Raw genomic sequence first — 56,616 nt, forward strand, 5'->3', positions numbered from 1 at the left:
ACTGGATTCAAAACAGAAGTAAAAGAACAGCAAGCAAAAAGCATACGATCCCCGCACCGCCAAAAAAGGCGATTCTTTGCCTCACCAACTTCCTTGGCGGATAGATTCTTCTTTTTTGGTATATTTGCACATGGCGGGCCATTGCGGCTAAAAGGATGGCGCCGATCAGAAAAAAACAGAATGAAACACGTCCCATTGAGACTCCCCTTTTCCCTGTCTGGACTATTATACTATATGCCATTTTTTGGGTTAACATGTACAGGGCGCGGGTAAATAGTAAACAGGATTTTGCAAAAGGGCTGCAAACCTTTTATCATATAATGAAAGAGCAAATTCACAGGGAGGTGCTTATTTTGAAAAAAGCCAGTCTCATATACGGATTGCTGGTCGGGGGAACGGCAGGCGCCGTATCCGTCCTTTTGACAACACCCGCTTCAGGGAAAAAAATAAGGGCTGCTTTAATAAATAATTCCGGAGCTTTCATTGAATCTGCGAAGAAAATTGCCCTAAATGTGAAAGAATTAAAAGATTCGATCCAGGAGCTGTCAACAGAAGGAAAAAAAGCCGTCGCAGAAGTGATGGACGACATCAAGCAATTCATTAAGGAATGGCAAAGAAGTATTGAGCCAAATAAAGATGCCCTGCAGAACGAGATTAAAGAAATCCAAAAAACGATTGAAAACCTGGAGAAACAGTTGCAACAAAAGTCTTCATAATAATTCGTTCATGCCCAAAAAGCTGCGCTTTTTGGGCTTTTTTCTTACCACCCCTGTTTCAAAAAATTTCGCAAATTATATCTTTATTATTTTTTATTTTACTGGCATAATGTTATTATATAGTGTAAGGGGTGATGGAAAAAATGACGGAACAAATGTTAACGGTCAACGAGTACTTGCTGTTTTGCAAAAGGATTACACAGCTGTCGAAAGCGCTTTGGAAAACCATTGAAAAAGATTGGCAGCAATGGATCAAACCTTTCGACCTGAACATCAATGAACATCATATTTTATGGATTGCATACCATTTAAAAGGCGCATCCATATCTGATGTGGCAAAATTCGGGGTCATGCATGTATCAACAGCCTTCAATTTTTCAAAAAAGTTGGAGGAACGCGGCTTACTCGAATTCTCAAAAAAAGAAAACGACAAACGGAACACTTACATCCAATTGACAAATAAAGGGAAAGAAATCTTCCTAAAGTCTCTGGAAGCGTTTAATCCAAAAAAAAGCTCGGTTGTACAGGGGACAATGCCGCTTTATGAGCTGTACGGGAAATTCCCAGATATGATTGAATTGGCAGCAATCGTGCGCCAAATTTACGGGGAAGATTTTATGGATATTGTAGAAAATTCCATTTACCGGACGGAGTTGGAGGACATCGTCGAAACGGACGTGCTGGAAAACCTTCACTGAACCATTCCTGATAAGTTTTCGCTGCGGCTACAGGTTCCGTTTCAACGCTTCCATTAACTCGGGGTACAACCCCTGCTGCAAACAAGCCGCAATCACTTCCGCCGGTTCCAGTTTTTCATGCAGGCGAACTTTAAATTGCTGAAAAAGCGGATAAAAGTATACAAATTTTTCCTCCTTCATTTCTTTCAGTTCACGTGTCAGCTGTTCGCACAAATTATAAAATTGCTCGACATCCTGCTTTGCCAGCTGCTTTTCTATGACCATCTTATAGAAAGCATTTTGATCGGATTCGATCATTTTCAAAAACAGTGATTGGTAAAATTCAAACTTTTCCAATTTTTGATCGATTGTTTCCATTCAGTTCCCTCGTTTATATTTTTGATGGCATCGTCTATCAATAAAATGAACAACCATTCACTGAACGGTTCTATTTTTTGGAAGGAGGCCCGACCGGCATGTATTTGCTTGTATTTTTTATATGCTACGCTTTCTTTATTTTATACTTTACCAACATTTTGACAAGCAATCTATGCACAAAAAAAGAAATTCCCGAAGAACGGCAGTGGAAGTCTTTCGGACCATCAACATCCTCATTACTATTTTACTCTTTTCTTCCTACCTTGACATCCTATATACATAGAAAAGCGGAGGCGCCTTTATCAGGGGCGCACGGATTTCGCGATGGCAACATCGGAACAAAAGAAAAAGGCCGGCTTAGGCTGCCGGCCCCCATTTTTTTACCATACCCAGGATGCACCAATAATAATCAACAAAATGAACAACACAACCAGTAAGGCAAATCCGCCTCCGTAAACTGCTCCTCCGCTCATTCGATCCACCTCCTCTTGTTTCCTGAGTTATTGTATTCATCAGCATCCGTAATGGTTAGGGCTTACGTCTATTTTTCCGGCTCTATTTTACAGATACGACGCTCCCACCACGATCAACAAAATAAATAGCACAACAATAAGGGCAAATCCCCCGCCATATGCAAAACCCATTTCATATACCTCCTTTTTTCTCTTTCGGCATATCCTATGCTGCATTCATCCAATTTGAGTAAACCAAACGCCCATCTAAAATAAAGGCTGTGTTAGCGTACGATGTTGATTGTCGCAAAATCCGCTTCGCTCATGGCACATCCGCGAGTTTACCCCGCAGGTGTCCCTATAAACGAGCGATCTTCAACAAACAGCGCCAAAATAAAAAAAGAATAATAATCGTGTTAAATTTCCATAAGAAACCCAATCATCCATTTCTTTTCTTTTTCAATTTATGATATAGTAGTGATTGTAAGTCTCCCTTGCACGACAAAATGAATAGGAGTTGTTCTTGTATGAAAAAATGGGTTCTATCCCTTACTTTGGCGGCCAGCGTTTTCGGGCTTGCTGCATGCGGCAACAGCGCAGTCGTAAAAACGGATGCCGGAAATGTCACGAAAGATGAATTATATAATGCCATGAAGGATAAATATGGTTCTTCGGTACTTCAGCAGCTTACCATCGAAAAAGTGCTGTCCAAAAAGTATAAAGTCTCCAAAAAAGAAATCGACAACCAAGTAAACCAGGCAAAAGACCAATTGGGCAGTACTTTTGATTCGGCACTTCAGCAGTACGGATATGCAAATGAAAAAGATTTCCGTGAAAGCATTAAAGTCGGCCTCCTCGAGCAAAAAGCTGCAGAAGCTACGATCCACCCGACAGAAAAGCAATTAAAAGATTATTATAAAAATGAAATTAAGCCGGAAATTAAAGCGCGTCATATCCTTGTTTCCAGCAAATCCAAAGCGGAAGACATTAAAAAACAGCTTGATAAGGGTGCGAATTTTGCAACATTGGCGAAAAAATACTCGACCGATACGGCAACTGCCTCGAAAGGCGGAGACCTGGGCTGGTTTGGCGCAGGCGAAATGGACAGCGATTTTGAAAAGGCCGCTTATCAGTTGAAGGTCAATGAGATCAGCGACCCTGTCAAAACTTCTTACGGCTACCATATTATCCAAGTGACAGGGAAAAAAGAGAAAAAGCCGTATAATGAAATGAAAAAAGAAGTACTGCAAAAATATAAAGAATCAAAAGTCACATCGGCAAAAATCCAATCTGCTTTGAAAAAGGAATTAAAAGCTGCTGACATTAAAGTCAAAGATGATGATTTGAAAAATACTTTTGATTCCCTGCTTGGAACGACGACAAGCTCATCTTCTTCCACATCTTCCAGCAATTAAATATGCCAAAAAAGCCGCCCCACCGAAAAATGGGCGGCTTTTTTGGCGGCGCCTATGCTTCATGGGCTTTTTCCGGATCCCCATGCCGCATTTCTTTTTCTTTTTTCATCCGTTCGATAAAGACTTCCCCTTCTTTTTCAATCCATGCCTGTTCCTGTTCCCGCTCATCCCTTGCACTTTTCACGGCCATAAATGCACATATGACGATACCTGCCACGACAAAATAAATCCAGATCGGAAAATCCATGTTCCCACTTCCTTTCGGTTTGTCCCTGCTATAATCTATGGCCTGTTCAACTAAAAAATGCCTTTCTATTTGAAAGGCATCCAAAAAGAAATACTATTTATGGAATGCCGGCTTGTAAAAAGACCGGTTATCGAGCGCAAAAATGCGGTCGGAGAACTCGCCGGGCTTTACATTCCGGAGGGCGCGGTCGAGCATGTTCATTTTTGCATCAATATTGTCGATATAATGAAGGATTTCCGCTTCTTTTATCATTGGCGGTTTTGCGCTGCCCCACTCCAATTTCCCGTGGTGGCTCAGTACCATATGTTCGAGCACCATGACTTCTTCCCCATGGATACCGAGCTCTTCAGCCGCTTTCGCAATTTCGTTTACCATGATGGAAATATGCCCGAGCAGGTTGCCTTCGACAGTGTAAGACGTTGAGATCGGTCCGGACAGCTCCTGCACCTTCCCCAAATCATGCAAAATGACGCCGGCATACAGCAAATCACGATCCAAAGACGGATACAGATCGGCAATGGCTTTCGCCAAATCAAGCATCGAGACAACATGATAGGCAAGCCCTGACACAAATTCATGATGATTTTTCGTTGCCGCAGGATAGACGAGAAACTGCTTTTGGTATTTTTTCAGCAGATGCCTCGTCAACCTTTGGATATTCGGATTTTTCATTTCAAAAATATACTGTGTGATCTTCCCCATCATTTCGTCCTGCCGCATCGGAGCCGTTTCAATAAAATCGGAGATCCGGACCCCATCGTCTGGGGAAGCCGGATGGATTTTCCGGATTTTCAATTGCATCCGGCCGCGGTAATTTAAAATATCCCCGGCCACTTTTACGATCGTTTCGGGTTTATACGTTTGCTCATCCTGCTCCGAAGCATCCCAAAGTTTGGCTTCGATATCCCCTGTTCGGTCCTGAAGGATGAGTGTTAAAAAAGGCTTGCCGTTGCTGGCGATGCCTTTTGCCACATGTTTTATAAGAAGAAAAGCATCGAACTGCTCGCCCACCTCATAGTAGAGAAGCCCTTTTGACATAAAACAATCCTCCGATCTAACCCCTAAAAATCATTTTCTTATAGTTGAGTATACCATAATCCAGCCGGATCGTGCCTTTATTCCAAACTGCAATGCTTTCCGACGGAAGGGCTGCTTTCCAGCTTTTTCACCTGCCCGTTTTCAAAAAAATGAAGCATATGCTTTTGGCATGTAAAGAGGAGAACCTGCCTTGTTTCGCTTAATTTTTTCAACAGCCTTGCCATTTTTTCGGTCCGGTTGTAATCAAAGTTGACGAACCCGTCATCAATCACAATCGGGGACGGGAATTCCTGCCCAAGTGCTTCCGCAAGGGAAAAACGTAAAGCAATATAAAGCTGTTCCGCCGTTGCCTGGCTCAGTTCGTTTGCGGAAAAAAGCATGCCGTCGCGCCGTTTGACATAAAATTGGCCATCTTCCATTAAATGGAGGGAACGATATGCGCCGTCCGTCAAATAATTCATATAAGATTCCGCTTTTTTGAGTACCTGCGGGAAACGGGTTTCACGCAGCCTTTCCATCATTTTTGCAAGCAGGCTTTTTGCCACGGAAAGCCTGGCCCATTCTTCCGCTTCTTCCCGGAAATCCGACAGGGCACTATAATATTGGTGGAGCTTCTCTGTGAATGTGCCACCTTCTTCAAGCCTTTTAATTTCAAAACCAATTTCAGCCGATTCTTTGCTTATTCCGTCCAACGCCTTCTCCATTTCGGAGATTTTTTCCTCAAGGTGAAAATGTTTCTGCTTTAAAGTGGCCTCGTCTTTTACGGCATCCAGCATTTCCAGGTCTTCCGCTTTTAACTGCAGATCCATTAATGCCAATTTGCTGCGGAGGCTTTCGTATGTTTCGTGGAGGAGGCTCGCATTCCGGAACGCTTCTTCATCTGCAGCATCCGCAAGGGAAAATAATTTTTTCATTTCTTTATCAATGGATGCAGTTTCCATTTCAAAAAGTTGTTCCTGTTCTTCCATTTCGGTTAACTTTTTTTTCCATTCCTGGTAGAGGATTTTGTTCTCCTGATGTTCAGACAATGCTTTTTTCAGCTCCAAAATCCCTTCCTGGGTCAGCGGCCAGCCGGCTTGTAGCAGTGACCAGAGCTTTTCCATCCACCTGGCAAATCCAGACTGGAGGCTTTTCAGGCGCTCCAATTTTTCCTCTACGCGCGCCCGCTGCACCACTTTTTGGCTTAAATCCGAAAGCAAACCAAAAGCGTCCATCAGCTGGCCCGGCTGGAAGCGGTCATTCAGTTTAAGTGTTTGCTTAAATGCGTCTATCTCTTCCAGCAGGCGCCTGTTTTCCGTTTCCATATGGTTGAGGCGATTCCGAATATGCCGGGCTCGCTGTTCGTCTTTTTCCAGCTGAAGGATCAGCTGTTTCCAATTTTCCCGCAGCTGTTTTTGCTGTTCATACTCGATCAGAGAAGCGCCATCTTCTTTCCAGTTTTGCAGTACCTTCTCTTTCTCCTCTATTTCGCGCTCCATTTCAAGGATTTCTTTTTTAAACGGATTTCGGTTTCTGCTGCCTGCAGCATAAAAGCCGGAAAATATGAGCGCCAATATGGAGACGGCTAAAAAGGCGTATTGCCCGCTAACCAGGCTCCACACTCCCGCAAAGAGGAACAATACCGCCATGATAAAGACCAGAAACGGGGGCTTCCCGGCAGCACCGGCCAGTTGTTTCAGCCTCCGGAGCTGCATCCTGTCGCGTTCCAAATCAGCTTCCAAACTCGCTTTTTTTCCTTGCTGCTGCCGTTTTTCCGCTAAAGCCCGGAAAGCTTCTTCAGAAACAAGATCTTTTTCAAGCCGAGCGCATTGCTGCTCAACGGATTTTATGCTTTCCTCCAATTCATTGAGCTGGGACAGGTAAGCCTGGCGCGAGGTGCTGCCGGTTTCATATGCCTGGACAAGGGAGCGCAGTTTTTCTTTTGCTGCCATACTTAAATCAAGCTCCGGCGTTTCCGCTGCTTCCTCTTCCGTGAGATTCAGCATAGCCGCCAAGTGCGTGATTTGGCCGTCCAAGGATTCGCGTTCATACTCCAGCCGCTCCGTTTCCCCCTGCCATTGCCGGAATTGCGGCCAGTCATCAAGCAACTGCTGGATTTGCACGCCATACTCGTCGAACAGCGGATTCGGCCTAATCCCTTCTAATTTTTGGATAAGTTCCTTTTTTTGCTGCTGCACTGCGGATAACCGGCCGGCTGAAGCGCGGCGTTCATGCATCAGCTGATCGAGCCGGCGGATCCCGTCTGCCGGAAAACGGACGGGGCCCATTTCCGCAAGCTGCCGGGCAGTTTGTTTCCTTTCGACATAATGCGGCCACATTTTTAAGAGGTGCTCATTTTGCTGCAGCGATCTTCGCAGCTCTTCCAGCTCCGTTTCAATTTTTTTTCGTTTTTCCTGTAAATCCATTTGCCGCACCTTTAATTCCCCGTATCGGCCATTTTGCGCTTTTAAGCCGTTCAATTCTTTTTCGCGCGCGCGCAGATCATGCAGCATCGCATTTAAAACCGGTTTCCGCCCGTTCGGCTTAAAAAGCGCATCCATCTCTTTCTGCAGCTCCTGTTCCGCGGAAAGGAGCGCGTCTGTCCCGACCGTGCCCGCCGCAAATAAATAGCGGCTAATATCATCGCCTTTTAATTTCCGGATTTCCTGCAGGCCAAGCAGATTAAAAGAATAGATCGACTGAAACATCGGCTTGTTCAGGCCGTTTAAGACGTCGGCAAGCGCCTCCTCGCCGCCCGCTTTCCCGTTTGCAAATGTGACGGTCACTTCCCCCGCCGCTTTGCCCCTTACCCGTTCAACCGTGACAATGCCGCCTTTTTCCGTTTCCAACACAAGCTGCCCGCCATATGCCACAGACGTTTTCGGTTCATAACGGTGTCCGGCCTGCTGCCTTGAAGGGAAACCGAACAAAACGGCCTGGATAAACGCCATGAGCGTCGATTTTCCCGCTTCGTTTTCTCCGTAGATGACCTGGAGCGCGCCGAGATCTGTTAAATGGAAATCAACAAGCTTTCCGAAGCCGTATATATGGATTTCCAAAATTTTCATTGCTTCGCCCCACCCCTTACTTTATTCAAAACAACGGATTCCGCTTCTGCCAAAAGCATGCGTTTTTCCTCTTCGGTGAAAGGGTCAAGGTAACGTCCTGCATATACGTGGCTGAACAAGGGGGATACCGCTTCCTCAACCGTTCCCCCTTCTTCCTGCAAAACTTCAATGGTTTTTTGCATTTCCTGCCGGATAAATTCGTATTCCTTCATCTTGGGCGCCGATAATAAATCGGGCAGCTCCAAATGGTGGACCCAGACAAAGTTTTGCTCGCTTTCTTCGCCTTCCTGCAGCACTTCCATCAGTTCACCGTTTTTCGTTTTTTCGAGCGTTTCTCCATTTAAATTTTCCACATCTTGAAGCTCCAATTGCAGAAATGTACCTTGCGCATCTTTCCTTGCCTCTTCCATTGTGCACCTGCATGCCGCATAAAGGGCGTTAAAATCCTCCACCCCTTTTGCGGAAACGGTGCGTTTTTCCCATAAAATATCGGCCGTTTCAAGAAACGATACAGTTGTGCCGAACTCATCCATTTCGACAATAGCACAGCCTTTCGGGCCTGTTTCTTTCCGGTTTCTTCCCTGGATATTCCCCGGGTAAACGACAAAAGGATGTTCATGGAGGATCAAACGCTGATGAATATGGCCGAGCGCCCAATAATCCATGCCTTTTTCCAGCAAATCGCGCAGTGCAAAAGGGGCGTAAGGCTGGTGCAAGCTGTTCCCGCCTTCAAGATAGCCGTGCAACATGCCGATATGGAAATCGGCTTCCCCAATTTTCCGGTATTCATCCACTTTTTTTTCAAATACATGTCGTTTCGGGTAACTAAAGCCGTACAAATGGACTATCGCCCCATTTTCCGCGGTGAAACTTTTCGTTTCCACATTCGCGGAAAAAAAACGGACATTCGCCGGCATGTCCAGTTTTGTCCAGGTGCCGCTTAAATGGTCATGATTTCCGTGAAGCACAAATACTGTGATATTTGCTTCCTGAAGCCGCTCAAACTGCTTTCTCAGCCTGATCTGGGCTTTCAGGCTGCGGTCTTCCCCATCATATAAATCGCCGCAAATCAGCAAAAAATCCACCTTTTTTGCAAGCGCCAAATCACATATTGTTTCAAATGCCCGGAATGTGCTGTTCTTCACCCGTTCAAACAACGCCTGCGGAAGCTGCCTGAGTCCGGCAAACGGGCTGTCCAGATGCAGGTCGGCTGCATGGATAAATCGAATGCACTTCAACACCATCACGCTCTTTCGAATGTATGTTCTGTTTTCATTATAAAAGGTTTGCCGCCGCAATACAATATATAGATGTCCGAAAAATTGCATTGCGCCGCTAAACCTGGTTAATTATACTGCCGGTAAACATATGGATCTTTCGGCTCATTGATTTTTTTATAACTTGTAACTTTTAAATACGGGATATTTTCCTTAAATGGCGTGTAGTAAGTTGTATCCAGCTGTCCTTCTACCTCGATCCACGTATTTTCCTTCAATCCTTTCATATCATCCGGAAAATCAACGAGCATCCCGTACACGCCGGCATCTGCAATGCAGTGGATGATGCCGAAACGAAGCACAAACAGCTGATTCGGTTTGATATCTTTCGTCCGGTACACAAAGCCTTCGATGGTCACTTTTTTGCCGATAAAGCTGCCCGGATAATTGTAAATCGTTTCGAGTCCGTGAAAATAATGGTTATCGTCAAGGACAATATGGCTGAGTTTGCTGTACTTTTTCAAGTCTGAGCTTTCCATTTCCGCATATTGGTTCTGGTCATAGTAAAGGCTTGAGTTTGGGCGGAGGATCTGATGGTTTGCGTACTGGTCCTTGTCATTATCGATCATCGAAAAATGGAATCCTTTTGCTTTGACTACCGTTGAATTTAAAGTGGCAACCGGAAGAAAAATGCCCGTCACAATCGGTATCAGGATCATCCCGTACGTAAACACTTTTTTGTACCATGTATTTTCATCCTGTTCATGCAAGTGGCCGTGATGATGGTGATGGACATGGCTGTTTTCCTGCCCCTTGTTTCCCGCTTTGACCCATTTTACGAGCTGGTACAGGCTTAAAAAACCCATTGCAAAAATCATCGAAAAAGACAAGTAAGAATATTTCATATTGATATATTTGCTGATATCGCCCGTTGCATGCAATTTCATAAAAAAATAGGCGAAACCGAATAACACAATAAACCGCAGCATTGCCAACACCTTCTTACAAGATTAGTGTGCCTGTGAATACAAACAAAATAATCAGTCCGATCATTGAAAAAACAAATTTTTTCTTGAACGAATGCAGCATCATGAGCAAATTTTTGATATCGACCATTGCGCCGAATACTAAAAAAGCAAGAATGGCCGGAGTTCCGAACATGCCGTTGAAAGAAGAGGCGATAAACGCATCCGCTTCTGAGCAGATCGACATAATAAAAGCAAGTAGCATCATAATTAAAATGGCGGTCGCTTTTGTGTGGCCAAGCTGGAGAAGCGTGCTCGTCCGGAAAAACGTCTGCATCGCCGATGAGATCAACCCGCCAAACACAAGAAATTTGCCGACGGAGAAAAATTCATCAATGGCATGGTCAATGACGCCCGTGATTTTTTCGCGGAAGCGGAGGGGCTGTTCCTCATGATGATGCCCGTGGTGATGCAATTTTTGGTCGACAAATTCCCGCAGCTGATTCTCGTTAAATAAGTAGGAGATGGCGATTGCTGTTAAGACAGCGGTAAAAATCGCCAGACCGCACCGGAGCAGCGCCATTTTCCAGCTGTCCCCGAATGCGACAAACGTTGAAAAAATGACTACAGGGTTAATAATCGGCCCCGTCAGCATAAAAGCAATCGCTGCATAAAGCGGAACATTTTTTCTGACAAGCCTTTCGGTAATCGGGACAATTCCGCATTCACAGGCGGGAAAGAGCGCGCCAATCCCCGTTCCGAAAGCAATAGACAAAAAACGGTTGGCAGGCATAACCTTTGCGATCATTTCCTCGGTGACAAACATCTGGATGATGGCTGAAATCAACACACCCAGTACAATAAAAGGCAGCGCCTCAATGATAATACTGATAAAAATGGTATTCATTTGTAATAAGGATTGGCCCATAACAGTATATCGCACTCCTTCTCATCAATCACTTTCAAAAAACTCTCCCAACTAGAATACTATAAGTGCCGGCCGGCGTAAATGGATTCGAATACACCACCCTGCCCGCAAAAGCTGCCAATAGGTATTAGAACGGCAAAAAATTCCATTTTAATGAAATGGTATGATTCTATTACTTTTTGTCCGGGAATATGTTATGATAGATACATAGGTCAAATGAACTTGTATTGCGAACGCAAATTGAAGGGAATGAATTGGATTGCCTGTTTCCATTTTTGCACTCGGTTTGGCCGTTTCTGCGGGCGCGTTCATTGCATTACTGAAAATTATTATGATCGACATCGTTTTATCCGGCGATAATGCCGTTGTGATCGCGATGGCCACAAGGAAATTGCCGCATGAACAGCAAAATAAAGCGATCTTCTGGGGAACTGCCGGTGCCGTCATCTTAAGAATTTTGCTGGCAATGGTCATTGTGGCTTTGCTGAAAATTCCATATGTAAATATCATTGGCGGGCTGCTGCTTCTGTGGATCGCTTACAAAGTGCTTGCGGGCGGGGATGAAGATGTCCATGTCAAGCCTACAAACGGATTGCTTAAAGCGATCAGCACAATTATTGTAGCGGATGCGGTCATGAGCCTTGATAACGTTGTTGCGCTGGCCGGCGCTTCAAACGGCCATATCGGCATGATCGCGCTCGGCGTTGCCATCAGCATCCCGGTGATGATTTTCGGGTCGAAAATGATTGTGAAGGCTATGAACCGTTACGGCTGGATTGCTTACGCCGGTTCGGGCATCCTCGCTTGGACGGCTGCGGAAATGCTGCTGAAAGATAAGCAGCTGCTGAATTGGCTCAACATCTCCCACGGACCGGTAACTTACACGATCGGGGGCGCACTAACGGCTTTGATTTTAGTTTTTGGCTGGCTTTCCAACAGACGGACGGAAACGAAACAAGAAGTGCAGCAGCATGCGCATATCAACTGACGCAGGTAAGAAAGGGGTTGTCCCAAAAGCCTATTCACGTGCTTTTGGGGCGGCCCCTTTTAAGCAATATGGCAGCAAAGCGTTTTTGAAAGGTTTTTAAAGGACCGGTTCTGGGATAAAATGTTGCTAAAACGGGCTTTAGATGGCTCCTAAAATCCAGGATCAGCAGCATACTCGGGATCGTTCAAAAGGAATTGATACTTACATCAATACAGTCTCCGGATATTTTACGGATGGTGAGCTAGCGAAATCCTTTTTGGAAGAAGTTCGGAATCGCCATCAAAGATATATCAGGGTTCAGCTACAAATGATACTGAGACAAATTAAAAAGACAAAAAACAAGAAATTATCGACGTAGCTTTAAATGAGTGTGTCAATTTGAAGCAAAATAACAAGGAAATAAATTTCCTTCGTCAAAATAGTATTTTTAAAAATAAACCTCTTTTTTCATCCAGAAAGAACTTCGCCCCTGTTTTTGTCCAATATAATCCTTTGTTCTTTAACTATACTCCATTTTAAGGCCAAAATTATCTCAATTTTTCTTTCAAATGATTTCAGCGGAAAATCCAAGAGAAAAAGCCCCATCAAGGAGCTTCTGGAATCTAAAAATAATCTTCTCTCCGGATTCTGACTCTATAGACTTCAAAAGGATGGAGGGTAAAACATTTATCGGTGGAACAAAATTAATTTTCCTTTCGGGGAGGTGCACCGGTGCGTTTTATCCCAAGCGCCTTTTTCTTTTAAAAGTGTTTCCCCTTTCTCCTTTGCTTCACGGTCGTCTGTTGCTTCGAATCCTTCATCCAAAATTTTTTCCCCCGTTGGTTCAAAGGCAGTTAGCTTATATACGCCCATCGCTTTCACTCCCCTCTGAATTGAGGTGTTCTTTTTTCAACGAAAGCCCGGATGCCTTCCAGATGATCTTTCGTCTGACGCATTTTCCATTGTCCGTGTTTTTCCAGTTCCAAAGACTTGTTAAAATCCGGACGGTTCAGTTCAGTATAAATTTTTTTCGTTTTGATCATCGCAAGGATCGGTTTCTTTTTCCATTCCGCTATCTTCCGCTCAACCGCAAGCTCCAGCTGTGGCACTGCTTCATCGATGATCCCGAGCTCGGCTGCTTCCTCCGCCGCCATCACTTTTCCTTCCCAAATCAATTTTTTGGCCTTATTCTGGCCGATCCGGCGCTGCAGCAGGTAGTGGCCGCCGCCATCCGGCACAAGGCCGATCCCAATGAAATTCATGGCAATTTTACTGTCCATATCACTCATAATGTAATCGCACGCAAGCGCAAGGCTTAATCCTAATCCTGCTGCTGGCCCGTTAATGGCTGCAATGGTGAGTTTCGGCATGCCCGTCAGTATGGAAACGGCTTCATTAATTTGGTCCATAAAAGACGCAAAGCCTTTTTCTTCCTCCATCGCTAACATTTCTTTGATATCCCCGCCGGCTGAAAATGCCCGGCCATTTCCTGAAACGACTAGAATTTTGATGTCATCATTCATAGTAATCGCTTTCAATAAGTCCGCTAATTCACTGATCATCTCCGTGTTCAATGCATTTAAAGAATCCGGACGATTGAAATGCAGATAGGCTGTATCGTCTTTTATCTCCAGCTGTATCGTTTCATACGTTGAAATCACCGAAATCCCACTCCCTTTGATTTTTTCTTCCCTATTACTAGAATAGCGGAATATTCGGCATTTTCCAATACAATTGTATTGTTTTTTTGAAATTTAAATTTTTGAATTTTTATAACAAAAAGGCTGTTTTCATGCAAAACAGCCTTCCATTTTTATTCGCTATTTCAGCAGTTTCAGTTTTTTTAAAAATTCGATCGGCTGCTGTTTTCGGAAATGTTCTTTGACCATATAGGAAACGCCGTTTTCATTATTGGAGCGCGTCACCCAGTCAGAAGCGTTCTTGACAGTGGCCGGTGCATTGCCCATGGCGACACCGAGCCCCGCCCACTCGATCAGCGGCAGATCATCAAGGCCTGACCCGATGACAACGACCTCTTCACGGCGGATGTTCATGCGGTCACACACGTATAAAAGGCCGCGGAGCTTGGAAATGCCTGCCGGTACGATATCCAGCTTCCCGTTTTCGCAAACAATGCAGTCCACTTCATCAAACATATTGGAAATAGCTTTTTTCGCATCTTGAATATCCTGTTCATTGAAAAATGTCACTTCTATTTTTGGCGGGGACAGCGGCGCCTGATCCAATTTCTCGCTCAAAGAATCGACATATTGTTCGGCGTAGGAAAACGGATTGGATGTTTGGTAAATCACCCTTCCAATCAATCTATTCGGCTGCCTCACTTTATTGGACAGCGTAAATCTCTCGGAAACGAGCCGGACCTGCGCCTGAAAGCCTTCCAAAAACCGCACGAGGTCATGGGTTACCTCTTCGCTGATCCTCCTGACAAAAATTGGTTTATCCAGTTCGCTTGCAATATAAGCTCCCTGATGCGTGATCAGCGAAGAATTCAGCTTCAACATTTTCGCAATGCGATGGGCCGATGCGAAGTTTTTTGAAGTGATCAGCGTAACCGCGATACCTTTTCCGCCCGCATACTCAATAGCCTCTTTTGTCGCTCTGCTGATGCGGCCGTTGTCCTGCAGCAATGTCCCCTCAATATTCAAGGCCAACATTTTATAGATCATGGATGCTCCCCCTCTTCAAGATGCTCTCAAGCGCTTGAGAAAATCTTTCAAACAGCCTGCTTCTTTTATAGATGTATGAGAGAAGGGGGAAAAATAGAACTTCCGCTTGTTCCGCCTGCCCTTATTTCCCGGCATACAATTCTTCGATCGGCTTTACCAAAATTTTATTGATTTCATTCAAAACGGCGCTCAGCCGCTGTTCGGCGTTGATCAGCTGTACAATCGCCAGATTTGCCTGGGCGGCAGCCATGGATGCCTGCGCCTGTTTTGCCTCCTCTTCTGTGATCGGCAGGCCCTGCACCTGTTTCTCCTGAAGCTTGAGCTGAAGATGGCGGAAATGGTCAAATAGCGCCTTTGCCCCGCTATTTGCCTGGACGTTTTCATACGCCTGCTTCAGTGTGGCAAACTCGCCGCTGTTTCTGATCCCTTTTTCGAGCATATAAGCATATTCATATAAATTCGCTGGCACTCAAAAACCCCCTGTCAATCATGCTTTCCATACACAGTATGGTTTTGCCGTCGTTTTGCTACAAATGATTACACAATCAGCGCAATGATGCCCTGGATGATGCCGATGAGGCCGCCCAATAATGCCCCTAAGTACGTAATCATTGTAAATTCGCGCGAGGTAATGCCGAGAATGAGCACTTCAAGCCGCTCAAGCGGAAAGGACTCCACTTCCTGTCGTACAAGTTCTGCCACCTGCAGTTTCCGGATAATCTGATAGACCTTTCCGCTTAAAAAGAGCAGCCCTTTTTCCGTTAATTTCGGGATCCATTCATCCAAAATTTTTTCTTGATAACGGGATACAAACGCCTGTACCGGTATGCCCAATAAACGCCCAACAGGGACAAGCGAAAAAAGTTTTTCATCCAGCCAACCTATGATTTCTTCATCGGGGAGATCCGGCAAGAGTTCCCCAATCGGCTTTTCTTTGATACCGGACCATTCTTTTTCAAGCATTTCCACAATTGTCGCTTTCGTGCCGGGTTCCCGCAGCGCCTTGACGATTTCCGGCTGGATTTTATCCGCGATGGAAAGATTGCCGATGAACCTTTTTACCATGGCGCCGATCATGCCGCGGTCATCTAGAAAATGGCCGATCATCCCTTCTATTTTTCCGTGTCCTTGGGAGCTGGAAATGTAATCGCAAATCCGGCCAATGATCAAATCGGCCAGATCCGGGATTTTTTTCCCGGCTTTTTCGACCACCGCTTCCGGCAAAAGCTCCCAGAGGTTTTGTGAAAAAAGCGATTTTTTCTCCTGGCCGTACCGGATTCGGATATTTTTTGTTATCCAGCTTTTCACTTTTTCTTCCTGCAGATCAATGTTAAAAAAAGCGGCCATTTGCGGAATTGTCCATTTTGAATCCAGCCATTGCAAAAAAGCATCCTTCAGCCATTGCTTCGTCTCGTTTTGAAACGGCGCCGACAGCAGCTTTTTTTCAATACTTTCCGGCGTGACCAAATGGCGGACGACCATTTCCCCGAGCTGCCTCGCAATTTCGTCCCTGCGTTTCGGAATTAAACCGGGCGTAAACGGAAGCTTCCATTTTTTAATATAAACCGCCTGAAACGGCCGAAATAGCATCTTGATGGCCAAATAATTCGTAAATCCGCCGATCACCGCCCCCACGACCGCCATAAAAAGGATTTCCAATAATGCATGCATGTGCAACCATCCTATTCTGTTGAATTCGTTTCATAAAAGGTTCAGTGATTCGCCTTAAAGCGGTACGGGCTTTTTCCATCCTTCGCCAATTTTGCAATCACTAATTATCTCGGAAGAACCCGGCCCAATGAAAAAATACCCTTTTTCCGGCAGGGTATTTCAAAAATGCGTTTTTTCTTCGAACCCTTTTCCAGTACTAATCATAAGATATCAGCAAAAGCCCAAAGAAGTCAAAAATGTTCCGGATCCTTGCGGAGAATGGCAGACGCTTCTTTGCGGAACATGGAGGGGACCGCGGTGGAATGCACCATTGAAATCCGGCCGCATGATCGTGAACGTGGATCGGCAGAAATGCCGGAAAAGCTTTTGGCATCCCTCCGCATTTCTAATGGTGGGCATTTCGCACTCCGGTTCGGCGGGAAAACGGTGGACGTTAAAGTAAAAGCAGCAGCTGGGGAAGACGCCATCCTCCTTCTTTCCCGGGAGTACTTTGGAAGCCTTATGCTCTCGGATCCGCCCACCCGGATGAAAGTCATTTTTCACGAAGGCATGCTGCATCTCGGCCCGGTCATTGCCGTCCTTACAGAAACGGGCAAAAATGGTCCTTCCGAAAACATCCAAGCGTTTTCCGAAGAACTGCACAGGTTTGTCGAAAAAGAAGGCGGCTGCCTTTATGTTGCGGGCTTGAATGCAAGTCCCGGCACAGGATACCGGTTTACGGGCACATCATGGTTAAAGGGCAATGTTCCCGCCCCTGACATCGTTTATAATCGTCTCCATGCCAGGCAGACAGAGAAAAGCCGGCTGTTCCAACAAAAAACGGCAGATTGGAAAGAAAAGGGAATTGATGTTTTTAACTCAAATTATTTAACAAAATGGGAAGTTTACGAATGCTTGAAAGCAAACCCTTTATTACAAGCTTTTTTGCCCGCAACGTTCCGGTATGAAGCAAGCCTGCTTTCCGAAAAGCTCGATGAATTCGGGGAACTGTACGTAAAACCGGAAAATGGGAGCCAGGGGCGCGGCATCATCCGGCTCGCCAAAACGAAAAGCGGTTTTCTCCTCGAGCATAATCTCAAAGAAGATGGCGTGCCGATCATTTTGCAAAACATGGATGAGGCCGCCATGAAAGCGGAAGCGCTGATCGGGCGGCGCCCTTATATGATCCAGCAGGGCATTCCGCTTGTCAGCCCTGGCGGTAGAAAAACCGACTTCCGGTTTCTTGCCTTTAAAAGCGGCGCTGCTGATTGGCACATTATCTCCGCGGTTGCAAGAATAGCCGCAGAAAGCGCAATGGTATCAAACCTCTCGCAGGGCGGACTTGCGGTAAAACCATTGCCGCTTTTGCTTAGCAATTTCGGTAATAAAAAAGGGACGTTCGTATGGGGATTGATGCATGAATTGGCGGCAGCAGCCGCAAAAACAATCGACGCCAATGCAGACGGGCATTTCGCGGAACTTGGCATTGACATCGGGGCTGATAGGAACGGCAAACCATGGATCATTGAAGCAAATATCAAGCCTTCGAAATCCGCATTCGGACCGGCCCGCGGAATCCGCCCTTCTGTAAAAGCACTATACCATTATTGTTTATTTTTGTGGACAGAAAGGAGAACGTCACATGCCGGATAAACTTGGCATTCTCACACTAGATCCTGCGGGCCAGCAGGATTATTTTGAACAAATCGCGCAGTATTCGCAAAAATATGATGTAGAGCTTTATTTATTTTCTCCGCTTGAAGTCATCCCCGGAACGCAGATGGCAAAGGGCCTGAAATTTAATGCACCAGACGGCGAATGGAAGGAAGGCGCATTCCCGATTCCCGACTGCCTTTATGACCGGTGTTTTTACGGCGAAGACCAGTTTTCGAAAGATGCCAAAAAAATCGTGTCATGGCTGAAAGAACGGATGGACATTACGTTTTTAGGTTACGGGCTTCCAAATAAAGGAATCCTTTATGACCGGTTGAAATTTGATTCCAGAATTTCCCCGTATTTGCCGGAAACCGTGAAAGCAACCGGTTCCGATGATGTGTTGCGTGAGCTGAACAAATACCTTTCCGTCATTTTAAAACCGGCGAACGGCGCGCACGGGTATGCCGTTTATTCCCTCGAAAAAAGGAATGACGCCATTACCGTTAAAACGACGAAAAACGGGAACCTTGTTTCAAAAGATTTTATCAGTCTTGACACCTTCGAAAGCTGGCTTTTAACGCTCCTTTCCAAACACAACTTTTTGATTCAGGCTAAGCTTGGAAATACCGACCGGAAAAACCGGCCGTTTGACCTCCGCGTTTTTTTGCAGAAAGATAGAAATGGGCACTGGCGTGAAGTGGCAAGGGGCATCCGGACCGGGGTTGAAAACGGCATTTTGACGAACATGAGCGCGGGTGCCGTGGTTTCAACATTTGAAACATGGCAGCGGCAGACACCATATTTCAACCATGCCTATATCGAACAGGAAATTGCCGACTTAATGAAACAGTTGCCGCTTGCGCTTGAAGAAGCTTTCCACCCGCTGTTCGAACTTGGCGTTGATATCATCATTGCGCATGACCAGTCGATCTGGATACTGGATATCAATTCAAAACCGGGAAGAAAAATGATCGGCCTCCTTTACCCGGAAAAACTCGGGCAAATGTATGAAGCGCCACTTGCATACTGCCGCTTTTTACAGGAAACAGCCATTGGCAAAGAAGGCAGCAGCCAAACTGCGCCAGCCGGGAAATAATGTGTAAAAAAGGCTGGGGCGGAATTGGCCGCGCCGTCTTCCATTCGAAATGAGGTGCTTAAAAATGGCAAAAAAATATAAAATCGAGTTTTTTGACGAATCCGCCTCAATCCTCTACACCCCTTCAACCCTTGCTTTGCCAAAAAATATAAACAAAGCAGCTTTCGGTTCAAAAATCGTGCGGGCAAAAATTGAACCCCACCCGAACGGTCGCACCGTTTTTGCCGCCAGTACCGGTCTCGCGAACGAATTGCACATGCCAGCGTTTTTAACAGACATCCATTGTTTTCAAAGCAACCACATGCTATTGCTCGGGCCGCTCGTCGGTATTTTTACATCCGGCTTCACGCCTTTTGAAACCCGGCCGGCCGGGGCAAGGAGTAATATGTTTGCAAAGCTGCTGTCCGCCCAATCTGCTGCGGGAGTCGTGCCGTTCTTGTTTGGGGAAAAGCATATCGATTGGGAGCAGGGGTTCATCAACGGGTTTTTTTACGGAAAAGGTGGCTGGGAAAGCCGCACCGTCCCGTTTCCAAATGCAATTTATGACCGACTGCCGAACCGGAAAAGCGAGAAACTGAAAAATTCGCGGGAAGTCAAAGAAAAATTGGAGAAAGAATACTTTATCCCTTGGTATAATCCGGGATTTTTCAATAAGCTGGAGATCCACGAACAGCTGTTCCAGGACGTGTGGGCAAGCCGCTATTTGCCGGAAACCCACCCCCTTACATCATTCCACCAAATTGAGCGGATGCTGGCCGATTACGGGATGGTATACATTAAGCCAATGAACGGGAGCCTCGGCCTCGGCGTACACCAAATTCTTTATGACCGTGCATCCGGGGCGTATTTTTGCAGATACCGCAATACTTGCAACCGTTTGTTAAAATTTGGGCGCTTGGAAACGCTAATGAACCATGTTTTTTCAAAAAAACAGTGGGACCGCCTGATCGTCCAGCAGGGAATTTTCCTGATCACCGATAACGGGCGGCCGGTGGATTTCCGTATTCATACGAATAAAGACGAGGAAGGAAATTGGCATGTGACAGCGGTTGCAGCGAAAGTTGCCGGCCCGGGAAGCCCGACGACTCATATAAAAAACGGCGGTGAAGTAAAAACACTGGACGAGATTGCCGAAAACGAGGAGCAGCGAAAAAACTACCGGGACGTGCTTTCGGAAGCGGCGCTGGAACTGGCGCGTGCGATTGATGAACATATCGACGGCATCATTGCGGAAATCGGTTTTGACCTTGGGATCGGAACGGATGGCAAAGTGTGGCTGTTTGAGGCGAATTCAAAGCCCGGCCGCTCTATTTTTTCAAATCCTTCGTTGAAGGAATGCGATTTGCTGACGCGAAAAATGAGCTTATCATTTGCTGTTTATTTAACGGAACGGCAGGTGGAAGCGCCCGGGGAAATGTTCCCATGACAGTCGTCTATTTTGACCGTTCCAAAAAAATTTTTGCAAGGCGGCAAAAAACCCCGCTTTTTTGGGGGAAGGACAAAGAACTTCTTCCTTTTTCAGGCCAACTAAACAGGGAATGCAGTTTCCGCCTTGTCTTAAAAGGCGAAGCAGCCGGCCCGATTATCGGCATATTGGCTACAAAATCGCAAAAGGGGGTGATTTCAGGCAGCCGGGATTTTTATATCCGTATCCAGCAAAAACTGCAGGAAAAAGCGGGGGGCCTTTCTTTTTTATTCAGCTTGGAAGACATCCGGGGGGAAACCATCAACGGCCTTTTTTGGGATACAGGAAATGGAAAATGGCTGCGTGCCATTTTTCCCCTTCCAGATACAGTCTACAACCGCATCTCTTCGCGGGAAGAGGAATTGGCGGAAAGTTTTCTTCAGTTTTCCGCCCTGCTCAAGCAAAAGGGCATCCCTTTTTTCAACCCGCATTTTTTAAATAAATATCATTTGTACGAAACACTGCTGCAGCAGCCGGAGATTGCCCCTTTTCTTCCGGAAACGGTGCAGGTTACGGATCAGAATCATTTTTACTGCTTTCTAGAGCAGCACCGCGATGTGTATGTAAAACCTGCTGCCCGCTCGCAAGGTTACGGAATCAGGCGCGTTATTCAGCATGAAAATGGGCAGTTTGAATACGCATGCCCCTATTCGAGCCGGAAATTTACTGATTTCGCGGCAGTATGGTGGGAAATTGGAAAGCTCCTTGAAAAAGAGGCTTACCTTGCCCAAAAAACTGTGCAGACTGTGCCTCTTGAAGGAAAAAAATACGACTACCGCGTCCACGCCCATTTTAACGGAAAACAGTACGAGGTGACAGGCGTCGGCATACGGTTGGCCCGCCCCGGGGGGATCACCACCCATACAGCAAAAGGCGGAGAAGCCGCACCGCTTCCGCCCGGCGCCAACACCAGCATTGTCAAGGAGATCACGCCGCTTATTGCGGCATGCGGCACGGCTTTATCAAAAGCATACGGTTTTTTCGGAGAATTCACCGCCGATATCGCGCCCGGGCTTGACGGAAGTCTTTACCTGTTTGAATTGAATGCCAAACCGATGGAATTTGATGAACCGGAAATAGAAGAGAAAAAAACGGAAAAACTTGTAGATTTGTTTTATATGCTTTCGGGATATGGGCCGGATGATTAACCGCTCCGGCACCATTCTCCCCCGGAATTCTTCCCCTGCCCCTTTTTGTCCTGGTTCTCTGACTGCTTCCAATCTTCCCGATTGAAACCATTTCCCGTTTTACAAAAATTGATTAAAATAGACTATATTCGATCAAGATATAGGGGGATCCGACAAATGCTGGAAAGATTAAAAGCGCGTTATCCGAACGCCTGCTGTGCAGATGCCCCGATACCGATGAAACATATGGTTTGGTTTTGGCTGGAAGAAGAAAACCAGTATATAGGAATCGATCCCGGGGAACTGACCCGTGAAGAAATGCTTCTTCTTAAAACGGTTTTCCCAAAATTTTACGAAGAACAAGCTTTATTTGGCGAAGAGGCTTCCAAATGGTATGAATATCTTTTTTTGCCTGAAGCGCAGGCTCCTATTGAAAATGAAAATGCGATGTACCGCATCACCCAATTTTCCATTGCAAAAGAGGTGACGGACAGTTCCGAAGTCCAGGAAGCCTTAAAAAATATGTATGTGCACAATGTCACGGTTGCCATGATAAACAAGCGTGAGGGCATCATTATTGAAGAAAAAAATCAAACAGCGGCTGCTGAAGACGATCTGCAAGCTTCCATCCATGCATTCGAAAGCGATTTTTATATCCCGATTTCGCTGTATTTGGGGGAATTTAAGACAGTAAAAACGATCAAACCGTATTTCCGGCTCGAGCAGCAGCTTTTTGAATTTGCCCTCAGCCGTCATAAAAAACCCGCTCTATATACGATGCATTCCGTGCTTCCCCTTTATTTGCTGGAGCATATGCCTGAAGGTGAAAAGAAGCTTCTGTTCGAATCACTGCTTGAAATCTTTAAAGAGGACCGGGATATGCTGCAAACGGTCAAACTGTACCTGGAAAACTTTACAAATGCCAGTCTGACGGCAAAACAGCTGTTTATCCACCGTAATTCCCTGCAGTACCGTATTGAAAAATTTGAAGAAAAATCGGGCCTGAATTTAAAAAATTTTACAAGCGCCATGCTCGCATACCTTGCATGCCTGCAAATCCAATAACAGAAAATGGGCAAGGTGCCGAAAATGTTTTCAAAATTTTGTGCACCTTGCCCATAACTTATTGAAAAGGCTTTCTTTATAATAAAGGTAACAAATTGAAGGAGGCTTTTGACAATGACTGAACTGGTACTTGACCATATTTATAAAATTTACGACAATAACGTGACGGCTGTGTCCGACTTTAATTTACATATTAAGGATAAGGAGTTTATCGTATTTGTCGGGCCATCCGGTTGCGGAAAATCAACGACGTTAAGGATGATCGCAGGGCTTGAAGAAATTTCAAAAGGCGATTTGTACATGGACGGTAAAAAGGTCAATGATGTGGCGCCGAAAGACCGGGATATTGCAATGGTGTTCCAAAACTATGCACTTTATCCGCATATGACCGTTTATGATAATATGGCCTTCGGGCTGAAACTGCGTAAAGTGCCGAAAGCGGAAATTGACAAACGGGTACATGAAGCAGCGAAAATCCTCGGGCTGGAAGAGTATTTAAAGCGGAAACCGAAAGCGTTATCAGGCGGGCAAAGGCAAAGGGTTGCGCTTGGACGTGCGATTGTGCGCGATGCGAAAGTCTTCCTGATGGACGAGCCGTTGTCCAACCTGGACGCGAAACTGCGTGTACAGATGCGTGCCGAAATTGCGCGGCTCCATCAGCGTCTGCAAACGACCACGATTTATGTCACCCACGACCAAACAGAAGCGATGACGATGGCCTCAAGAATTGTAGTCATGAAAGACGGTGTCATCCAGCAGGTCGGAACGCCGCGCGAAGTATACGATACACCTGCAAACCTGTTTGTCGCCGGCTTTATTGGTTCACCGGCCATGAACTTTTTCCGCGGCAAAATGGATAACGGCAAATTCCATTTGAACGGCTCCGTTCAAATTGATGTTCCCGAAGGCAAAATGAAACACTTGAAAGACTATGTCGGTAAAGAAGTCATTCTCGGCATCCGTCCTGAAGACATTCACGACGAACCTGTCTTTATTGAGGCGGTCCCGGGTGCTTCCATCCGTGCTGTCATTGAAGTTTCCGAACTGCACGGCGCCGAAACGATGCTTTATTCGAACATTAACGGCCAAGATTTTATTTCCCGGATTGATTCAAGAACCATTGTTAAACCCGGCGATGAGATCACCCTCGGTCTTGATATGAATAAATCCCATTTCTTTGATGCTGAAACTGAATTGAGAATCGGTTAATGCCCTAAAAGCCAGCCGTCTGATTGCGGCTGGCTTTAAACTTTTCTATATGCGATTTCTTTCTTTTCTTCATAGCCGCAGTGCACACAATAGTAAAGATGGACGCACGTTTCTTTTTTTGTGCTGGCAGGGTCGCCATCCTCAAGCTTTTCCAAATCAATCTCCATATACGGGCTGTAATCATCAAAATAATCATACAGCTTTCCGCCGTCCGCCAGCGCTTTCCGGCAATTCGGACACTCCTCCTGCAATTCACCCAGCCCATTGCATATCAGGCAAATTTTCATCTTGTTCACCAACATTCCCGGACATTCTTAGGGGCTGTGTTATATTTGTTAACCACGGAAACAGCCCATGTTTCAATTTTAAAATGTACGGAAAACCAAAAGCTTATTCAAAGGGTGGTACCTAATTTTTACCAGTACGAAAAAAGAATAACTGCACCGCAATTCCGCATAATACATAGTACATAGAACAAGTTCCCGCTGGGTTAAACCGAGAAGGTGGCGGGCGAACAGTCCGCTTGCTGGTGCAATTCCAGCCGACCCAACCATAAACCATACAACGAGGAGATGACACCTTATGGCAAACAACAATAGTTCAAACCAATTGTTAGTAGATGGAGCTGAACAAGCGCTTGAGCAAATGAAATATGAAATTGCGCAGGAATTTGGCGTGAAACTCGGCGCAGATACAACTTCCCGCGCGAACGGGTCTGTCGGGGGAGAAATTACGAAACGCCTTGTCCAAATGGCCGAACAGCAGCTTGGCGGCACTATCCATCACTGACAATCTTAATAAAGAATGGATAAAAAGGGAGTCCTGCGCCTCCCTTCTTCGATGTTATTGTTTCAGATTTACCATTTTTTCCGGAACAATCCATTTATCATACTGTTCTTCTGTCACATAACCCGTTTTAATGGCGGCTTCTTTTAACGTGGTCCCTTCTTTAAAGGCTAGTTTTGCGATTTGCGCCGCTTTTTCATAACCGATATGCGGGTTTAAAGCGGTAACAAGCATGAGCGAACGGTTGACGTTTTCACGTAGCGTTTCAACATTCGGCTCAATGCCGCGGACGCATCTTTCATCAAACGACTTCATCGCATCGCCGAGCAGATGGACCGATTGCAGAAAGTTATAAATGATCACTGGTTTAAACACGTTTAATTCAAAGTTGCCCTGGCTTGCCGCAAACCCGATCGCGGCATCGTTCCCGAATACTTGTACCGCTACCATCGTTACCGCTTCACATTGGGTCGGGTTGACTTTTCCCGGCATGATTGAGCTACCCGGTTCATTGGCCGGGATTGTGATTTCCCCGATTCCACTTCTCGGGCCGCTTGCAAGCCATCTCACGTCATTGGCAATTTTCAACAAGTCGGCAGCAAGCCCCTTCAAAGCTCCGTGCACATGGACAAGCTCATCGTGGCTTGTAAGTGCATGGAATTTATTGTCCGAAGAACGGAATGGGTAGCCAGTCTGCTTTTCCAATTCTTCAGCAACTTTGTCCCCGAAAGTCGGATCGGCATTGATGCCCGTACCGACGGCAGTGCCACCGATAGCCAAGTTCAAAATATGTTTGGCGCTTTCTCTGATCATTTGTTCGCTTTTCTCCAGCATCGCCCGCCAGCCGCTAATTTCCTGGCCCAAAGTAAGCGGAGTGGCATCCTGGAGATGGGTGCGCCCAATTTTAATGATTTCCATATATGCTTTTTCTTTTTCAATAAGTGTTTGCTTTAACTGTTCAAGCGGCGGCAGCAGCCTCGTTTGCAGTTCGTGATAGGCGGCAATATGCATTGCGGTAGGGAACGTATCGTTCGAACTTTGCGACATATTGATATCGTCGTTCGGATGGACATGTTCCTGGCTGTTTTGTTCCGCAAGAATTTCATTCGCACGTCTTGCAACAACTTCATTGACGTTCATGTTCGATTGGGTGCCGCTACCCGTCTGCCATACGACAAGCGGAAAATGGCCGTCAAATTTCCCATCCAGCACTTCTTCGCACGCCTGCACAATCGCATCCTTTTTGGCATCCGACAATTTGCCGAGACGGTTATTGCCGATTGCGGCCGCTTTTTTCAAATGCGCAAAAGCGCGGATCACTTCCATCGGCATTTTTTCCCCGCCGATCGGGAAGTTCTCCTTACTCCGCTGCGTCTGCGCCCCCCAATATTTGTCTGCCGGTACCTTCATTTCTCCGAGAGTGTCTTTTTCAATGCGGTATTCCACTTTCTTCCCCTCCTGTATGTGCTTTCATTTTCTTTTTTGCAAAATGGCGGCCACTGTGCCATTATGTATTTGCAAATCTATTTTACTATAAATTCTTACAAAGAAACACCTGCAAGCTTCCAAAATGTGCAGGTGTTTCCTGTTTACTGCCCTAAAATGCCTTTTAACTGCTCCTTGATTTTATCGGCGGCGTCTTTCCAGAAGCCTTTGTTCTCTTCAATCGTTTCTTTTAGTTTATCCGCCTGCTCCTTAATCGTCTCATCGATATTTTGCAGTTTTTCTTTTAGCGGGCTGCCGTTTTTCTTTTGCTCGTTAATCGATTCCACGCCGAAATCGCCGGGCTTCGTATATTTTAATGTGGCATTCATGACTGCATTAAAAACCGGCACGATTCCCTGTTCACTTAAACCATACAAATAATGGTTGCGGTTGGTTTTATCATATCCCATCCATACAACACCAACGAGGTTTGGCGTGTAGCCGGCAAACCACTGGTCCATTGTCCCTTCTGCGCCACTGAAGGGAAGCTGCGTAGAACCTGTCTTGCCGGCAATCTTGTATCCCGGCACGCTCACGCCTTTGCCCGTCCCGGATTCGACAACATTCAACAGCATGGAAGTCATTTCCTGGGAAACTTTTTTCGAAGTCACCCTTTCCTGCTTGTCTTTATGTTCAACGATAACTTGTCCTGTCGGGCTGACAATTTTTTTAATGATGTGTACATCGGACCGATTTCCATTATTTGGAAAAGTCGTGTACGCTTGGGCGATTTCTTCCGGGGATACGCCATTTTGAATATTCCCGAGCGCAATTCCGAGCTGTTTATCACCTTTTGTCAACGGGATGCCGAATTTTTTGGCCGATTCATATCCCTTTTCCACACCGATTTTGTTCAGGAGCCATACAGCCGGAAGGTTCAGCGATTTTTCCACCGCCTCATACATCGGTACTTCGCCCAAATACTGGTTGTTATAGTTTTTCGGTGCATAGCCGCCCCTAAACGTCATTTCTTTGTCTTTTAACATGGAATCGGGAGTATATCCTTCTTCGAGCGCCGGGGTATACACGGTGATCGGCTTCATAATCGACCCTGGCTGGCGCTTCAGCTGCGTCGCCCTGTTAAAGCCGCGGAACACTTTCTCTCCTCTCCCCCCGACAAGGCCGCGCACGCCGCCGGTTTTAGGGTCAACAAGAATGGCCCCGCTTTGGATCATTTGGTCGGATTTTCCAGCCGGAAAAAGTGAATTTTGCTGGTAAACATTTTCTAAAGAAGATTGGATGTTTTGGTCCATTTCCGTATAAATTTTATATCCCCTTGTCAAAATCTCTTCCTGTGTAAGGCCGTACTGATTGATCGCCTCATCCAAAACCGCATCGACATAATACGGGTATTTGCCTTTCAGCGCATCGGTCTTTTTGTCTTTCAGCACGAGCTTTTCGCTTTTTGCGGCTTTATACTCTGCTTCGGTTATCATTCCGTACTGTTTCATTACGCTAAGTACAACATTGCGGCGCTGGATGGCGCGGTCGTAATGGTGGTAAGGGTCCAGTGCACTCGGGGAATTGACGAGCCCCGCCAATGTTGCCGATTCGGATAAATCAAGGTCCTGGATGTCCTTGCCAAAATATTTATTGGCCGCTTTTTGGACGCCCCATGCCCCTTCGCCGAAATACACCTGGTTCAAATACATTTCCAGTATCTCTTTTTTTGTATAATGTTTTTCAATTTCAATCGCCAAGAAGAGCTCCTGTATTTTCCTTTTTAACGTCCGTTCCGGGGAAAGGAGCGCATTTTTCGTTAACTGCTGGGTGATGGTGCTCCCCCCGGCGGCCGCCCCTCCTGCTTTGATATCTTTCAAAAGGGCACTCATTGTGCCGATAATATCAAAACCGTGGTGTTTGTAAAAACGGTGGTCTTCAATCGCTACAATCGCATTTTGAAGATCTTCGGGCATTTTTTTAATGGAGACTCCTTCCGAGCGATTCGCCGAGATTTTACTTGCGACGTCCCCATCCTTGTCATAGATGATGGTTGCCTGCTCGAGCCCTTTTTTCAGCTGCCCGACATTCGCGCTTTTTGCGTAGTAAGCAAAAAAAGCCAAAAAGGCAAGCAGCGAGACGGAGGCCAGTAAAATAACGATCTGGGTCATATGTGCCTTTTTCCAATATTCTTTTATAATATTCCAAAAAGGTTTGATTCTGTCCATTTATGATCCTGCCTCATCTTTCCACAATCTGAAAAACTCCTACTCAAGCATCTTTTTTTGTGCTCTTATGCAAAAGCATAGTATGAATGCAGGGAAAAATCAATGCAATCTGTGGAGTGCGACTTAAAACAGCGGATATTTTTTGCATTTCCCGCAAAAACGTTATTTTTGATGCCAATTTCGGTTAAAGAATAAAAAGGGTGATGAAAGCCATATACGAGAGGATGATGGTGAATGTACAAGCATATTGTCATTGCATACGATGATTCGGATGGGTGCAGAAAAGCGCTGGAAAGGGCTGCAGAATTTGTGCTAGCTGTAATGGGGTTAAATTAACCGTTATCCATGTCAATCTGGGAAGCGAAGAAACAGCTCCGGTGCCGGATGAAAATATTAGCGTTCCTCCAACGGTTTCCGTCCCCGGTCTCGATGAAAGGGTATACCCGATTGATGCGGCAATACACGCCACACAGCAGATCATCATGAACGATGCCGAAGAAACGATTCATCATGCCAGAGAATTTTTGGAAGTGATCGTAATCCAGGCCGACTATCATATTTTGAAGGGGAAAGTTACCGAAAGTATTTGTGATTTTATCCGTAAACATTATTGCCGGCAACAGCGGAAAAATCGGCGTAAAAAGCCCGCTTCTCGGAAATGTCAGCCAAAGCCTTGTTAAAAGCGCGGAAGTTCTTGTTGTAAAATAGGGCGACTTGTCTGCCGAAATGAAAGGAACTTGACACAAAAGCTTTTTTGCGTTTCTTTCCGCTATAAGTCCAAACCTCCTACAGCATTTCCGCATACATTAACAATGCATTATGGAAAGACGGAGGTGAAGAAAATGGGCTTCTGGGGCTGCGGTTATGGTTACGGCGGCTACGGATTTGGCGGTTACGGCCACAACAACTTCGCTCTGATCGTTGTGCTGTTTATCCTGCTGATCATTGTTGGCTCTGCTTTTATGTTCTAAGTGATAAAGAATGGGCGGGCCCGGCGCTCAGTTAAAAAGCCCGGGCTTAAGCCCTTTGACTCTAGGTAAGGAGCGCTTCCTCCAATATTTTCACATACTTGCAAGCAAATGCCGATCCTCATAAATGGATCTTGCCTTTTCTTCCAGTTATGCTGCATACATACGATACTTTTTCCATAAAAAATGCCGGCATCTTTCTCCACGCCGACCAATTCTATATGTTTTACTGATAATTTCCATTTCTTAATAGCGAACCAGTGCCGGCAGTTTTTCGCGGAACTGCTGCGCCTTCAACCCGTTCCATCGGTTTGCCTTTCCTATCATAAAGGTGGCATGCGACATAATGGAGTTCTTCCACTTCCAGCCACTGCGGTTTCACACTTGCACATATGTCCATCGCTTTCGGGCATCTTGTCCGGAACACGCATCCGCTTGGGGGATTGATCGGGCTCGGGATTTCCCCTTTTAAAATGATCCGTTCCCTTTTATCTTCAATTTTCGGATCAGGGATTGGAATCGCCGACAGCAGCGCTTCGGTGTAAGGATGAAGCGGTTTGCGGTACAAGTTTTTGCTCCCCGTCAATTCGACTAGATGGCCGAGGTACATCACGCCGATCCGGTCGCTGATATGCTTGACCATCGATAAATCATGGGCAATAAATAAGTAAGTTAAGTTTTTGTCTCTTTGCAGTTTTTTCAATACGTTGACAACCTGCGCCTGAACGGAAACATCCAGTGCGGAAATCGGCTCATCGCAAATGATGAATTCCGGGTCAAGCGCCAGCGCCCTAGCAATGCCGATCCTTTGCCGCTGCCCTCCGCTGAATTCATGCGGGTAACGGCTTGCATGTTCTTTGTTTAGCCCGACTTCTTTCAGCAATTCATAAATTCTTTCGAGCTCTTCCCGTTTATTTTTATAAATGCCGTGGACTTCAAGCGGTTCAGCAATAATTTCACGGACTGTCGCCCGGGGATTCAGGGAAGCATAAGGGTCCTGAAAAATCATTTGGACGTTCCTTTTCATTCGGAAACTTTCATGTTCGTCCAGTGCATGGATGTCTTTTCCATTGTAGAGGATTTGCCCGCCGGTCGGCGTATAGATCCCCATGATGAGCCTGCCTGCAGTTGATTTCCCGCACCCGGATTCGCCGACAAGACCAAACGTTTCCCCTTTATAAATATCAAAATTGAGATCATCCACGGCTTTTAAAAATTGTTTCTTTCCCATATCAAAATATTTTTTCACATGTTTAACTTCCAGCAGTTTTTCCATCATGGTGCACTCCTTTCATCCCGGCTGTTTTATTTCCAGTACCGCCTTGCACGGCAAAGTTCCTTTTCATAAATGGTTCCTTCCAGTGCCAGCAGTTCAACGGACTTTCCCGTTTTCGGGGAGTGGAGCAGTTTCCCGTCCCCCGCATAAATACCGACGTGGTGGATGGCACCTTTTCCTTCTTCATGCGCGAAAAACAAAAGGTCCCCCGGCGTAATCCTTTCAAGTGGGACATCTTCACCGCTTTCCGCCTGTTCACAGGCATCCCGCGGTATAATCATTCCGGTTGCCGCCCTCACCATCGTATAGGAAAATCCCGAGCAGTCATAACCAAATCCACTCATGCCTCCCCATAAATACGGAAGGCCGAGAAACATTTTTCCTGCTTTCAAAATATGCCGGTTTTGCTGCCCCGGACTACTGCCGCCGAACTGTACATCACTTTTTTTGAAAAATCCGGTGCCCGAAACCGTCCTGACTTTTACCCAGCTCGTGTTTTCATCCATTACCGGCAGGCAGGTTTGGAAACTTGCTTCAAATACAGGCATTTGATTTTCATCGTATAAAGGGGAGGTCGGCTTGTTGACAGCAGCGAAACCGGAGCCGGCAAGCGGCCCTTCCGCTCTTTTCAGCTGTCGGAGGGGCATCCAGCCGGGGTAGCCGTCTAAGTGTTTGACGGAAGGCTGTTCAGGAATCGAAACGTATGCCCATTCCCCTTCTATCTGATGGACCACTGCTTTCTGCCCGTAAAGCGCCTGCGTCTGGATTTTATTTTTACGCCAAAATTCAAGCCGCTGTTCCACAGTGAGGTTCCTAAGCCATTTTTTCATATTAGCCGGATTTTGGAGCGCTTCAGCATCCCATTCATCTGGAGATTGTTTTGATGTCCAAAGTGTCGCAACAGCGGTACTGATCAAATAAACCTGCCTTGCGTCCATGTTTGCCCCCCATTTAGGTTGAATGGCCGTACAAAGTTTTTTATGCGAAATCCCCTTGCATAGAGGATACTTCGTAAATGCAAATCATGATTAAAAACATTCAACGTGGAAAAGCCTGGTGCCCCGCTGAATGCCGGTTAATTTATTTAACATCTGCCCATTTCAACTCAAGATAGCCGACAGGGTGCCGGACGATGCCGGTCACATTGTCATTTTGCAAATACACCTGGTTATAAAAGTACAATGGGAAAATTGGCATATCGTCAAACAGGATCTTTTCCGCTTCATGCATCAATTCGTATCGTTTCGTTTCGTTTGTTTCGTTTTTCGCTTCTTTTATCAATTGGTCATACTTTTTGTCGCTCCAGCCGGTTCTATTCATCGTATGCCCGGTCTGGAAATTTTCCAGGAAGTTGATCGGATCCCCGTAGTCGGCGAGGAACGAACTGCGGGACAATTGGAATTTCAGTTTTTTCTGTTCGTCCTGGAATACATTCCATTCCATATTGGCTAGCTTTACATGGACCCCTAGATTTTCTTTCAGCATTTGCTGGATCGTTTCGGCGATTTTTTTATGGACAGGATCCGTGCTGTAAGTAAGCGTCACTTGCGGAAGTTTCGTGTAGCTTTCTTCCTGCATCCCTTTTTTCAAGAGCGCTTTTGCTTCTTTCACATTCGTGGAGTACAGGTTGCCGCCTTTTTTCCTGAAGTCGCTGCCGTCCGGCTCGGTAAAGCCGTAAGAAACAAAGCCGTAAGCCGGTTTTTCTTTATTTTTCGTAACATATTTGACGATTTGTTTCTGGTCGATGGCCATGGCGAATGCTTTCCGGATATTTTTATTCTGGAACGGTTCTTTTGTGACATTAAAACGGTAAAAGTATGTGCCCGCCTGGTCCTCAACTTTAACTTTTCCTTCTTTAAACAGTTGTTCTGCCAGGTCGGACGGTACATCCGAAACGTCAAGTTCGCCGTTTTGGTACATTTGGTATTCGGTATTCGGGTCGTCAACCTCGGCCCAGTTGATTTTGTCAATTTTTACATTTTTAGCATCCCAGTAATTTTCGTTCTTCACCATCGTAAAATGGTCATCATGTTTCCAATCCGATAACTTAAACGGGCCGTCAGAAACATATGTCTTGGCTTCGGCATACCATTTCGAGTTCTTTTGTGCCACTTTTTCGTTAATCGGGAAAAAGGCCGGGTTGGCAATGACGTTCAGGAAATAAGCCTGCGTACCTGTTAAGGTGACTTCAAAAGTTTTGTCATCCAACGCTTCGACTTTTACATTATCTTTTGACCCTTTTCCGGTGTTGTATGCTTCCCCTCCTTCAATAAAATAGCCTAAAAATGCTGCAGGGGATGCGGTTTTCGGATCAAGCAGCCTTTTCCATGCGTACTCAAAATCGCCTGCCGTGACCGGGTCGCCGTTTGACCATTTTGCGTTTTCGCGGAGATGGAACGTATACGTTTTGCCGCCGTTTGATACATCCCAGTTTTTTGCGATTGCCGGATGCGGCTTATTGTCTTTGCCGAGCCGGACAAGCCCTTCCATCAAATTATTCAGGGCGTTCCAGGAAACCGAATCAAACCCGATAGGCGGATCAAATGAAGTCGGTTCGGCACCGTTGTTTAAATTCAATACCTTTTCTTTGCTATTGCCGCTTGAACTGTTTTTTGAGCTGGATTGGCTTGTCGTACACCCGGCGAGCGAGACAACAAGCGCAATCATGGCGAGAATGCCCCAAAACTTTTTCATACTTTTCCCCCTTTTCTTTTTCCGCATTACGGAAAGCTTTCTCCCTGAAGATCGTCTGGTGCATCGGCTGCCCGTAAATGCATATATATGGTCATTTATTTCATCTACAGGCGTCCGCCCATAGTTAAAAACGCATATTTCGCCCGTTCATCCTGGAGCCAGCAGTAAACAGAATGGGACGCTGATTTCTTGGAATGGAAAGGTTCAACGCGGCTGCACACTTCCATCGCCATCGGGCATCTCGCCGTAAACGGGCAGCCCGGAGGAGGCGCAAACAAATCGGGCGGCGTGCCGGGAATCGGGATGAGCTCCCCTTCTTCCATATCAAGCCTCGGCACCGAATTCAGCAAGCCTCTCGTATAAGGATGCTCAGCATTGTAAAAAATTTCTTCCCTCGTACCGGTTTCAACAATTTTTCCGGCATACATGACAGCGATGCGGTCAGCAACCTGGGCAACCACCCCCAGATCGTGGGTAATCAAAATGATCGAGACACCCGTCTCCCTTTGGATTTTCTTAAACAGTTCAAAAATCTGCGCCTGAATAGTCACATCCAAAGCGGTTGTTGGTTCATCCGCAATGATGATTTCCGGGTTGCAGATCAATGCCATAGCGATCATAATACGCTGGCGCATGCCGCCGCTGAATTGATGGGGATACTGCTTCATCCGTTCATGCGGGCTTGGGATGCCGACTGTATGTAAAATGTCCACCACCATTTGAACGGCCTCCTCGTGGAAAAGCTTTTGGTGCTCCTTTACCACTTCAAGCAATTGGTTCCCGATCGTAAGCGTCGGGTTCAGCCCTGTCATCGGATCTTGGGAAATCATCGAAATTTCGGATCCGCGGATTTTCCGCATTTGCTTTTCACTGTATTTTAAAATATCCGTGCCTTTAAAACGTACGGATCCGCTTAAGCGCTTTACATTTGAAGCCGGCAGAAGCTGCATAATCGATTGGGAAGTCACGCTTTTGCCGCATCCGGATTCTCCGACAATCGCCAGCGTCTCCCCCTTGTTTAATTGAAAACTGACCCCGCGCACGGCCTGTACGGTTCCGCCATGGGTGGAAAAAGAAACTTGCAGGTCTTCCACTTCCAAAATCTTTTCCAAATCCCTCACCTCCTCAGCTTTGGATCGAGCGCATCCTGCAGGCCGTCGCCAAGCACATTAAAGGCAAACATTGTCAGCGAAATAAAGAAGGCAGGGAAAAACAGGCGCCACCACTGTCCCGTCAAGATGGCCGACAAACCGTCATCCGCCATTACGCCCCAGCTCGCATGGGGTGCCTGGACGCCCAATCCTAAAAAGCTGAGGAAGGCTTCGCTAAAAATCGCGCTCGGCACCGTCAAGGTCATTTGTACGATGATCGGCCCCATTGTATTTGGCAGAAGATGTTTGCGTATGATCCGCGGAGTTTTGGTCCCAAATGTCCTAGACGCCATAACAAATTCATAGTTTTTAATTTGCAAAACCTGGCCCCGCACAATCCTTGCCATGCCGACCCAGCCCGTTACCGTAAGAGCTACGATGATGGTCCCGAGACCTGGCCCCATGACGACCATCAGCAGAATGACGACAAGCAAGTAAGGAAGACCGTACAGCACCTCAATAATCCTCATCATAATCTGGTCGGTCCTGCCGCCTTTATAGCCGGCAATTCCCCCGTATATGATGCCGATAAAAAATTCGATGATTGCCGCCATAAAGCCGACAAACAGCGAAATGCGAGCGCCGTACCATGTTCTCGAAAACATGTCGCGCCCGAGCTGATCGGTTCCGAACCAATGCTCTTTTGAAGGCGGAAGATTTTGGTTTGTTAATGAAAGTTTCGTTACACTTTGCGGCGCAATCATCGGGCCGAAAATCGCCATGATAATGAGAAAAATAAGCACAGCAAGCCCGAGCATGGCCAGCTTGTTTTTCGAGAGCCGATACCAGACGTCGCGCCAGTAAGAAATGCTCGGCCTGACTACGGCTTCCTGCATGTGGCCGTCCTTCTTTTTCGGGACAAACCATTCATCGGGAATCTCTGAAGCGGTTCGGATTTTTTCTTGATTGGCTGCTTGCATACCGACCACCCCCTATTGCTCTTTTTTATGTAATTTAATCCGCGGATCAAGGATTCCGTATGCGATATCGACCAAAAACAGCATGATGATCAAAAAAATGCTGTAAAATACGGTTGTCCCCATGATAACCGGATAATCCCGGTTGTTAATGCTTTCGACAAAATATTTTCCCATGCCCGGAATGGCGAATATTTTCTCAATGACAAAGCTGCCCGTCAATATGCTTGCCGCAAGCGTCCCCAAAATCGTAACGACCGGCATCAGCGCATTTCTCAGGGCATGTTTGATGACAATTTTTACGGGGGAGAGCCCTTTCGCACGGGCGGTTTTCATATAATCCTGTGTCAGCACTTCCAGCATGCTGGACCTTGTTAAACGGGCAATGATGGCCATGGGGCTGACCGCCAAGGCGGCTGTCGGCAGGATCATATGGGATGGGGATGTCCATGTTGCGGCGGGAAGAATTTTTAAATTGACGGCAAACTCCTGGATCAACAATGTCGCAAGGATAAAGTTCGGTATGGAAATGCCAAGCACGGCGAAGGTCATGGCCAAATAGTCAATGACGCCGTTATGTTTCAGCGCTGCAAAAACCCCGAGCAGGATGCCGGAAAAAATGGCAACAATGAGCGCAGTCATGCCAAGCTCAAGCGAAACAGGAAACCCTCTGCCAAGCATGTCATTCACTGTCTGGGACGGTTGCTTAATGGACGGGCCAAAGTCAAAAAGCACAATCGACTTTAAGTAGTACAAATACTGTACATACATCGGCTTATCCAAATGGTATTGCGCTTTCAAGTTTTGCTGCACCGCTTCTGACGTATTGCGTTCCTGGTTAAAAGGCGAACCAGGGATCGCATGCATTAAAATAAAAGTCAGCGTCGTAATCACCCATAATGTGACAACCATGGCAGCCAATCTTTTGAGTATGTACCTTGCCATTTGCGAACACCTTCTTATGGAAAATACGTGTACTATAGCTTCCAATTTTGCATTATATTTTCTTTTATATAATAAAAATGCAAAAAATTCAATACCATCTAATTTTTATTTCTATTTAATGATGTTTTTATTATTTGATATAATGAGCGTTTTTACATTTGAAATAGGTTTAATTCCCACGGCAGGCACGGATAAAAGCAGAAAAAATATTTTTTGACACAAGGTCGTTTTTTCCGATCAGCGCTTCCGGATGCCACTGCACACCGATCGCAAAACGGGCGGCGCAATTTTCCACAGCTTCAATGATCCCGTCAGACGCTCGGCCGCAAACTTCAAACGGTTTTGGCACCGTTCGGACGGCTTGGTGATGGAAAGAATTGACTTTAATAAAGTGGCATCCCGCCAGTTTTTCCAACAGGCTGCCGGGCGATAGCTTGACAGTATGGGACAAATGAGTACGGGCCGCCTGCTGCCTATGCTGCAACAGCTTGGCATCCATTTGGCTGTAAATATCCTGGAACATATCCCCCCCTGCCGCCACTGTTAACACCTGCATCCCCCTGCAGATAGCAAGGAGCGGCATGTCTTTTATAAGCACCTGCCTGCACAACTTGATTTCAAAAGCATCCCGCCCCGGTTCGATCTCCCCAAGTCCGGGCACCGGCTCTTCCCCAAACCAAAACGGATCGATATCCCCTCCTCCCGAAAGCAGAATTCCGTCCACTTTGGACAATAATAAAGGTATGTCTTCTTCTCCCCCTACAGGCAGCAGAACCGGGACGCCGCCGGCATAGCGGATGGCCAACACATAATCATCCGCCAAATAGTGTGACTTGTGATTTACACTACATGTAACGCCAATCACCGGCTTCATTTTGCAATCCGCCCTTTCATTATGGATGGCAGCATAAGCAATGCCATAGTAAAATAGTGTAAAATATTGATTTGCCGCTCCCTGCTTGACAGGTGCTTGCGGCAAACACCATGAAAAAAGGAAGTGTCTTTTCATGATACATATTATGGCAATGACAAAAGAAAATGAGCTGAAAATGGCCAAAAGCATTGAGGAACTTCTGGAAGGCGATTGGAAGTGGTATTGGATCGATTTTGACCGGCCGTCGGAAGAAGAAATATTAAAACTGCGCGAACCGCTTCATTTCCATCCGCTTGCGATTGAAGACTGCATCCATAAATTACAGAGGCCGAAACTGAACTATTATGAGGACCATGTTTTTTTTGTATTCCAAAGCCTTAATCCGCATAAGCTGCACAAAGAAGAATTGAATATGTTTTTAGGGGACCATTTTGTTGTTTCCTTCCACCACCTGCCATCAAAGGAAATCAGCGAGGTACGGGATAAGCTGGAAAAAACGGAGCAGTTTGAAAGATGGGGGCCGGCGGTTATTTTATATGAAGTGCTGGATAAAATCGTGGATGATTATTTTCCTTATTTATATAAAATCGAAGACCGCCTGAATGAAATTGAGGACAATTCCAAGAACGAAACGATGGAAGCTTTGCTGGAAAGCCTTTATTCGACACGGCATGATTTGCTTGTTTTAAGGAATACGATTACGCCAATGACCGATTTAGTTTACCGGATGTTGAATTCCCACCGGCTTCCCGGGATTCAGGAAAAAATGGCTTATTTTCACGACATCCATGACCACTTAATAAAACTTTCCGGCATGGTCGAATCGAATCGCGAATTTACGGCTGATATCAGGGACAGTTATTTGTCTTTAAACTCGCACCAGACGAACAGGGTTATGAAAATCCTGACCATTTTTACCACCATTTTTATGCCGCTGACATTTATTGCCGGCGTCTACGGTATGAATTTTGAATACATGCCCGAGCTGAAATGGAAATACGGCTATTTCGCCACCCTGATCGTCATGTTCCTCATCGGCTCCGGCATGACGTACTGGTTTATCAAAAAAGGTTGGCTGAAATAAGAAAAGCGGAGGACATTTGACAAACAGCGCAAAGGCTTGTCGAAAATCCCGGGCAGGTTTACAATAAAAATGGTTAAATCGTTCTAATTTTTTGAATGATTACATGAATTCCAGGGAGGCCCACATATGAAAATTGTCTGTTTCGGGGATAGTATTACAAGAGGTGTAACATGCATTAGGGGAAGGCTCCGCATCATTAAGGAAAATTATCCTGCGGTGCTTCAACATTTTTTTGCCCAGAAAGATACGGAAATCGTCAATAGAGGTGTCTTTAATGACAATTCCGACCTGCTCATCAAACGCCTGGATAAAGATGTGATCAGCGAGCATCCCGACGCCGTGCTCATCTGCATCGGGGGAAACGACTGCAATTTTAAATGGAACGAAGTCGTGGAAAGACCGGATGAACCGCATGTTCCGATTGTACCGCTTGAACGTTACATCAACAATATCAAGCAGATTGTAAAAGCAATAAAGGATCATGGCATTACTCCTGTTTTGCTGACGCTGCCCCCTCTTGATCCGAAACGCTATTACCAGTCCATCAGTACACGGTTCGGCAAGAATATCAGCCATTGGATCGGAATGACGGGCGGAATTGAGCATTGGCACGGCAATTATAACCGCAGCCTAAAAAAATTGATGAAACAGCTGAGTGTGCCCAGCATTGACGTCCGCACCGCGATCAAAGGGGCAGGGAACTTAAGGGAATTCATCAGCGATGACGGGATCCACTTAACTGCCGAAGGATACATAGTCATGGCAAAAAAAATTTTTAACGATTTAACTGCATTACAGTTCACGAGCCAAAAAGCTGGAAACGGAATTTGAATTCAGTGGATCCGGCCGAATATACCGTATGCAAACGGATCTTCTTTCTGAAGCAGGTGGTTCTTTTCCGCCTGCTTCAGAAGGTTGTGGGCGATGGGACCAGCACGAATTCGATGTTTACCTTGGCCAACACCCGCAATGAAAATCTGCGGAACGACCGATTGCTTCGATATGACTGAACACGCTTTCTACCTCGATTTTTCTCCGAGCATAAATTTGCGCGTCCTCGTCAGACCAAAGGCTCTTTTTGGCTTTTGCTTTCGTACACCTCTCTTTTACAGCCTGTACAGTCTTCACACTCATCAATTTTAAAGCCACGTGTTAACCCATACTGGAGTCAGGCGAGACCCCTCGTGCTGAGAGAGGAGCGAGGAGGCTCGCGACGCGTGCGGAAAGCGAGTGAATTTCGCGATCATCAACATTCTCAGATAACATTACCTTACATAAAGAAAGGGGGTGCCCCCACGTCAATCTACCGACTTTTTGACAGCACCCTTGCATGTGCTTTGTCCTTTATCAAAATTCCTTAAAATCATTTTTACAAATCTGTAACAAAAAAATTGTATAATGTAAATCGCTAATAATACACCCATAAACCGGCCTTTACACCGGAAAAAGGGTAATTCATTGATCGGAATAAACATGCTTTACGGAGGTTAAGGATGTCCGCTTCACGAAGAAGTTCTTACTTTGATAACGCAAAATTTATTTTGATTTATCTTGTTGTTCTCGGGCATCTGATCAGCCCGTTCAAAAGCCAGGACAATTTTCTTTTTACTTTGTATACCGTTATTTTCCTGTTCCACATGCCCGCTTTTATTTTGATTTCGGGCTATTTTTCAAAAGGATACAAAAAGAAAGGCCATCTTTTAAAATCGTTCAAAAAAATCCTTGTCCCGTATTTTATTTTCCAAAGCATTTATTCCATTTATTATTACTGTACGGGGGAAGAATCTAAACTGACATTTAATTACTTAGAACCGCACTGGACATTATGGTTTTTGCTCAGCCTGTTCTTTTGTAACCTTTTGCTGCACCTGTTTGCCCGATTCCGCTGGGCAGGCTTGGCGGCGGCATCGGTAATCGGGATCGGGATCGGATATTGGGATGATGCCGGAAGTTACCTCAGCCTGTCCCGGACTTTCGTTTTTTTCCCGTATTTTCTCCTAGGGCATTTGCTTGAGCCGCAGCATCTGCAAAAAATCAGAAATATTCCACATGGCTCGGTGATCGGTATTTTCATCCTGAGTGCCGCGCTGCTGGCCGCCGGATTCTCTTTTCCGAAAGACGCTGTGCCATGGCTCCTTGGCGATACTTCTTATGCCGGCATGGGCGCGGAACATTGGTTTGACGGGCTAATTAGGCTTGGGCAGTATGGCTTAACGATTATTGTTATTCTTGGATTTTTCCTTTTAATTCCGAGCAAAGGCTACAAATGGACCAATATCGGCGAGCGAACGCTGTATGTGTATTTGCTCCACGGATTCATCATTAAAACGATGGAGGTATTCGCCTCCGACAATGTCCTTGAATGGCTTGCAGGCAACTACCTGCTGCTGATCGCCGTTCCCCTCGGCATCTGCCTGTTTCTCGGCAGCTATTATATCCGGAAATTTACCAAACCGATTATTGAACTCCGGTTTTAAGGGAGGATTTATTGCCGGATCTGTTTGATGATTGCGGAATCCGCTCCATGCGTCCTTGGGATCTCGCCTGGACCGCTTGACCCGTGGGAGTACCGCAAACAATAAATTAAACACGTTCTCAAGGAAAAAGCATTCCTGGCTCATGACCCGGGATGCTTTTTTACAAATATTTCCGCTGTACACTTCTCCCGTCATAGCTGAACAGCATCGGTTTTTCTTCCACAACCGTTTCGACGTGAACGTTTCTTCCCCACAACTGGTAAAGATAAGGCAAAACCTTTTCTAAATATTTTAAATCCAGTTCAATTCCTTCATACCAGTTCTTGATATATAGTTCCCCGTTTTTCTGGTAATCGCCGTCCGTTACGGTTAAATACGGGAAGCCGCCGTTAACGCGCATGTTGACCAGCTGATCGCGGACATTTTTCCATTCTTTATCGACCACTTTATAATCCCTGCCCTGTTTCTGGAACAAATACATGTCTTCCCTCGTAACCAATTCTTTCGTCAAATAATTGCGCAAAAATGAAATATCGGATTCAATTTCGCGCACTTCAAAGATTTTTTCACGGCCCGTCCCCGGTTTTACGCCGCGCTTCTTCATCTCTTCCGTTGGGTTGTTCCAGCGTTCTTCAATATCTTCAAAAATTTTGATCCCCAGATAATACGGGTTAATGCCGGTCCTTGATGGCTGCACGACACCTGCGTTTAATTTGGCATATTCAATCGCCTCGTCCGTCGTCAAATCGAGTTCGCGCATAATGCGCTGGTGCCAGAACGATGCCCAGCCTTCGTTCATGATTTTCGTTTCAAGCTGCGGCCAGAAATACAGCATTTCTTCGCGGATCATCGTCATAATGTCACGCTGCCATTCCGTCAGTTCCCGGCTGTACTGCTCAATAAACAGCACGATATCTTTTTCCGGATGTGGCGGGAACTTTTTGGCTTTTTTCGCCGGTTTCTTTTCCGGCTTTTTCTCATCGAGCGCCCATAATTCTTCATACGGTCCCGGCGCCCGCTTTGGTTCCTCTTCTTCCCATTCCTCTTCATCTTCCATCGTCCAACTCAGCTTCGGGCGTATCAGAGAAGGATCAATGTGCTCTTCAATAGCCAGCACCGCATCGATAAATTTTTCCACTTCTCTCTTGCCGTATTTGAGTTCGTAAGCCCGGATTCTTTCCGCCGTCGCCGCCATGCTTTCTACCATATCCCTTTTCGTATTTTGGAAACGGACATTGTTTTTAAAGAAATCGCAGTGCGCGAGTACATGCGCCACAATCAATTTATTTTGGACGAGCGTATTGGAATCAAGCAAAAATGCATAACATGGATTGGAGTTGATGACCAGTTCGTATATTTTGCTCAAACCCAGGTCGTACTGCAGTTTCATTTTGTAGTACTGTTTGCCGAAACTCCAATGCGAAAACCGTGTCGGCATCCCGTAAGCGCCAAATGTATAAATGATGTCGGCCGGGCAGATTTCGTAGCGCATCGGATAAAAATCAAGCCCAAACCCGGACGCGATTTCTGTAATTTCTTCAATCGCATATTGCAGGCTTTCATGATCATTCATGAAATTTTCCTCCCCTTCAAAGTTCACCCTTTTTTCCAATGTATGAACGAAAAGGAAAAAACATGAGGACGTAAAAAAGGATTTTTACTTCAAATAGCTTTGTGAACGTAATTTTCATTCCCGCAAATTCCGCGATCATCAACAGATAAACTTTTTACGGAAAGGAAGCACCATTTAGACAACGCTTTTTACCAATTTTTCAAATGGTCTTGCAATGCATCTAAAGGCCGTTCCAAAGCATTTTTGTGTCCCCTTACAATGCTTCTAAGAACCGTTTCCTTGCAATAATCATATTTAAGCGGCCGTTTTATAAAAATCAGCGTCGGAGCATGTATTTGCCTAAAATACGTTCCAAATGATAACAATCTTATATTTTCCGCCAGCCAACTTTTTCAGCGGGCAAAAACAAAAAAAACACATACACTAATGGTACTCCTTTATGAAATTTGCTTAAACAGAAGCAAATGCATAAGAAAGGGGGAACCGGGATGAATCCCGTTGACTATGACCGCGCCTTATATTATACGCATCGTTCCCAATGGGATAATTTGCTGATCCTCATGGTGCGGACGAAGGATGATTTCCTTTCCAAAAAAATCGAGCATGTCTTGCATGCTTATCATTTTTCACGTGATTATACGGTGATTGAAAGTTGTCTATACGCCTTATTACGGTATATCGACCACGCGAACGAAATGGTGAAATGGAGCGGGGCGGATCCCCTGTTTCATTCCGATGGATGGTAAGCGGAGAGCGGGCCTGTGCGCGCCCTCCGCTTTTCTATTTGTCCAGCTGCGGGCGCTCAGCTGGCGGATTTTACTCCCTCTTCCATGCGATCAGTCAACATCGGTTCGCCTTAAAAGATCACCGTGTTTCCTTTATCTGAGTCAGAGGACTAAAATATCTGTACGCCGATAATCGAGCGCCCTCGCTTTTCTCATTTACATTTTACCCGGCTGGATACTATAATTTACAAAGAAGTATTTTATCAAAAGGAGGCAAAAATTTGAAAGCAACTCAGAGGGAGAATGTTTGGTTTTTTGCCTGGGCCGTTTCCGTGATCGCAATGTTCGGGAGCCTCTATTTTTCGGAAATCAAGGGTTATGAACCATGCGAATTATGTTGGTACCAGCGCATTTTAATGTACCCGATGACCGTATTGATCGGCATCGCGGTTGCCAGAAAAGATTACCGGTTATCCCTGTATACGGCTGTTTTATCCGGAATTGGCATGTTTGTTTCGCTTTACCATTACTGCCTGCAAAAAATTTCCTTTTTTTCGGATAGGCTGCCTGCTTGTGGCCGCATCCCGTGCACAGCGGAATACATCAATTGGTTCGGATTCATTACCATTCCCTTTCTCGCGTTAACCGCTTTTATCCTCATTTTTATCTCAAGTCTTCTCGTTTGGAAGTGGACAAAAACTTCCAGATGAATACTTTTCAATTATGCCGACAGGAGGGCCATCATGAAAAAAATTATACTTTTTTTAGCCATCATCATCGTATTATTTGCTGGAATTGCAGGCATCACAAAGTACCAGCAAAACAAACAGAAAAAGCATAACCCGTATGCAGGCGCAAAAAGCGTCAGCGAATTATCGACCGCGACAAGGGACCAATTGGATAATCCTTTGTACCAAAATATCATTTTGCCGAAGCAGCTGCAAAGCGATTTAAAAGCAGGGAAAGACGTTACGGTCTATTTTTTCATGCCGACATGCCCGCACTGCAAACGGACAACCCCGGTTGTTTCCCCGGTTGCAAAAGATATGGGGATCGATTTGAAAGAATTTAACCTGACTGAATTTGAAAGCGGCTGGGATGAATATAAAATCAAAGCGACACCGACAATTGTGTACTATAAAGACGGCAAAGAAGCCGCCCGTATCGTAGGGGAACATACGAAGCAGGAATTCCGGCAGTGGTTCAGCAAATATGTTAAAAAATAATGCCCGGCACTTCCGGGCATTATTTTTTCAGACGAGCAGGCGGTTGTATGCTTTTTTAAAAATACTGAATGAATCCGTTCTCTTTTCGGCAAACCGGGAGTATGAAAACGGAAAGTGCAAACCGTATTGTTCAAGGGTAAATTTATTAAATTCGAACAGGTTAGCATAATGAAGATCCCGGTTACGGCTATCCGTTTCCAATATGGAAATGATCGTCTGCAGACTGGAAATAATCTGGTATCCTGCTTTTAACGTTCCGATTTGATCAGCCGGGGCGTTCAGGGCAAGTACATGATCCCGCTGAAATCCCATGATTTCCTCATCGGAAAAATAATCAGGAAAAACTTCCGTGAACATATGCTGCACCAATTCCTCAATCTTATCCATTTGGTCTTCCGTAGACGCATAAACAACCTTCACAACAGTCCCACCCTTTTAAAAAAATACGCACTATGTTATGTATGCCAAAAAACGCACCGTATGTGTATTTTTAGAATAACATATGCAAATAGAAAAAAAGCATGGTAAATGTGACCATGCTTGGTTGAAGTCGGCTTGCCGCACCAACGAAAGAGCTTCCCCCCACATGCTTTTCCTGAAATGGGGTAATGTAATAAAAACAAAATGGAACCGGATACATCTATTTATTTTCGACATTCTTCTTTTATATTCGCCTGAAATCAGATAAAATAAAGACGTTTGATAATTTAAAGCATATTAGGAGGCTCAAACATGGTATTTAAAAACAAGAAAGATAAGTTTGCTGTGCTGCTTGGGCATATTTCGACAAACCTCCGGGAAGCCACCAATTACTTTGCCGATTATAAACTTCAGAATACAGATGATTTAAAAATTTTTACCGAAAAAATGAAGGAGTACGAGCGTAACGGGGACACATACGTCCACGATATGATTCTGGAATTGAATGATGCCTTTATTACGCCAATTGAGCGTGAAGACCTGCTTGCTTTAACGAACAGCATGGATGATGTGCTCGATGGAATTGAAGAATGTTCAGGATTATTCGAACTGTATAACATCACAAAGGCTGACGAGTTTATGATTGAGTTTGTCGAAATGATCCGCAATTGTGCCGAAGAGATTGAAAAAGCCATTGATATTGTATTTACAAAAAAACTCGACAAGGTTCGCCCGCACGCCATCAAAATTAAAGAATACGAATCCCATTGCGATGAAATTTTAAGAAAATCTTTAATTCACCTCTTCCAAAATGAATCAGACCCGATCCGCTTAATCAAATATAAAGACCTGTATGAAAATATGGAAGATGTGGCTGACTATTGCCAGACAGTGGCCAACATTCTGGAAACGATTATTATGAAAAATGCTTAAGGAGTCTGACGAATGGATAGCATTTTAGTTTTGACAGTCTTAATTGTGATTTTTGCTTTTGCATTTGATTTCATTAACGGATTCCACGATACAGCAAACGCGATTGCTACCGCCGTCTCGACAAAAGCGCTAAAACCGCGGTTCGCCATTGCCCTTGCGGCTACAATGAATTTCCTTGGGGCGATTTCTTTTACCGGGGTTGCAAAAACCATTACGGAAAGCATCGTCAACCCGTTTACGCTCGCAAACGGTCAGGTCGTCATTTTGTCCGCCCTGCTCGCAGCCATTATTTGGAATCTTGTGACGTGGTATTTTGGTATTCCAAGCAGTTCTTCCCATGCCATTATCGGGGCTATTGCCGGAGCGGCGATTGCTTCTGCGGGATTTCATGTTATCGAATTTCGTGGTTTTATCGGTATTATTGAAGCTTTAATTTTTTCCCCTATCCTTGCTTTTACAGTCGGATTTATTATATACAGCATTTTTAAAGGTTCTTTTAAAAACTTGAACCTTGCCAAAACGAATCGGCGTTTCCGTTTTATCCAAATTTTTACCGCCGCTCTCCAGGCATACACCCACGGGACGAACGATGCCCAAAAATCGATGGGGATTATCACAATGGCTTTGATCACCAATCACTACATCTCAACAAGCGACATTCCGTTCTGGGTTCAGGTCGGCTGTGCACTGGCCATGGGCTTAGGCACCTCAATCGGCGGATGGCGGATCATTAAAACCGTCGGTGCAAACATCATGAAAATCCGCCCGATTAACGGAGTAGCTGCTGATTTGAGTTCGGCCGCCGTTATTTTCGGCGCGACTTACATTCACTTGCCGGTCAGCACAACTCATGTGATTTCCTCTTCCATTCTCGGGGTGGGATCGGCCCATCGTATAAAAGGTGTAAAATGGGATACCGCACAAAGAATGATCGTCACCTGGGTAATTACCCTGCCGATTGCAGCCGCTTTAGCAGCCGTGGTGTATCATATTGTCAATATCTTTTTATAAGGTTCCATTTTGTTCAGGCAGGCGGTCCACCCTGCTTTCCGATCATTCAATTTAACAAATAAAACAAAAGAGCGGAGCGAAAAGCTTGCTCTTTTTTTATTGGACGGTATTGAAATGAGGGTTTTGCAAAAACTATGATAACAGCTGATATTTCACATTTTGTTCAAATCTCCGGCTTATTTTAAAGAAAATAGTTGCAGTGCGTATTTGAAACGAATATTATAGAAAATGTGTTTTTAAAATGTTCGTGTTTTTGGAGGTTTCAATATGTTTAATCTGACAGAAAATGGCACGGATGCCAGAACAGAAATTCTTGCGGGTTTCACCACTTTTTTAACGATGGTGTATATTATAGTCGTTAATCCGGCCGTCCTGTCCAGCACCGGCGTTCCGTTTGACCAAGTATTTATAGCAACGATTATCGGTACGGTTGCCGGCACTTTATGGATGGCCTTGGCTGCCAATTATCCGATTGCCGTAGCACCGGGCATGGGGTTGAATGCGTATTTTGCTTATTCCGTTGTCGGCACGCACGGCGGTATTACATATGTTACCGCATTCGGCGCCGTTTTTGTTGCAGGTATCATTTTCTTTATTTTGTCGCTCACCCCATTCCGAGAAAAATTAGTCGAGGCGATTCCGGACAATTTGCGTTCGGGAATTACCGCAGGAATCGGTTTATTTATCGCTTTTATCGGGCTTCGCAGCGCAGGCATTATTGCCGCGGATAAAACAAATCTGGTCAGGCTCGGCGATCTTCACTCCCCTTCCGCCGAACTTGCCCTCATCGGCCTTGCCGTTACCCTCATCTGCATGGCGCTGAATATCAACGGTGCTTTATTTATCGGCATGGCCATTACCGGGCTGATCGCATATTTTACCGGGCAGCTTTCTTTTGATAAGGGGTTTGTATCGGTACCGCATATGCCGCAGGGACTTGTTGTGGAGCATCCGCTCAAAGCGGTTCTCGATGTGTTTACGCACAGCTTATATGCGGTCGTTTTTTCCTTTTTGCTCGTTACAATTTTTGATACGACCGGCACAATCGTCGGCGTGGCAAAACAGGCCGGCTTGATGAAAGGAAAATCGCTGCCGCGCGCACGGCGGGCCCTATTGAGCGACTCGATCGGGACTGTCATCGGCTCGCTGTTCGGGACAAGCCCGACAAGCGCCTATATCGAATCTTCTTCAGGGGTAGCAGCAGGCGGCAGAACCGGGCTTACTACGCTTGTTGTCGCAGTTTTGTTTATCATTTCCGCTTTCTTCAGCCCGCTTGTCGGAGCGGTTGCAGGGCTTTCCGCGATCACGTCCCCGGCATTGATCATTGTCGGCAGTTTAATGATCGGCAGCATCTCTGACATTAAATGGAGCGAAATTGACGAAGCGTTTCCGGCGTTTTTAATTATTTTGGTCATGCCTTTAACGAGCAGCATCTCGACCGGGATTGCACTTGGCTTCATTTCCTACCCGATATTAAAAATTTTCAAAGGCAACTGGCGCCAGGTTCATCCGCTCGTTTATATTTTCGCCGTCCTTTTCTTTATCCATTTGGCATTTTTGCAATAAAAACGGGACACGGGCTGCCCAATGCCGTTTTGCCGGTATCCGGACAGCCCTTTCCTTTATTCGAACAATCCGCTTTCTTTCCTTTTTTTGCGAAGCGTCCGACAGGCTGCTGAGCGGTTTTTTGCATCCAGACCGAAAATGAGTACGGCCACCCAGTTAGTGGCGGCTTTCCGCATATCAGCAGCATAAATGTTCCATACTTCTACTTCTTTCATAACACCCTTCTCGTGTTGGTGTTATTTTTGCCGATTTCGAATGAAGCCATGTGTACAATAGGCCATGAAAAAAGGCTGCCCGGAAAGCCGATCATTTACAGGCAGCCTAATAAAACGTTAGACTTTTAATGACCACATGAATCGATTTTTTCTTAATCCCGGACTTTAGACGCAATTTAATACCCACCTGACCGAGATTTTCGTTTTAATGCACGTATTACAAACCGCATTCTGCTCCTCACATTTTTCCAAAAACAAGATCAATTTCAGTTTTTAACTGCTTAAGCAGCGGAAAAGCATGATTTCTTCCGATACTGGCTGCGATATTTCTGTAATACCATTCCTGTTTTGCTTTTCCCCGCTTAAAATGGCTCCACACCTTGTCCCCTTCGCGCGCGATATCATCCCGGATGGAACGGAGATTGTCTATTTTATCGGCACAGACGACAAGACAGACCGATTCATCCGCCGTTTTCAAAAAATCAATCGTATGCAGTTTCCGTTCTTCCCACGGCAGGCTTTTGTCCGGCTCGGAACAGCCTTCAACAATGCGGGCAACTGCATCCCCAAACACCGCCTTGATGTCATCCAGTGATACATCCGTATCTTCCACCGTATCATGCAGAAGACCCGCCGCCACGATTTCTTTCCGGCATCCCGCCTCAAGGAGGATCACCGCCACCGAAAAAGGATGAACGATATATGGCAGCTGCACGATTTTCCGGTATTGCCCGTCATGTGCTTTTGCAGCGAAATGAATCGCTCTCTTGACGATATCCAAAGCCTGTCCGCCCCTTTCTATATCATATATAAGGTTATCATGCCAAATGACACTACAGAAGTTCCCATAAACGAATTTGAAAAATTGGTATTTTATGATACATTCGTTATAATAAAACATTTTAACAATACGGGGGTTTGGCATGAGAATCGAAGACATTTACCGGGATTTGCCGCTGCTTGAAACGGACCGTCTTATACTAAGGAAGCTGAAACGCGATGATGTATTGGATTTGTTTGCTTATGCATCGAGAAGCGAAGTTTCAAAATACGTGACATGGGATTCACACCGGTCTGTCCGCGATTCGAAAAATTTTATCGGCTACATCCTCAACCTGTACCGGGAGCACAGAGTCGCGCCGTGGGGAATAGAAGACAAAAAGACCCGACGGCTGATCGGCACGGTTGACTTTGTATGGTGGAAGCCGGACCAGGGGACGGCTGAGATTGGTTATGTCCTTTCTCCGGAATACTGGGGGCGGGGCATCATGACAGAAGCAGTCAAAAAGCTGATTGAATTCGGTTTTGAGCGTATGCGCCTCATCCGCATCCAGGCCCGCTGTTTTGCCGAAAACAAAGCCTCCGCCCGCGTCATGGAAAAAGCCGGCATGACATTCGAAGGCACTTTGCGCAAAGCCATCTATGCAAAAGGAAGGCACTGGGATTTAAAAGTTTACTCCATTTTAAAGGAAGAATATTTTCTTAACGATTCAAATACGAAATCACAAACAACACGAAAAAGATAATGGCAGAAAGAAAGTTGGCTTTCGCCCTGCCGTTTTGCTGGTAGTAAGAAAAAATGCCGAGTCCGATAAAAGCGATGCAGCCGAAACCGCCGAGGGCAAGGAAAAATGTATTGTCCATGGATAAAAAACTCCTTTTCTGTTTCAATAGCCCCATTGTAGCATAATTGGCTGTGCTTGTCTTCTCGCTAAAAAAAATCAACAGGCTGCTTCACCTGTTGACCGCATGTCATGCCAAAGCTTTGTTTTCTTCTTTTGAAAAGAACCATTTCATTGCATGAAATACATCCGCTTTCTGTTTCAGCACGTAATATTTAAATTTTTCATCTTTAATATTTTTATAGGCGGACATAAGTGTGGAATGGCGGTTATACTGGTTGACTTCCCCATAAAAAAACATATTCGATACTTTCATGATTTCCTGCACGAGCTTTACGCACCGCGCATTATCCGAAGTGAGGTTGTCACCGTCCGAGAAATGGAATGGATAAATGTTAAAACGGTACGGGTCATATTTTTCATCAATCAGGCTCAATGCTTTCCGGTATGCCGATGAACAGATTGTTCCACCGCTTTCCCCTTTCGAAAAGAAATCCTCTTCAGACACGACTTTCGCCTCGGTATGGTGGGCGATAAATTCAATATCAACCGTTTCGTATTTTGTCCGCAAAAAACGCGTCATCCAGAAGAAAAAGCTGCGCGCCATGTACTTCTCCCAAATCCCCATACTGCCGCTTGTATCCATCATTGCGAGCACAACTGCCTTTGATTCCGATTTTTCCACTTCATTCCATGTCCGGAATTTAAGGTCTTCCGGCACAATTGGGTAAAAACTTGGTTTTCCCCGCATCGCATTCCGTTTAAACGCGGCCATCATCGTCCGTTTTTTATCGATATTACCCATCAGGCCGGTTTTGCGGATATCGTTGAACTCAATATCTTCCACCGTATTTTCGTCCCGCTCTTTCCGTTTAAGGTTCGGGAGCTCCAACTGGCTGAACAGCGCTTCTTCAATCTCCATGAGGGAAACTTCCGCTTCATAATAATCTTCACCCGGCTGGTCGCCTGCACCCTGTCCTTTTCCCGGGCCCTGCTCAGGGGAACCGTCGCGCGCAATGACATCGCCGATTTGCGTATCGCCCTGCCCCTGGCCGACATGCTTATTTTTATCATAATTGTAGCGGATTTTATATTCATCCAATGAACGGATCGGGATTTTCACAACATCCCTGCCGTCGGACATAATGATACTTTCTTCTGTAATTAAATCGGGCAGATTGTTGCGGATAGCTTCCTGGACCTTTTCCTGATGGCGGACCTGGTCATCATGGCCTTTGCGGTGGAGCGACCAGTCTTCCTGCGAAATGACAAAATGCTTCTGATCCTGCTTATCCATGCTCATCCTCCCTTATCTTTGAAAATCCCTCTGCTTTTATGCGATCAAACCGTCACCAAGTCGGAAAAGATTTCATATACTATTTTGGCTGCAAAAACGGGTTTGACATGAAAACATTTAGATTACTCTATACTATGCAATGGATTGGAATGTTTGACATCTTTCATTGAAAATATGCAAAAGCGTATGCGGGGTTAGAAAAAAGCCGGGCAGATGACGCCCGGCTTCCCGACTGCCGGGTTTTTTTCACCGGTTCAGCAGGCTTCCTACATAGCGCAGCAGTTCATTTGCAGATGTGGAATTATACCCGTAATCATCAATTAAACGAGCAACGACTTCATTGATTTTCTTCAACTGCTGTTCGTCCGGAGTTTTCGTTGAAGTGGTAATCTTGACAACATCTTTTAAATCGGCAAACAGCTTTTTCTGGATCGCTTCGCGGAGGCGGTCGTGCGAATTGTAATCAAACCGTTTTCCTTTACGCGCATATGCCGAGATGCGGATTAAAATTTCTTCACGGAACGCTTTTTTCGCATTTTCGGAAATGCCGATCTGCTCTTCGATCGAACGCATCAGCTTTTCGTCCGGGTTGATTTCTTCGCCGGTGAGCGGATCGCGCATTTTGACTTTGTTGCAATAGGCTTCGACATTGTCGAGATAATTGTCCATCAATGTTTTGGCGGATTCTTCGTACGAATACACAAACGCTTTCTGCACTTCTTTTTTTGCAATTTCGTCATATTCTTTCCGCGCCAAAGAAATAAAGTTTAAATATTTTTCTTTCAGTTCCGGGGTGATCGACGGATGCTGGTCCAGCCCTTCTTTTAAGGACAGGAGCACATCCAGGGCATTGATGGATTTCATTTCTTTCTTAATGATCGTGGAGGAAATGCGGTTGATGACATAACGCGGATCGATGCCGAACATGCCTTCATCCGGGTATTCATTTTTCAATTCCTTTACATCCTGGGAATTGAACCCTTCCACCGCCATACCATCGTACAGGCGCATTTTTTTCAACAGGTCAATACCCGCCCGCTTCGGTTCCCGCAGCCTCGTTAAAATCGTAAACATCGCAGCAACCTTCAGCGTATGCGGTGCAATGTGGACATCAGCGACATCGCTTTCCCGGATCATTTTATCGTAAATTTTTTCTTCCTCGGATACCCTTAAATTATATGGAACCGGCATGACGATGATCCGCGAGTGCAACGCTTCATTTTTCTTATTGGCAATAAATGAACGGTACTCGGTTTCGTTCGTATGGGCAATGATCAGTTCATCCGCGGAAATGAGCGCAAAACGTCCAGCCTTGAAATTGCCTTCCTGTGTCAGCGATAGGAGATGCCATAGGAATTTTTCATCGCATTTCAGCATTTCCTGGAATTCCATGATGCCGCGGTTCGCCTTGTTCAGTTCCCCGTCAAAGCGGTAGGCGCGCGGATCCGATTCCGAACCGTACTCTGCAATCGTCGAGAAATCAATGCTTCCTGTCAGATCGGCAATATCCTGGGATTTTGGATCAGAAGGGCTGAATGTGCCGATCCCGATCCGTTTGTCTTCGGAGAAGAAAACCCTTTCGACAAGCACTTCTTCGATCCTGCCTCCATACTCTTCCTCAAGCCGCAGCATATTTAAAGGGGACAAATTCCCTTCAATCCGGATGCCGTACTCCTCATAAAAATCATCCCGCAAATGCTGCGGGATCAAATGAAGCGGGTCTTCGTGCATCGGGCATCCCTTGATGGCGTAAACAGCGCCCTGCTCGGTGCGCGAATAAGCTTCAAGGCCCCTTTTAAGCATCGTGACAAGCGTCGATTTACCGCCACTGACAGGCCCCATCAGCAGTAAAATCCGTTTTCTCACATCAAGCCTTTTGGCGGCCGGATGGAAATACTCTTCCACTAATTTTTCAAGTGCCTCTTCCAAGCCGAATAACTGGTGGCTGAAAAACCGGTATTTCTTTACTCCATCAACTTCTTCCACGCCGGCGTCTTTAATCATATTGTAAACTCGGGAATGAGCAGATTGTGCAATCCATGGCTTTTCTTTCAAAAGGGCCAGATAATCCCTGAACGTTCCTTCCCATTTCAACTTTTCCTCTTCTTCACGGTAGTTTTCCAGCTTTTTCAGAATATCCATTTAGTACCTCCCCTTGTCATCTTGTTGAAGAGACGTTTATATAATCTATGCACCCAAGCCCGCGAACATGATAAAAAGAGGCAATACCCTATTTTTGGGGGAAGTTTGCAGCAAATAAATGAAAATTTTAAATCTGTACATATTTCAATCAAATAGACTATAATGGAATTCAAAGAAGGAAAAAATCAGGGGGGAATGTCCAGTTGAAAACGATCCTCATTGCATTGGTAGCGATTTCATTCCTGGGTGCAATTTTTACTGCCGGATACGAGGAAAAAGGGGAAAACTTTCGGGAAGAATAAAAGTGCGGCCCGTGTCAATAGGGCCGTACTTTTATTTTAACCCTGGATAATGCTGCTGCCGCAATGCTTCGTACACTAAAATGGCGGCTGTATTGGAAAGGTTGAGCGACCGCACTTTGTCCGTCATCGGGATGCGGAGACAGCGGTCCTTGTTTTTTTCGATCAAACCTTTCGGCAGCCCGGAAGTTTCGCGGCCGAACATGAAATATAAGTCTTTTTCCGAGTCGCTGAAATCAAAATCGGTAAAAAACTTTTCGCCGAATGTTTCAATAAAATATATTTCGCCGCCTTCGTTTTTTTCAAAAAACTCTTCCAGGGAATCATAATAAATAATATTCACGTACTTCCAATAATCGAGCCCCGCCCTTTTCAGCATTTTATCATCCGTTGAAAAGCCAAGCGGGCGGATTAAATGGAGCGTTGTCCCGGTCCCCGCACATGTCCGCGCGATATTGCCCGTATTGGCGGGAATTTCAGGCTGGTATAATACAACATGCAAGCTCAAATTTTGTCACCTCGGGACTTATTATATCACGTTTTTTCAGCTGTCATCTTCGATTGTAAAAAACTTGTACCGGATATTAGGCGTATAAGCGGATGAATCTTCATACGTCCAGTATCGCTTCCGGCTATTTGTTGTATGAGCATTGACAAGCGGCATGCCGTAATAATCGTAACCGGTCACGATCAACGAATGGTCGAAGCGGCCGTCCCCCTGGAAGTCTATGCAAATAACATCCCCATACTTTAACTCCTGCGGCGAGGACACCTCTTTTGCCCGCAATCCTGCCTTAGAATATTGCAGATACGTTTTAAAAGAATGGGCAACCGTCCAGCTGTAGCTCCAATTATTGTTTTGCATCCACCAACCCTTGTTCCGGTCCGGATATCCCCGCATTGGCGCCCCACCGGCATGGAGACACTGCGAAATAAAATTCGTGCAGTCATCCGTAAACGATTTATACGCCGGATTAAAGCTGTTCCACCACTTTTCCGCATACTGGACAGCTTTTAGCCTGTCATACACATACGGAATCCGCACATCAACGTTTTCCGCAGCCCGCATCTCCCCAATATCCGGATTTTTTCCATGGAAGTCCGGATATGCGGGAACCATCTCTTCATCTTCATAAAGGCGTCCTTCGTAAAAGGAAGCCCGCCTTTCCTCCAGCGCTTCTTCAATATAAAAAGTGCTTTTTTGTTTAATGACATACTGCATATGCACCTGATAATAAAGAAAGCTGTGGCTGCCTTTCTGTTCGGTCCGGGTGACCTTTGCATCCGCCTTCACTTTAACAATGCCTGCATTTCTTTTTGCAAGCTGGGCCTTTTTCTGTTCGATATCTTCAAACTCCCGATCTATCCCGCGTCCGATAAGATGGGCCAGCCGGTTTTCTAAATGCGCCTGGACTTGTTCTTTCACACAAAATCCCCCTCTCCCCATCACTATATGTCGTAGAAGGAGGGTCAATCAGTCCATTTCGAAAAATGCCAACCCTTTACGGATTTCCTCCAGTGCTTCCGGATCTTCTTCTTTGTTCTGCGCCACAAGCAACGCCCCTTTCGCTTCTTCCCCGCCAATTTTCCCGAGCGCCCAGCCGGCCGTCCCGCGGATTACCGGGCGCGGATCTTCATGCAAAAGCCGGATCAGTTCCGGCACGGCACTTTCTTCTTTAAAATGGGCAAGTGCAACGATGGCATTGCGCTGGATCGGCTTTTTGCCGCGCCAGGCTCCGGCAACATGGCCAAACAGTTCCTTAAATTCCCGGTTGCTTAAACGAAGGATCGGTTCAAGTAGCGGCTTGGCCACTTCAGGTTCCGGTTCCATTTCTTCGTGAAAATGGAAATCCATGCCTTTATTTTTCGGGCAGATGGTTTGGCATGAATCACAGCCGTACACACGGTTCCCGATTTTCACCTTAAACTCGTCTTCCAAAAAATCTTTTGTTTGCGTCAAATAGCTGATGCAGCGTTTCGCATTGATTTGTCCGGCCGAAACAAGCGCGCCGGTAGGGCATACGTCCAGGCATTTCCGGCAGTCACCGCACTGGTCTTCCAAAGGGGTATCCGGTTCAAACGGAATGTTCGTAATCATTTCCCCGAGGTAAACGTACGAACCGAACTCGGGGGTGATAATCGCGCAGTTTTTTCCGCTCCAGCCAATGCCTGCCCTCTCGGCAACCGCCCTGTCTGCGAGCTCGCCGGTATCGGTCATCGATTTACAGCGCGCACCTTCCACTTTTTCCTTGAGAAAAGCTTCGAGCTTCGCAAGCTTCTCCCTTAAAATCGTATGGTAATCCTCCCCCCACGATGCCCGGCAAAAAATACCGCGCCGTTCACCTTTTTTCCCTTTCGGCGGATTTTTCATTTTTGAAGGGTAAGCGAGCGCAATTGCAATGATTGACTGTGGGGAATCAAAAATCAAAGAAGGTGTCACCCTTTTTTCAATGTCCTTTTCTTCAAAACCGGACTGATAGCCAAGCTCCTGTTGGCGGATCAGCCGCTGTTTCATTTCGGTAAATGGATCGGGGGAAGCAAATCCGATTTTATCGATCCCAATTGTTTTACTAAATACAATGACTTCCTTTTTTAATTCGGCTACATCCATGTTTTCACCTCCTGGGTAAATTCCAATTTATGTAAATTCCCGCTTATTGGCACAATAAAAAACGCAACACCCCGCCCGTCTTCCGGACGAAACACTGCGTTCAAAGCAATCCAGCTTCTCATAAAAATGATATGCAATATTATAATAAA

Annotated in this window: 58 protein-coding genes and 1 pseudogene; 24 read left to right on the plus strand and 35 right to left on the minus strand. The window is 45.7% G+C overall.

The genetic code is table 11. The annotated features are described in order from the left end of the window. Positions 1 to 7 precede the first annotated feature (7 nt). Positions 8 to 256, minus strand: coding sequence for a membrane protein YhzF (gene yhzF, locus GBH70_RS17975; protein WP_503827268.1), 249 nt, complete (start codon positions 254 to 256; stop codon positions 8 to 10). A gap of 88 nt (positions 257 to 344) precedes the next feature. Between yhzF and GBH70_RS05605 the strand changes: the two genes are divergently transcribed. Further along, positions 345 to 716, plus strand: a complete 372-nt coding sequence (locus GBH70_RS05605; RefSeq protein ID WP_253693531.1) for a YtxH domain-containing protein — start codon at positions 345 to 347, stop codon at positions 714 to 716. Between the two features lie 134 nt (positions 717 to 850). Next, entirely contained in the window at positions 851 to 1,414 is a 564-nt protein-coding gene (locus GBH70_RS05610) for an HTH-type transcriptional regulator Hpr (RefSeq protein WP_371862188.1), read from the plus strand. 27 nt (positions 1,415 to 1,441) lie between these two features. Here GBH70_RS05610 and GBH70_RS05615 read toward each other — a convergent pair whose 3' ends face one another. Then, the gene (locus GBH70_RS05615; protein WP_151680130.1) at positions 1,442 to 1,771 is read right to left on the minus strand and encodes a DUF1878 family protein; all 330 of its coding nucleotides are present in this window, start codon (positions 1,769 to 1,771) and stop codon (positions 1,442 to 1,444) included. 98 nt (positions 1,772 to 1,869) lie between these two features. Between GBH70_RS05615 and GBH70_RS17780 the strand changes: the two are divergent. After that, positions 1,870 to 2,054, plus strand: a pseudogene (locus GBH70_RS17780) (hypothetical protein). 97 nt (positions 2,055 to 2,151) lie between these two features. Here the strand turns inward: GBH70_RS17780 and GBH70_RS05620 are convergent. Both GBH70_RS05620 and GBH70_RS05625 read right to left on the minus strand, forming a co-directional pair. Further along, positions 2,152 to 2,244 carry a YjcZ family sporulation protein gene (locus tag GBH70_RS05620; protein WP_151680131.1) on the minus strand — a complete coding sequence of 31 codons (93 nt, stop codon included), beginning with the start codon at positions 2,242 to 2,244 and terminating at the stop codon, positions 2,152 to 2,154. An 87-nt stretch (positions 2,245 to 2,331) separates the two neighbouring features. Further along, positions 2,332 to 2,415: a YjcZ family sporulation protein gene (locus tag GBH70_RS05625; protein ID WP_151680194.1), complete on the minus strand. Its 84-nt coding sequence runs from the start codon at positions 2,413 to 2,415 to the stop codon at positions 2,332 to 2,334. A gap of 335 nt (positions 2,416 to 2,750) precedes the next feature. Here GBH70_RS05625 and GBH70_RS05630 point away from each other — a divergent pair, with 335 nt between their 5' ends. Then, positions 2,751 to 3,638 (plus strand): peptidylprolyl isomerase, encoded by an 888-nt coding sequence (locus GBH70_RS05630; RefSeq protein ID WP_151680132.1) that lies wholly within the window; start codon positions 2,751 to 2,753, stop codon positions 3,636 to 3,638. 52 nt (positions 3,639 to 3,690) lie between these two features. Here the strand turns inward: GBH70_RS05630 and GBH70_RS05635 are convergent, their stop codons facing one another. The 6 genes from GBH70_RS05635 to GBH70_RS05660 form a co-directional block, all read right to left on the minus strand. Then, positions 3,691 to 3,885 (minus strand): sporulation YhaL family protein, encoded by a 195-nt coding sequence (locus GBH70_RS05635; RefSeq protein WP_151680133.1) that lies wholly within the window; start codon positions 3,883 to 3,885, stop codon positions 3,691 to 3,693. A gap of 93 nt (positions 3,886 to 3,978) precedes the next feature. Further along, the gene (gene yhaM / locus GBH70_RS05640; RefSeq protein WP_151680134.1) at positions 3,979 to 4,923 is read right to left on the minus strand and encodes a 3'-5' exoribonuclease YhaM; all 945 of its coding nucleotides are present in this window, start codon (positions 4,921 to 4,923) and stop codon (positions 3,979 to 3,981) included. Between the two features lie 77 nt (positions 4,924 to 5,000). Then, on the minus strand, positions 5,001 to 7,970 hold the full coding sequence (locus GBH70_RS05645; protein ID WP_151680135.1) for an ATP-binding protein: 2,970 nt from the start codon (positions 7,968 to 7,970) through the stop codon (positions 5,001 to 5,003). Continuing rightward, a complete protein-coding gene (locus tag GBH70_RS05650) occupies positions 7,967 to 9,214 on the minus strand; it encodes a metallophosphoesterase family protein (protein ID WP_253693543.1) in 1,248 nt (415 codons plus the stop codon). The genes GBH70_RS05645 and GBH70_RS05650 overlap by 4 nt, the downstream gene beginning before the upstream one ends. 101 nt (positions 9,215 to 9,315) lie before the next feature. After that, positions 9,316 to 10,176, minus strand: a complete 861-nt coding sequence (locus GBH70_RS05655; protein WP_151680137.1) for a TIGR03943 family putative permease subunit — start codon at positions 10,174 to 10,176, stop codon at positions 9,316 to 9,318. Between the two features lie 13 nt (positions 10,177 to 10,189). Continuing rightward, positions 10,190 to 11,080 (minus strand): permease, encoded by an 891-nt coding sequence (locus tag GBH70_RS05660; protein ID WP_151680138.1) that lies wholly within the window; start codon positions 11,078 to 11,080, stop codon positions 10,190 to 10,192. Positions 11,081 to 11,339: 259 nt separating this feature from the next. Here GBH70_RS05660 and GBH70_RS05665 point away from each other — a divergent pair, with 259 nt between their 5' ends. After that, positions 11,340 to 12,068, plus strand: a complete 729-nt coding sequence (locus GBH70_RS05665; protein ID WP_151680139.1) for a TerC family protein — start codon at positions 11,340 to 11,342, stop codon at positions 12,066 to 12,068. A gap of 666 nt (positions 12,069 to 12,734) precedes the next feature. Here the strand turns inward: GBH70_RS05665 and GBH70_RS05670 are convergent. The 5 genes from GBH70_RS05670 to GBH70_RS05690 form a co-directional block, all read right to left on the minus strand. After that, positions 12,735 to 12,920: a YhzD family protein gene (locus tag GBH70_RS05670; RefSeq protein ID WP_151680140.1), complete on the minus strand. Its 186-nt coding sequence runs from the start codon at positions 12,918 to 12,920 to the stop codon at positions 12,735 to 12,737. 5 nt (positions 12,921 to 12,925) lie between these two features. Next, on the minus strand, positions 12,926 to 13,708 hold the full coding sequence (locus GBH70_RS05675; protein ID WP_151680141.1) for an enoyl-CoA hydratase: 783 nt from the start codon (positions 13,706 to 13,708) through the stop codon (positions 12,926 to 12,928). Between the two features lie 159 nt (positions 13,709 to 13,867). Then, positions 13,868 to 14,734 (minus strand): Cof-type HAD-IIB family hydrolase, encoded by an 867-nt coding sequence (locus GBH70_RS05680; RefSeq protein ID WP_151680142.1) that lies wholly within the window; start codon positions 14,732 to 14,734, stop codon positions 13,868 to 13,870. Positions 14,735 to 14,855: 121 nt separating this feature from the next. Further along, complete coding sequence (locus GBH70_RS05685; RefSeq protein ID WP_151680143.1) at positions 14,856 to 15,203, minus strand: YlbF/YmcA family competence regulator; 348 nt, start codon at positions 15,201 to 15,203, stop codon at positions 14,856 to 14,858. Positions 15,204 to 15,271: 68 nt separating this feature from the next. Then, entirely contained in the window at positions 15,272 to 16,405 is a 1,134-nt protein-coding gene (locus tag GBH70_RS05690; protein ID WP_151680144.1) for a DUF445 domain-containing protein, read from the minus strand. A gap of 297 nt (positions 16,406 to 16,702) precedes the next feature. On the opposite strand from GBH70_RS05690, the gene GBH70_RS05695 reads away from it, so the two are divergent. The 6 genes from GBH70_RS05695 (at position 16,703) to GBH70_RS05720 (ending at position 24,002) form a co-directional block, all read left to right on the plus strand. After that, positions 16,703 to 18,037 (plus strand): YheC/YheD family endospore coat-associated protein, encoded by a 1,335-nt coding sequence (locus tag GBH70_RS05695; protein WP_253693534.1) that lies wholly within the window; start codon positions 16,703 to 16,705, stop codon positions 18,035 to 18,037. After that, positions 18,027 to 19,136, plus strand: a complete 1,110-nt coding sequence (locus tag GBH70_RS05700) for a YheC/YheD family endospore coat-associated protein (RefSeq protein ID WP_151680145.1) — start codon at positions 18,027 to 18,029, stop codon at positions 19,134 to 19,136. The genes GBH70_RS05695 and GBH70_RS05700 overlap by 11 nt, the downstream gene beginning before the upstream one ends. A 64-nt stretch (positions 19,137 to 19,200) precedes the next feature. Beyond that, positions 19,201 to 20,562, plus strand: a complete 1,362-nt coding sequence (locus GBH70_RS05705; protein WP_151680146.1) for a YheC/YheD family endospore coat-associated protein — start codon at positions 19,201 to 19,203, stop codon at positions 20,560 to 20,562. Next, entirely contained in the window at positions 20,559 to 21,749 is a 1,191-nt protein-coding gene (locus tag GBH70_RS05710; RefSeq protein WP_151680147.1) for a YheC/YheD family endospore coat-associated protein, read from the plus strand. The genes GBH70_RS05705 and GBH70_RS05710 overlap by 4 nt, the downstream gene beginning before the upstream one ends. Positions 21,750 to 21,905: 156 nt before the next feature. Beyond that, positions 21,906 to 22,793: a PucR family transcriptional regulator gene (locus GBH70_RS05715; RefSeq protein ID WP_151680148.1), complete on the plus strand. Its 888-nt coding sequence runs from the start codon at positions 21,906 to 21,908 to the stop codon at positions 22,791 to 22,793. 114 nt (positions 22,794 to 22,907) lie between these two features. Beyond that, the gene (locus tag GBH70_RS05720; RefSeq protein ID WP_151680149.1) at positions 22,908 to 24,002 is read left to right on the plus strand and encodes an ABC transporter ATP-binding protein; all 1,095 of its coding nucleotides are present in this window, start codon (positions 22,908 to 22,910) and stop codon (positions 24,000 to 24,002) included. A gap of 35 nt (positions 24,003 to 24,037) precedes the next feature. Here GBH70_RS05720 and GBH70_RS05725 read toward each other — a convergent pair whose 3' ends face one another. After that, positions 24,038 to 24,304: a hypothetical protein gene (locus tag GBH70_RS05725; RefSeq protein ID WP_308694291.1), complete on the minus strand. Its 267-nt coding sequence runs from the start codon at positions 24,302 to 24,304 to the stop codon at positions 24,038 to 24,040. Between the two features lie 280 nt (positions 24,305 to 24,584). Here GBH70_RS05725 and GBH70_RS05730 point away from each other — a divergent pair, with 280 nt between their 5' ends. Then, complete coding sequence (locus GBH70_RS05730) at positions 24,585 to 24,791, plus strand: alpha/beta-type small acid-soluble spore protein (RefSeq protein WP_151680150.1); 207 nt, start codon at positions 24,585 to 24,587, stop codon at positions 24,789 to 24,791. Positions 24,792 to 24,845: 54 nt separating this feature from the next. On the opposite strand, the gene fumC is transcribed toward GBH70_RS05730, so the two are convergent. Beyond that, complete coding sequence (gene fumC, locus GBH70_RS05735; RefSeq protein WP_151680151.1) at positions 24,846 to 26,234, minus strand: class II fumarate hydratase; 1,389 nt, start codon at positions 26,232 to 26,234, stop codon at positions 24,846 to 24,848. A gap of 143 nt (positions 26,235 to 26,377) precedes the next feature. Beyond that, positions 26,378 to 28,441 (minus strand): transglycosylase domain-containing protein, encoded by a 2,064-nt coding sequence (locus GBH70_RS05740; RefSeq protein ID WP_151680152.1) that lies wholly within the window; start codon positions 28,439 to 28,441, stop codon positions 26,378 to 26,380. Between the two features lie 234 nt (positions 28,442 to 28,675). Between GBH70_RS05740 and GBH70_RS17110 the strand changes: the two genes are divergently transcribed. Continuing rightward, complete coding sequence (locus GBH70_RS17110; RefSeq protein WP_253693537.1) at positions 28,676 to 28,777, plus strand: universal stress protein; 102 nt, start codon at positions 28,676 to 28,678, stop codon at positions 28,775 to 28,777. Between the two features lie 506 nt (positions 28,778 to 29,283). Beyond that, complete coding sequence (locus tag GBH70_RS05750) at positions 29,284 to 29,412, plus strand: YjcZ family sporulation protein (RefSeq protein WP_151680153.1); 129 nt, start codon at positions 29,284 to 29,286, stop codon at positions 29,410 to 29,412. A 223-nt stretch (positions 29,413 to 29,635) separates the two neighbouring features. On the opposite strand, the gene GBH70_RS05755 is transcribed toward GBH70_RS05750, so the two are convergent. The 7 genes from GBH70_RS05755 to GBH70_RS05785 form a co-directional block, all read right to left on the minus strand. Further along, positions 29,636 to 30,688: an ABC transporter ATP-binding protein gene (locus GBH70_RS05755; protein ID WP_253693540.1), complete on the minus strand. Its 1,053-nt coding sequence runs from the start codon at positions 30,686 to 30,688 to the stop codon at positions 29,636 to 29,638. Between the two features lie 26 nt (positions 30,689 to 30,714). Further along, positions 30,715 to 31,623 (minus strand): C40 family peptidase, encoded by a 909-nt coding sequence (locus tag GBH70_RS05760; protein ID WP_151680154.1) that lies wholly within the window; start codon positions 31,621 to 31,623, stop codon positions 30,715 to 30,717. A 142-nt stretch (positions 31,624 to 31,765) separates the two neighbouring features. Continuing rightward, complete coding sequence (locus GBH70_RS05765) at positions 31,766 to 33,379, minus strand: peptide ABC transporter substrate-binding protein (RefSeq protein ID WP_151680155.1); 1,614 nt, start codon at positions 33,377 to 33,379, stop codon at positions 31,766 to 31,768. A 104-nt stretch (positions 33,380 to 33,483) separates the two neighbouring features. Beyond that, complete coding sequence (locus GBH70_RS05770; RefSeq protein ID WP_151680156.1) at positions 33,484 to 34,491, minus strand: ABC transporter ATP-binding protein; 1,008 nt, start codon at positions 34,489 to 34,491, stop codon at positions 33,484 to 33,486. Positions 34,492 to 34,496: 5 nt separating this feature from the next. Further along, entirely contained in the window at positions 34,497 to 35,450 is a 954-nt protein-coding gene (locus GBH70_RS05775) for an ABC transporter permease (RefSeq protein WP_151680157.1), read from the minus strand. A gap of 12 nt (positions 35,451 to 35,462) precedes the next feature. Further along, complete coding sequence (locus GBH70_RS05780) at positions 35,463 to 36,392, minus strand: ABC transporter permease (protein ID WP_151680158.1); 930 nt, start codon at positions 36,390 to 36,392, stop codon at positions 35,463 to 35,465. Positions 36,393 to 36,561: 169 nt separating this feature from the next. Further along, positions 36,562 to 37,266 (minus strand): gamma-glutamyl-gamma-aminobutyrate hydrolase family protein, encoded by a 705-nt coding sequence (locus GBH70_RS05785; protein ID WP_151680159.1) that lies wholly within the window; start codon positions 37,264 to 37,266, stop codon positions 36,562 to 36,564. A 133-nt stretch (positions 37,267 to 37,399) separates the two neighbouring features. Between GBH70_RS05785 and corA the strand changes: the two genes are divergently transcribed. The 3 genes from corA (at position 37,400) to GBH70_RS05800 (ending at position 40,827) form a co-directional block, all read left to right on the plus strand. Then, the gene (gene corA, locus GBH70_RS05790) at positions 37,400 to 38,350 is read left to right on the plus strand and encodes a magnesium/cobalt transporter CorA (RefSeq protein WP_151680160.1); all 951 of its coding nucleotides are present in this window, start codon (positions 37,400 to 37,402) and stop codon (positions 38,348 to 38,350) included. 126 nt (positions 38,351 to 38,476) lie between these two features. Then, complete coding sequence (locus GBH70_RS05795) at positions 38,477 to 39,181, plus strand: SGNH/GDSL hydrolase family protein (RefSeq protein ID WP_151680161.1); 705 nt, start codon at positions 38,477 to 38,479, stop codon at positions 39,179 to 39,181. A gap of 662 nt (positions 39,182 to 39,843) precedes the next feature. Then, entirely contained in the window at positions 39,844 to 40,827 is a 984-nt protein-coding gene (locus GBH70_RS05800) for an acyltransferase family protein (protein WP_151680162.1), read from the plus strand. Between the two features lie 160 nt (positions 40,828 to 40,987). On the opposite strand, the gene GBH70_RS05805 is transcribed toward GBH70_RS05800, so the two are convergent. Then, complete coding sequence (locus tag GBH70_RS05805; RefSeq protein WP_151680163.1) at positions 40,988 to 42,400, minus strand: SpoVR family protein; 1,413 nt, start codon at positions 42,398 to 42,400, stop codon at positions 40,988 to 40,990. Between the two features lie 488 nt (positions 42,401 to 42,888). Between GBH70_RS05805 and GBH70_RS05810 the strand changes: the two genes are divergently transcribed. The 3 genes from GBH70_RS05810 (at position 42,889) to GBH70_RS05820 (ending at position 44,351) form a co-directional block, all read left to right on the plus strand. Further along, complete coding sequence (locus GBH70_RS05810; protein ID WP_151680164.1) at positions 42,889 to 43,146, plus strand: YhdB family protein; 258 nt, start codon at positions 42,889 to 42,891, stop codon at positions 43,144 to 43,146. A 260-nt stretch (positions 43,147 to 43,406) separates the two neighbouring features. After that, complete coding sequence (locus tag GBH70_RS05815; protein WP_151680165.1) at positions 43,407 to 43,835, plus strand: disulfide oxidoreductase; 429 nt, start codon at positions 43,407 to 43,409, stop codon at positions 43,833 to 43,835. 33 nt (positions 43,836 to 43,868) lie between these two features. After that, entirely contained in the window at positions 43,869 to 44,351 is a 483-nt protein-coding gene (locus tag GBH70_RS05820; RefSeq protein ID WP_151680166.1) for a thioredoxin family protein, read from the plus strand. A 27-nt stretch (positions 44,352 to 44,378) separates the two neighbouring features. On the opposite strand, the gene GBH70_RS05825 is transcribed toward GBH70_RS05820, so the two are convergent. Next, entirely contained in the window at positions 44,379 to 44,771 is a 393-nt protein-coding gene (locus GBH70_RS05825) for a YhcU family protein (RefSeq protein WP_151680167.1), read from the minus strand. 312 nt (positions 44,772 to 45,083) lie between these two features. Here GBH70_RS05825 and GBH70_RS05830 point away from each other — a divergent pair, with 312 nt between their 5' ends. From GBH70_RS05830 to GBH70_RS05840, 3 genes are all read left to right on the plus strand, one after another. Then, positions 45,084 to 45,704, plus strand: a complete 621-nt coding sequence (locus GBH70_RS05830) for a DUF47 domain-containing protein (protein WP_151680168.1) — start codon at positions 45,084 to 45,086, stop codon at positions 45,702 to 45,704. A 12-nt stretch (positions 45,705 to 45,716) separates the two neighbouring features. Continuing rightward, on the plus strand, positions 45,717 to 46,715 hold the full coding sequence (locus GBH70_RS05835) for an inorganic phosphate transporter (RefSeq protein ID WP_151680169.1): 999 nt from the start codon (positions 45,717 to 45,719) through the stop codon (positions 46,713 to 46,715). A 267-nt stretch (positions 46,716 to 46,982) separates the two neighbouring features. After that, a complete protein-coding gene (locus GBH70_RS05840) occupies positions 46,983 to 48,281 on the plus strand; it encodes an NCS2 family permease (RefSeq protein ID WP_151680170.1) in 1,299 nt (432 codons plus the stop codon). Positions 48,282 to 48,337: 56 nt separating this feature from the next. On the opposite strand, the gene GBH70_RS16675 is transcribed toward GBH70_RS05840, so the two are convergent. Next, the gene (locus GBH70_RS16675; protein ID WP_172967472.1) at positions 48,338 to 48,496 is read right to left on the minus strand and encodes a hypothetical protein; all 159 of its coding nucleotides are present in this window, start codon (positions 48,494 to 48,496) and stop codon (positions 48,338 to 48,340) included. Between the two features lie 238 nt (positions 48,497 to 48,734). Continuing rightward, the gene (locus GBH70_RS05845; RefSeq protein ID WP_151680171.1) at positions 48,735 to 49,277 is read right to left on the minus strand and encodes an HD domain-containing protein; all 543 of its coding nucleotides are present in this window, start codon (positions 49,275 to 49,277) and stop codon (positions 48,735 to 48,737) included. Positions 49,278 to 49,419: 142 nt separating this feature from the next. Here GBH70_RS05845 and GBH70_RS05850 point away from each other — a divergent pair, with 142 nt between their 5' ends. Next, positions 49,420 to 50,022: a GNAT family N-acetyltransferase gene (locus tag GBH70_RS05850; protein ID WP_151680172.1), complete on the plus strand. Its 603-nt coding sequence runs from the start codon at positions 49,420 to 49,422 to the stop codon at positions 50,020 to 50,022. Here the strand turns inward: GBH70_RS05850 and GBH70_RS16680 are convergent. The 6 genes from GBH70_RS16680 to queG form a co-directional block, all read right to left on the minus strand. Then, complete coding sequence (locus GBH70_RS16680) at positions 49,979 to 50,140, minus strand: hypothetical protein (RefSeq protein WP_172967471.1); 162 nt, start codon at positions 50,138 to 50,140, stop codon at positions 49,979 to 49,981. The two genes, GBH70_RS05850 and GBH70_RS16680, sit on opposite strands and share 44 nt — an antisense overlap. Before the next feature lie 108 nt (positions 50,141 to 50,248). Then, entirely contained in the window at positions 50,249 to 51,415 is a 1,167-nt protein-coding gene (gene yhbH, locus GBH70_RS05855; RefSeq protein ID WP_151680173.1) for a sporulation protein YhbH, read from the minus strand. Between the two features lie 246 nt (positions 51,416 to 51,661). Further along, positions 51,662 to 53,557, minus strand: coding sequence for a PrkA family serine protein kinase (locus GBH70_RS05860; protein ID WP_151680174.1), 1,896 nt, complete (start codon positions 53,555 to 53,557; stop codon positions 51,662 to 51,664). Between the two features lie 333 nt (positions 53,558 to 53,890). Further along, positions 53,891 to 54,364, minus strand: a complete 474-nt coding sequence (gene trmL / locus GBH70_RS05865; protein WP_151680175.1) for a tRNA (uridine(34)/cytosine(34)/5-carboxymethylaminomethyluridine(34)-2'-O)-methyltransferase TrmL — start codon at positions 54,362 to 54,364, stop codon at positions 53,891 to 53,893. A gap of 36 nt (positions 54,365 to 54,400) precedes the next feature. Then, the gene (locus GBH70_RS05870; protein ID WP_151680176.1) at positions 54,401 to 55,282 is read right to left on the minus strand and encodes an amidase domain-containing protein; all 882 of its coding nucleotides are present in this window, start codon (positions 55,280 to 55,282) and stop codon (positions 54,401 to 54,403) included. A 48-nt stretch (positions 55,283 to 55,330) separates the two neighbouring features. Then, entirely contained in the window at positions 55,331 to 56,467 is a 1,137-nt protein-coding gene (gene queG, locus GBH70_RS05875; RefSeq protein WP_151680177.1) for a tRNA epoxyqueuosine(34) reductase QueG, read from the minus strand. Between the last annotated feature and the right edge of the window lie 149 nt (positions 56,468 to 56,616).

Origin of the sequence: Weizmannia acidilactici (assembly GCF_008974225.1) — a bacterium.
Classification (GTDB): Bacteria; Bacillota; Bacilli; order Bacillales; family Bacillaceae_C; genus Weizmannia; species Weizmannia acidilactici.

Excerpts from the sequence above, each read along its gene's own strand:
- GBH70_RS16680 (WP_172967471.1), bottom strand. The coding sequence starts at position 50,140 with ATGGACAATACATTTTTCCTTGCCCTCGGCGGTTTCGGCTGCATCGCT.
- GBH70_RS05860 (WP_151680174.1), bottom strand. The coding sequence starts at position 53,557 with ATGGATATTCTGAAAAAGCTGGAAAACTACCGTGAAGAAGAGGAAAAG.
- corA (WP_151680160.1), top strand. The coding sequence starts at position 37,400 with ATGATACATATTATGGCAATGACAAAAGAAAATGAGCTGAAAATGGCC.
- GBH70_RS05670 (WP_151680140.1), bottom strand. The coding sequence starts at position 12,920 with ATGGGCGTATATAAGCTAACTGCCTTTGAACCAACGGGGGAAAAAATT.
- GBH70_RS05615 (WP_151680130.1), bottom strand. The coding sequence starts at position 1,771 with ATGGAAACAATCGATCAAAAATTGGAAAAGTTTGAATTTTACCAATCA.
- GBH70_RS05715 (WP_151680148.1), top strand. The coding sequence starts at position 21,906 with ATGCTGGAAAGATTAAAAGCGCGTTATCCGAACGCCTGCTGTGCAGAT.
- yhaM (WP_151680134.1), bottom strand. The coding sequence starts at position 4,923 with ATGTCAAAAGGGCTTCTCTACTATGAGGTGGGCGAGCAGTTCGATGCT.
- GBH70_RS05635 (WP_151680133.1), bottom strand. The coding sequence starts at position 3,885 with ATGGATTTTCCGATCTGGATTTATTTTGTCGTGGCAGGTATCGTCATA.
- GBH70_RS05830 (WP_151680168.1), top strand. The coding sequence starts at position 45,084 with ATGGTATTTAAAAACAAGAAAGATAAGTTTGCTGTGCTGCTTGGGCAT.
- GBH70_RS05755 (WP_253693540.1), bottom strand. The coding sequence starts at position 30,688 with ATGATGGAAAAACTGCTGGAAGTTAAACATGTGAAAAAATATTTTGAT.
- yhzF (WP_503827268.1), bottom strand. The coding sequence starts at position 256 with ATGTTAACCCAAAAAATGGCATATAGTATAATAGTCCAGACAGGGAAA.
- GBH70_RS05725 (WP_308694291.1), bottom strand. The coding sequence starts at position 24,304 with ATGTTGGTGAACAAGATGAAAATTTGCCTGATATGCAATGGGCTGGGT.
- GBH70_RS05775 (WP_151680157.1), bottom strand. The coding sequence starts at position 35,450 with ATGCAAGCAGCCAATCAAGAAAAAATCCGAACCGCTTCAGAGATTCCC.
- GBH70_RS05610 (WP_371862188.1), top strand. The coding sequence starts at position 851 with ATGGAAAAAATGACGGAACAAATGTTAACGGTCAACGAGTACTTGCTG.
- GBH70_RS05710 (WP_151680147.1), top strand. The coding sequence starts at position 20,559 with ATGACAGTCGTCTATTTTGACCGTTCCAAAAAAATTTTTGCAAGGCGG.
- GBH70_RS05625 (WP_151680194.1), bottom strand. The coding sequence starts at position 2,415 with ATGGGTTTTGCATATGGCGGGGGATTTGCCCTTATTGTTGTGCTATTT.
- GBH70_RS05645 (WP_151680135.1), bottom strand. The coding sequence starts at position 7,970 with ATGAAAATTTTGGAAATCCATATATACGGCTTCGGAAAGCTTGTTGAT.
- GBH70_RS05650 (WP_253693543.1), bottom strand. The coding sequence starts at position 9,214 with ATGGTGTTGAAGTGCATTCGATTTATCCATGCAGCCGACCTGCATCTG.
- GBH70_RS05785 (WP_151680159.1), bottom strand. The coding sequence starts at position 37,266 with ATGAAGCCGGTGATTGGCGTTACATGTAGTGTAAATCACAAGTCACAC.
- yhbH (WP_151680173.1), bottom strand. The coding sequence starts at position 51,415 with ATGGATAAGCAGGATCAGAAGCATTTTGTCATTTCGCAGGAAGACTGG.
- GBH70_RS17110 (WP_253693537.1), top strand. The coding sequence starts at position 28,676 with ATGTACAAGCATATTGTCATTGCATACGATGATTCGGATGGGTGCAGA.
- GBH70_RS05820 (WP_151680166.1), top strand. The coding sequence starts at position 43,869 with ATGAAAAAAATTATACTTTTTTTAGCCATCATCATCGTATTATTTGCT.
- GBH70_RS05740 (WP_151680152.1), bottom strand. The coding sequence starts at position 28,441 with ATGGACAGAATCAAACCTTTTTGGAATATTATAAAAGAATATTGGAAA.
- GBH70_RS05690 (WP_151680144.1), bottom strand. The coding sequence starts at position 16,405 with ATGCATGCATTATTGGAAATCCTTTTTATGGCGGTCGTGGGGGCGGTG.
- GBH70_RS05805 (WP_151680163.1), bottom strand. The coding sequence starts at position 42,400 with ATGAATGATCATGAAAGCCTGCAATATGCGATTGAAGAAATTACAGAA.
- GBH70_RS05750 (WP_151680153.1), top strand. The coding sequence starts at position 29,284 with ATGGGCTTCTGGGGCTGCGGTTATGGTTACGGCGGCTACGGATTTGGC.
- GBH70_RS05765 (WP_151680155.1), bottom strand. The coding sequence starts at position 33,379 with ATGAAAAAGTTTTGGGGCATTCTCGCCATGATTGCGCTTGTTGTCTCG.
- GBH70_RS05660 (WP_151680138.1), bottom strand. The coding sequence starts at position 11,080 with ATGGGCCAATCCTTATTACAAATGAATACCATTTTTATCAGTATTATC.
- GBH70_RS05630 (WP_151680132.1), top strand. The coding sequence starts at position 2,751 with ATGAAAAAATGGGTTCTATCCCTTACTTTGGCGGCCAGCGTTTTCGGG.
- GBH70_RS05795 (WP_151680161.1), top strand. The coding sequence starts at position 38,477 with ATGAAAATTGTCTGTTTCGGGGATAGTATTACAAGAGGTGTAACATGC.
- GBH70_RS16675 (WP_172967472.1), bottom strand. The coding sequence starts at position 48,496 with ATGAAAGAAGTAGAAGTATGGAACATTTATGCTGCTGATATGCGGAAA.
- GBH70_RS05760 (WP_151680154.1), bottom strand. The coding sequence starts at position 31,623 with ATGGACGCAAGGCAGGTTTATTTGATCAGTACCGCTGTTGCGACACTT.
- GBH70_RS05720 (WP_151680149.1), top strand. The coding sequence starts at position 22,908 with ATGACTGAACTGGTACTTGACCATATTTATAAAATTTACGACAATAAC.
- GBH70_RS05840 (WP_151680170.1), top strand. The coding sequence starts at position 46,983 with ATGTTTAATCTGACAGAAAATGGCACGGATGCCAGAACAGAAATTCTT.
- GBH70_RS05780 (WP_151680158.1), bottom strand. The coding sequence starts at position 36,392 with ATGGCAAGGTACATACTCAAAAGATTGGCTGCCATGGTTGTCACATTA.
- GBH70_RS05850 (WP_151680172.1), top strand. The coding sequence starts at position 49,420 with ATGAGAATCGAAGACATTTACCGGGATTTGCCGCTGCTTGAAACGGAC.
- GBH70_RS05835 (WP_151680169.1), top strand. The coding sequence starts at position 45,717 with ATGGATAGCATTTTAGTTTTGACAGTCTTAATTGTGATTTTTGCTTTT.
- GBH70_RS05680 (WP_151680142.1), bottom strand. The coding sequence starts at position 14,734 with ATGATCTATAAAATGTTGGCCTTGAATATTGAGGGGACATTGCTGCAG.
- queG (WP_151680177.1), bottom strand. The coding sequence starts at position 56,467 with ATGGATGTAGCCGAATTAAAAAAGGAAGTCATTGTATTTAGTAAAACA.
- GBH70_RS05730 (WP_151680150.1), top strand. The coding sequence starts at position 24,585 with ATGGCAAACAACAATAGTTCAAACCAATTGTTAGTAGATGGAGCTGAA.
- GBH70_RS05810 (WP_151680164.1), top strand. The coding sequence starts at position 42,889 with ATGAATCCCGTTGACTATGACCGCGCCTTATATTATACGCATCGTTCC.
- GBH70_RS05705 (WP_151680146.1), top strand. The coding sequence starts at position 19,201 with ATGGCAAAAAAATATAAAATCGAGTTTTTTGACGAATCCGCCTCAATC.
- GBH70_RS05655 (WP_151680137.1), bottom strand. The coding sequence starts at position 10,176 with ATGCTGCGGTTTATTGTGTTATTCGGTTTCGCCTATTTTTTTATGAAA.
- GBH70_RS05620 (WP_151680131.1), bottom strand. The coding sequence starts at position 2,244 with ATGAGCGGAGGAGCAGTTTACGGAGGCGGATTTGCCTTACTGGTTGTG.
- GBH70_RS05800 (WP_151680162.1), top strand. The coding sequence starts at position 39,844 with ATGTCCGCTTCACGAAGAAGTTCTTACTTTGATAACGCAAAATTTATT.
- GBH70_RS05700 (WP_151680145.1), top strand. The coding sequence starts at position 18,027 with ATGCCGGATAAACTTGGCATTCTCACACTAGATCCTGCGGGCCAGCAG.